Raw genomic sequence first — 55,475 nt, forward strand, 5'->3', positions numbered from 1 at the left:
GCATCGCCGTCACCGGCAGCACCAGCTGCAGGAAGGCGCGAAGGAATTCCATCATCGAATAGACGCTATGCCGCTGCTGCATCTGCAGCACGCTGAGCGCATAGCGCCCGACCGCGCCGACGACGAGATAGCCGGAAACCGCGAGGCTGAATTCCCATGCCCGCTCCGGCGCGATGAACCCGGCAGCGGCCACCGAGAGCGCGATGGCCACAACCGTGGTGATCACCAGCACCCGCGCCGCCAGCGCCAGGCTCCCTCGGCTGATGGTGCCCTTGCCGCCTAGCCGAACCAGCGCGATGCGCAGCCAGTTGGTGACCGCCACGTCCGTCATCTCACCGACTGAAACGACCAGTGTCAGTAACCCGTATTCATCCTGATCGATCAGCCGTGTGGCGATGATCAGCAGCAGCAGCGCCGAGATCCGGGTGAGGAAAATGGCCGGCGCATAAATGAGGGTTGAGCGGAGCAGCACGCGGTTGCGACTTTCGAACGGTAGCGGCGCCATATCGCCCGCCGAAACCCAACATAACCAGCCAAATACTGCGCTTAGGTGAATCGGTTCGGGCACGCAGACAAGTCTGTAAACCTTGCGACGCGGCTTTGCTTGGTCCGGGGTCTCCACCGGAGTATCGAGAATGCTCACGGAGACTGGGAATGCTCCACAAAGTGGACATCGACAAAGTGGACATCGACACCAAGCTCGACGTGCTTGTCACGATGCCGACGGGTGCCAACGGTCAGGGCGGTATCGACCGCATCATGGCGACGCTCGGCAATGCGGTGAAGACCGAGGATCGTCCGGGCCTGACCGTGCGGTTTTCCGCGACACGCGGCCCCGGCCATATCATCACGTCGCCCTTCTATCTTGCCCGCTTCATGTTGCTGATGGTCTGGCTGCGGCTGACCGGTCGGCTCGATTTGCTGCACATCAACCTGTCGAGCCACGGCAGCACCTATCGCAAGCTGATCATCGCCGCCTTCGCACGAGTGCTGCGCGTGCCCTATGTGCTGCACCTGCATGGCGGCAACTATCGTGAGTTCTGGGCCGACAGTGCCCCCCTCATGTCGCGCGCCATCCTGTCGATGTTCAACCACGCAGCCGGGATCGTCGTCCTCGGTTCGGTCTGGCGCGGTTTCGTCGCGAACCGCGCGCCGGCCGCCGCCGACCGCATCACCGTCGTCCCCAATGCCGCGCCGCAACCGAGTTTGCAGCCGGACCGTGGCGACGCGGTCCACATCCTCTATCTGGGCCGGCTGTCCGACATGAAGGGCGTGCCCCAGTTGGGCGAGGCCCTCGCCGCACTGAAAGATGTGCCGGGTTGGCGTGCAACGCTCGCTGGCGACGGCGGCGTCGAGGAGGCGCGCCATGCCGCGCAGAACTATGACATCGCGGACCGGGTCGCCATTCCGGGCTGGGTGGATAGCGATACCGTCGCCCAGCTCGTGGCGTCGGCCGACATCCTCGTCCTGCCCAGCTTCGTCGAGAACCTGCCTGTGTCGATCATCGAGGGCATGGCCGCTGGTCTGGCGGTCGTCGCCACGCCGGTTGGCGCTGTCGAGGACATCGTCATCAACAACGAGACCGGCCTTCTGGTGGAGACCGGCAACGTCAAAGAACTCACTCAGGCATTGCACCGGCTGATTGGCGACAGCGCATTACGCCAGCGGCTTGGAACAGCTGCGCGATCGTTTCATCGGGCGCATCTGGACGTCAAACCATTTGCCGATGCGATGATCAATACTTGGAAACAGGCCCGCGACGTTAAGACTAACTAAGGCCTTCCGTGGCACCGAAGCGTATTAGCCGGTATCACGGACGTGTGAGGTAGCGACGTCGCCAGCCAAGGTCAGGGACACGATGACACTGGAGCTCAAAGCAACGACTGATCACCACGCTGATGTTGGCGCAACGGTGCGTCCTGCGACGATCGAGATTGCCGAAGTCTCCGACCGCGAGACCTGGGACGGCCTGATGGCCGCCGCGCCTGCCCCCCACCTGCCCCAGAGCCTCGCCTATGGCGAAGGCAAGCGCGCCAAGGGCTGGACCGTTCGCCGCGTCACCTTTTCGCAGAACAGCAAGATCCTCGCCTTTGCCACGGTGCTCGAACTGCGCCGCTTCGGTATCCGCCTGTTGAGCCGCGTCAACCGCGGCCCGGTGTTCATGAGCACGGCGCCCGACGCAGCGACGATTACCGCGGTCCATGGCGCACTGCGTCGACGCTGGGGCCGCCTGCCATTCGGCGTCCTGCTGATTGCACCGGCGATCATTGCCGCGCCTGAGCATGACACGGCGCTGCGCGCCGCCGGCTATCGGCTGCGCCAGCGCCAGAGCTGGATGTCGGGCAGGATCGCCCTCGACACCGATGAAGAGGCACTGTGGAAGGGCTTTTCCTCGACCTTCCGCAATCGCGTGCGCAACTCCGAAAAATCCGGCGCCACACTCGCGGTGCGCCAGGACGACGAAGCGTTCGAGTGGATGCTCGAGCGACACGCCGAGAATATGCAGGACAAGGGCTTCCACGCCGTGGATGCGACCTTCCTCACGGCCATGCGCGCCGCCGCCCCGGATGCGGTGAGAATTTTTCAGATGCTGGATGACGGCAAGCCGGTCGCCGGCATGTCGGTGGTCCGCTTCGGCACCTATTGCGAATATCACATTGGCTGGTTCGGCCCCGAGGGCCGCAAGCTCAACGCCGGCAATTTTCTGATGTGGCAGATCGTGCGGGAAATGAGCCGCCTGGGATGCACCCATTTCGACGTCGGCGGACTGAAGCCCGGTGACGGCTACACACGATTCAAGCGCACCATGAAACCACAGGAATACGCTTTGGACGGTGAGTGGCTGAGCATTTGAGCGATTGAGGAGGGAACGATGAGCCTGATGGACGTGGCGCGCGGCGCCTATGCCCGGAGCCCGGATTTTGTTCGGCGTGCGCTGGCACCCGCCATGACCCTGGTGCCGACGCACCTCAAATATGGTGCGACCTACCGGCGCTGGCGCGACAAGATCGCCAAGGCCAGTTCGGACCCCACCTATGCCGACCGCGAGCATCTGGCCGCACTGCGGCGTGTGCTGCAGCAGGCCCATGACGGCAGCCCCTTCTATCGGGACCTGCTGGACAAGCATCTCGGCCACAGCTTCGACTATGCGGGTGCAATGCCCGAAGACCTCAGGCACTTGCCCGTGCTGCGAAAGGGCGAACTGCGCAAAGCCGGTGACGCCCAGTTGACGGTTCCGGTCGGGTCCTTGGAAAAAGGCTACACCGCCGGATCGAACGGCGAACCGCCTTTCGGTTTTTACCTCGAACGCGGCCGAAGCAGCCGCGAGATGGCCTTCGTCAATTACGCCTGGGGCCGCACCGGCCTGACCGAAGACGACGCCAAGATCGTGCTGCGCGGCTTCGGCCTGGAGCCCAACGGCCGCAGGATCACCGAGTGGGAGCCGGCCCTGCGCGAGTTGCGCCTGTCGGTTTTTCCGATGACGCGCAAGGACATCGCGCTCTATCTCGACCTGATCGACAAATATGAGGTGCAGTACCTTTACGGCTACCCGTCGGCCATCGACCTGCTGTGCCGCCACATGTGCGTAATGGGCCGCATCCCGCGCCTGCCGATCAAGGGCATCCTGCCGATTTCAGAGCCGATGTTCGAGCACCAGCGCAAGACAATCAAGGCCACGCTGGGCAATGTGCCGATCTCCAACTTTTACGGCATGAGCGAGAAGGTGCTGTTCGCCACCGAGGACATGGAAGCGCCGCACCACTATCGCTTCAACCCGCTCTATGGCCTCGCCGAACTGGTCGACGATGACGGCCAGACGATCACCGAACCGGGCGTCGAGGGCCGGATCATCGGCACGGGCCTGCTGACCGCGGCCCAGCCCTTCATCCGCTACGACACCGAAGACCGTGCCGAACTGGTTGAACTGCCGAGCGCCGAAAACGGCCGCCAGTTGGTGCTGTCGCGCATCGTGCCGCGACGCAAGCCCGACTACCTCGTGGCAGCCAATGGCAACCGGATCGTGACCATCGACTTCACCCCGGAAAACCCGAAGTTTTACACCGGGATCGAAGAATACCAGTTCTACCAGGACACGCCCGGCAAGGCCGTGATCCGCTATATTCCCGATGCCAATGGCACCGTCGAGGACGCCCAGCGCGTGGCCGACGATCTCGCCCGGCGCACGCTCGGCGAAATGCAGTTTACCGTCGAGGAAGCCAAGCAATTGGCAACGGGCCGCGCCGGCAAGCGCGCCTTCATCGACCAGCGGCTCGACGTCTCGATCTACTGAGACAGACCGAGCGCCTTGAGCAGGGGCCGGTCCGGCAGGGCTGGCCCGGTGGGGAAGATGACGCTCATGCCGTAGGGGCTTGAGTATTCCCAGATGCCCCAGGGGATATCATGGGCCTCCGCCGTCTGCCGTACCGCCGCGATGTAGCGCAGCCGATCGGCATCGAAGGCGCCCATGCGACCATCGGGGCTCATCAGGATGACCCCGAACTCGCCCATGAACAGCCGGCTGGTCGGGATGTCGTGCTGGTTGGCCCAGGTGACGGCCTCGCCGATCCGTGCCGTGACGTCCTCGGGGCCCCAGTCGCGGGCGAAATAGGCGTCGATCTCACCGCCCACCAGCGCCAGATTGCGCGCCTGCGCCGCCTCTCCCAGCCCCGCAGCGCTCATATGGGCGCGCAGGTTGGCGACCACCGTCTCGGGTGAGCCGGAACTGGCCGGCCATGGCAGGCCGGAGGCGAAATCATCGGTGCCATCGAGCCGCTGATGGGTAAAAACATGCGGCTCGTACATGTGAAAGCTGTAGAGCAGATTGGGATCGTCGAACGCCGGATCGATATCGGTGAGCCCGGTGATGCTGCCGCCGCAGGCCCCGGTGACGACCACCGTCAGCTCCGGCGCCACGGCGCGCACGGCGGCTACCTGGCCGCTCATGATCTGCTGCCAGTCCTCGGTGCCGGTGCTGTCGCACGGGTAGTGCGCCGGCTCGTTGAACGGCTCGAACGCCACCCTGTCGAGCCCCAGCGGCGCCAGCATGGCGGCCACATCGGCCCCCATCCGGTGATAATTGGCGATGCCCGGATCACTGGCCGGCGCATTGACCACGGCCATCGAGTAGGCCGGCACCTGCGAATTGCCATGCAGGTTCAGCACGACCCGCAGCCCGGCCGTCAGCGCGAGGCTGACCCGGTCCTTCAGCACCGCCAGCGCTGCATCGCGCTGCACCCCGCCATCGGCAAGGAGCGGCCCCGGATCGACGGTCATACGCACAAAATCGAAACCCAGCGCCCGGATGCGCACGAACTCGTCGCCGCCGGGCCAGTCGGACAACGGGCGATATTCGCTCAGCCACTCATCGACCGTGCGATAGGGCGGCTGGCGATAGCTGCCATCGGCATTGAGCGGCGACCAGTTGAGCAGGTCGTGCACGTTCACCCCGCGGTGCAGCTGCAGCGGCGCCGACAGCGCCGCGCTCGTCCCGAGGACGAGCAGGCTGGCAGCAAGCGTGATCCGACCCGGCATTGGCAACCTCCTGTTTGCTTCGGCATGCTAGGACGCGAGTGTTGAAATTGCCCCGATCCCGCCCTCGAACTGCCGTCATGATGAACGAAGTCTGAACCGACTTCGCCGCGGCCGGAGATGCCCGATGCGCCTTGCCTGGTACGTCAATCGCCTGCGCAGCATGAGCCCGGCCGAAGTGGTGCACCGCCTCGCCGAACGGCTGAAACGCCGGCAATCGCGGGGGCGCCACGAAGGCTGGGCCCGCTATGCCGACGGGCCGGCGCCCCGCCCCCTGCCCGGCCTTACTGACCGCATCCTGAACGCCAGCGCCGCCGAACGTTCACTCATCGCCGATGCCGCGGCAAAGACGCTGGCGGGCGAGTTTTCCGCGCTCGGCCAGACCTGGCCCCGGCGTGATCCCCATGATCTCTTCCCTCCTGACTTGTGGTCCCGCGACCCGGTGACCGGCACCCAATGGCCCGGCGCCGACACCTGGTGTTTCGACATCGAGTATCGCCATGCGCCGGGGCGCGGGGATATCAAATATGCCTGGGAGCTGAACCGGCTACAGTTCCTCGTGCCGCTCGCCGCCCATGCGCGGCTGACCGGCAGCGGGGAGGCGGCCGACGCCGTCGCTGCGGCGATCGACAGCTGGCATGCCGCCAACCCGCCGTTTCGCGGCATTGGCTGGAGTTCGGGCATCGAGGTGGCGCTGCGTGCTATCTCGCTGATGCTGGTGCTGACCCTGCTGGACGACGCCCTGCCCGCCCCGACCAGGGCCCGCATCGGCGAAATCCTCAACGCCTCGGCCTTCTGGCTGCCGCGCTTTCCCTCCCGCTTTTCCTCGGCCAACAACCATCTCGTCGCCGAACTGGCCGGCGAAGTGCTGCTCGGCATCGCGCTGGGCCAGCCGCAGCGACGCGCCCGCGCCGCACTCGAGGCGGAAGTGCTGCGCCAGATCCTGCCCGATGGCATCGGTGCCGAGCAGACCCCGACCTATGCCGCCTTCACCGCCGAACTGGCGCTGCTGGTCGCAACGGTCGCCGCAGCCGACGGCACCCCGCTGGCGCCCGAAGCGCTGGAACGGTTGGTCGGCTTTGCCGAATTCGTGCGCTGGCTCGGCACCCCCGTGCCGGCGCTCGGCGACGACGACGAGGGCCGCGTCGTGACGACGGGCGACGAGCCCGACTATGTGTGCTCGGTCGCTGCCGCCATTGCCGCCGTCACCGGCACGGCAGGGCCCGAGCTGGCGCCGGACCTCCGCGGCCTGATCTTCGGGCATCCGGGAAAGATCGCGACGCCGCCCAAGGGCACGAAGACCTTCGCCGATGGCGGGCTGACGATCGTATCGCGCCGCTTCGGCCCCCGGCAGGCGCAACTCACCTTCGATCACGGCCCGCTGGGCTATCTGTCGATCGCCGCCCATGGCCATGCCGACGCGCTGGCGGTGACGCTGAGCCTCGATAGCCGGCCGGTGCTGGTCGACCCAGGCACTTATCTGTACGGCTCGGGCGGCATCTGGCGCGACTGGTTCCGCTCGACCCCGGCGCACAACACGCTGAACATCGACGGCCAGAGCCAGGGCGTGATGTCGGGCGCCTTCAACTGGTCGCAAAAGCCTGTGGCGCGCCTCGACGAAGCCGGCAGGCCGCCCGAGACCTGGTGGCGCGCCAGCCACGACGGCTGGCAGAGCCGTTTCGGCGTCCTCCATCAACGCACCGTGCAGATCGACGGCAACAGGATCGCGCTGACCGATCAATTGCTGCCCGAGTCGCGCGCGGCCGAACTGGTGTTCCAGCTCGCGCCCGGCCTCGAGGCGCGGCGAGACGGCACCGAGATCAGGATTTTCGATGGTGACGAGCCGCTGCTGAGGCTCGATCTGCCGGCCCAGCAGCCGGCGGAGATTGCCATCGCCGCAGGCGGCGAAGCCCCCGGCGACGGCGGCTGGGTCGCCCCCGGTTTCGGCCGCAGACAGCCTGCCCAGCGCATCACCTGGCGCGGCGAAATCGGGCCCGGCGCCGTCACCACCTGGCTGACCCCATTTTCCAACGCATCACAGGCGTCGCGACCGCTTGACACCGCATCCCGCCAAACCTAAGAAGGCGCGCGCTCCCGAGCGCAGCGTCGGCCCCGCGCCACGCCACCCCGGGGCGGAGTAGCTCAGTTGGTTAGAGCAGCGGAATCATAATCCGCGTGTCGGGGGTTCAAGTCCCTCCTCCGCTACCATTTTTCCCAGCTTGATCGCCGAGACCTGCTGATGTGTTCGCCGGGCGTGATCGGTTACGAAGCAACCTGACGCGGCACCACCTCGCCCAGTGTCATCATGCGCTGTTCTTCCTCGTGTGGTGCCTTCTCAACATAGCGGCCAAGTTCGATTGAGCGCAGGAGGCTCCGTGCCTTTTCGCGCGCGTCGTGCAGCGTCAGGATGGGCCAAGTGCCAATCGTGATGCGTTTCATGCGCCCGTTGATACGCTTGGAGACGCAAAACACCTTCCCACCTGTGGCCGACACACGCAGGTGCAGGCCGGGCAGCAATTGGCCGTGCACCTCGTACCGCTTGTTGACGGCAGGCGGCAGCGCATCAATCGTTTCGGGCATCAGCTTCTTTCTCATGCCATCCAAAATAAGATGGCATTGTCCGCGTGTCAGGGTATGGTTTAGGGTGACTTGCTGAAGATGTTGCTTGAAGGAGGCTGTAATGCACAAGTTATTCAAAATAGCTGCACTACATTTCGCCTTATTATCTTGGCTGGTTCCAGATGGGGCGATGGCTCAGTCCGTCAGAGACACAGCGTTCTGTCGCAACGTTGTAGATCACGAATGTGTTGGCGTTATCCCTGACGGCGCGACGGTCTCCATTAGTTATCTTTCTACGATTGAGGGTAGAAAAGCCATACATTTTTGGGGCAATTTGCGAAATCCCTCCGCAAGTGCGGTAGCGTTTTTTTTCACTCGTGAAGGCAAATGTTATGACAACGAGCCTGTTTCACCATCATCAAAAGCATTACGCGAGCTTTCTGGTGCGGAGCAGATATTTGGTGTTCTAGGCTCTTTGACCTTCAGGGAAATCTGGCAAGCGCTCGGCATCTCGAGTGCAGAAGTAGGCGCTAAAGACATAAAGGTTAATGTAGTCTTCATTCCGCAAACAAATGAATATCGAATTCATGACTATCGTTTTGCGCTTTGCCCCGGAAAATTCTCTGCGCGGTTAATCAATAGCGCGGGAAATCCTATACCGGGGAACAACGAGATAGATATCGTTCTAGTTGATTAGAATTATGATTGAAGTCAGATATCCTTAAATGAAAGAGATGTTGTTGGTTATATTTTCACTAACCTCCGAACAAAACTGCGGTCGTTTAGATTGAAATTTCAGTTTTTTTGCAAAAAACTTATATGAAACGAATGTCACAAGCATAAAATATATGTAAATTCAATTTATACAGGGGCGATTGCAGCAAAAGACATGATACCCAAGGCCCAAATGTAAGGCGCGATACAGACAACAGAGAAAGAAGCAAAACTTACAGGGACCAAGACGGTATATGCGCGAGCGGCAATAGGACCAGGACTCCGGATTTTGATGAAACAAAAATTCGAGCCGGTCCATCCCAACGCAATTGGTGTAGACAACTTCTATTTCAAATGCCTTCAGTGAATAGCCCTTCGAGGCACTCGCTAGATGGGTTGCAATGGGGGTGTGTTTGCCGGTGGGCTTGAATGCAACGCTTTGAATTCTTTTGAGAAAGTTTGGAGACCCTTTTCTGAACGTGATCAAATGGTCCATGAAACGGTTTGGGTCGAATTGTAGTTAAGTGATTGATAAATACAGCTTTATCACAATCCGCGTGTCGGGTGTTCAAGTCCCTCCTCCGCTACCACCTCCCCCCCGACGAAGTTTCAGACGGCGCGAGGAAACGCGCAAGAGCCAGCGTAGCCTTCCCTTGCTGGACCTTCTCGACAAGCGCTGAGTGCGACGGGATGCCAACTCAGAGGAAGTTGCGTCAGCGCTGGCGGAGGTCTGCTCACGAATACGCAGGTCGCCGGGCCCTCTTTCTGGATCTTGGTGTCGCTGCACGCAAACGATCAGCCACACCCCGTCTAGCCGCTCGCCGTGCGTGCTGCGAGGGCGGCGAGTTCGACGGCGTTGCGAACGCCGAGTTTTTTGAGGATTCGGCCGCGGTGCACCTCGACGGTGCGCATGGCGATGCCGAGGGTATCGGCGATCTGCTTGTTGAGCTGCCCGTCGAGCATGAGCTTCATCACTTCCGCCTCGCGGCTGGAGAGCGTTGCCAGACGGTCATCGAGATCGCGCCGCGCGGCGGCTTCGAGACTGCGCGCCTCATGGTCGGCGATGGCCTCGAGGGCGCGATCGACGAGCTGGTTGTCGTTGAAGGGTTTTTCGACGAAATCGAAGGCGCCGGATTTCAGCGACTCGACCGCGATGGGCACATCGGCATGGCCCGTCAGAAAGATCACCGGCGCGGTGCAGCCGTCGGCGCGCAGGCGCGCAAACACCTCGGGGCCGGTGAGCCCGGTCATGCGCACATCGAGGATGATGCAGGCGCAGTCCGCGAGCGGCTGGGCGGCGAGAAAATCCTCGCCCGAGGGCCAGGTCTCGGCTTGAAGCCCGCGCGACGCAAACAGGAAGGCGAGCGCGTCGCGGATCGTTTCCTCGTCATCGACGATGTGGATCGTGCCGCTCATTCGGCCGCTGCCGCGTTTGCCGCCTGCTCGGGCAGGACGATGCGGAACACCGTGCCGCCGCCCTCGCGCGGCGCATGGCTGAGCCGGCCGCGATGCAGTTCGATGATGGAGCGGCAGATATTGAGCCCCATGCCCATCCCCTGCGACTTGGTCGACGTGAACGCGTCGTAGAGGTGGCCGGCGACGGCCGCATCGATGCCGGAACCGCGATCGGCGACCTCGATCACCACGCCCTCGCGCGGCTGGGCACGGACACTGACGGACAGCTCCTGCCCCGGCCGATCGGCCATGGCTTCCATGCCATTGCGCATGAGGTTGATCAGCACCTGTTCGATCAGGATGCGATCGGCCAGAACGAGCGGCGCCGGCGACAGGTCGGTGACGATACGCACGCGGTTTTCGCGCGCGTCGGCTGCCAAAAAGCCGACCGTTTCGGTGACGACATCGGCAACCGAAATGGCCGTCAGCCGCGGCTCGCGCTTGCGCACGAAGTCCTGGATACGCCGGATGATCTCGCCGGCCCGGCTGGCCTGCAGAGACAGTTTTTCAAGCGCCGGCGCCAGATCACCGGGCGCGCTGCGGCCGGAATCGAGCAGGTTCTTGGCGCCCGCGGCATAGCTCGCAATGGCGGACAGCGGCTGATTCAGTTCGTGCGCCAGGGTCGAAGCCATTTCACCGAGCGTCACGAGCCGGCCGGTGCGGGTCAGATTTTCCTCCTGTGCGCGGGCCAACCGCGCAGCCTTGCGCGCCTCGGTGATGTCGATGACCGAGCCCATCCAGCCGCGATGCGTGCCGGAAGCATCGATCAGCGGCGCTTCATAGACCTGGACATCGATCTCGCTGCCATCGGCATGGCGGAAGCGGGTTTCGAACGACTGCGCCACGGCGCCGCCCGAAGCCAGCGCCTGCTGCCGCGCCAGGGTTTCGTCAAGCCGGTCGGGCGCCCAATAGGGCATGGGCGCCGCATGACCGATCAGTTGGTCGGCGGGGAAACCCACGAGCTGACAGAAGGCCGAGTTCACATACAGAATCCGGCCTTCATGATCCTTGGCGCGCAGCCCGACGGTGAGGCTTTCTTCCATTGATCGGCGGAAGGCCATTTCCGCGAGAAGCTGGCTCTCGGCCCGGCGGCGCTGGGCTGCATTTCGCGCTAGAACGAGCAGCGCCACGATGGCAAAGACGGCGAGCGCGGCAATGGCCGCAAGCAGCAGCAAGTTGCCCGACCCCGCCGGCGCATCATAGGCGGCGATGCGCAGGACGACACCATGCAGCGGTGGATCGAAGCTGATGGTGTGGCTCGGCGCTCCGGCGGGCGCCCCCCGTCGCGCGCGCGCTGCCACGACATCGTCACCGGCAGTGCGCAGTTCGATCGAATATTGTTCGGCGATCCACCACGGAATGTGCCGCTCGAGCAGCAACGGCAGCGACAACAGGAAATTGAGCCGTCCGCCGCCTTCCGCGGCCCGCACCGACATGGTGACCGTGCCGTCCGCACGCACCGGCCCGTAGGTCGAGCGACTTGCGATGGTCAGCGGGCCGGCTTCATCTGCGATGGAAGGTTCGGTCATGCCCTGCGGCGGCACGGCCAGCAGCAGCTCGCCCGCCTTGTCGCGCCACTCGATCGCAAGGACTTCCGGATTGTTCGCCAGATGCAGCCGCGCCCGCGCGGCGAGGGTATCCAGCGGGACGCCGGAGGCGCTGTCGAAACCGAAGCGAACCAGCATGTCCTCGTCGATCGCCATCTGGAAGCGCAGCGTCTGTTCGACCCACAGCGCATCGGTGGCGAGCTTGGTGCGCAAGCGGTCCGTCTCGCCCTGCATGACGACCTGCACCAGCGTGGCGACGAGACCAACCAGCGCGACAATCGAAGCGAGCGGCACGAGCGACAGCAGATCGATGCGGCGGCGCGTCCCCGCGGCGTCGATCGACCATGTCGCCTCGCTGCTTGCGCTGCGTTTCAGCTGCTCGTCCTCCCAGGCGCCATTGTGCGCCGATGCCGGCTATCTGCCGATTGTGGAAAGCCACAATAGCGGCGCCTGACATGCGGTGGCAAGAAATGGGCAATCCGCCGAGGAGGGCGGAGCTGGAGGAGAAAACAATGATCAATCGTCGTACATTCGCCCGCCTGGGCGCAGCCGCCATTTTCGCGCTCGGCACCGCCCTGCCGGCGGTGGCCCAGCCGGTCGTCATCAAGTTCAGCCACGTGGTTGCGCCCAATACGCCCAAGGGCAAGGGCGCCGACAAGTTCAAGGAACTGGCGGAAAAATACACCGACGGCGCCGTCACCGTCGAAGTCTACCCCAACAGCCAGCTCTACAAGGACAAGGAAGAGCTGGAGGCGCTGCAGCTGGGCGCCGTACAGATGCTGGCCCCCTCGCTGGCCAAGTTCGGCCCGCTCGGCGTGCAGCAGTTCGAACTGTTCGACCTGCCCTTCCTGATGGGCAGCTACGACGACCTGCGCAAGATCACCGATGGCGACATCGGCCAGAAGCTCTTCGGCATGCTGGAAGACAAGGGCATCAAGGGCCTGGCCTTCTGGGACAACGGCTTCAAGATCATGTCGGCCAACTCGCCGCTGCATGAGCCGGACGACTTCCTCGGCCTCAAAATGCGCATCCAGTCCTCGAAGATCCTCGAGGCCGAGATGCAGGCGCTGGGCGCCGTGCCGCAGGTGATGGCCTTCTCGGAGGTCTACCAGGCGCTGCAGACCGGCGTCGTCGACGGCACCGAGAACCCGCCCTCGAACATGTACACCCAGAAGATGAACGAGGTGCAGAAGCACGCCACGCTCTCCAACCACGGCTACCTGGGCTACGCGCTCATCGTGAACAAGGACTTCTGGGACGGCCTCGATCCGCAGGTCCGCGAGCAGCTGGACCGTGCCGTCGCTGAAGCGACCGAATACGCCAACTCGATCGCCAAGGAAGAGAACGACAAGGCGCTGGCGGCCATGCAGGCAGCCGGCACCACCGAGTTCTACGAACTGACGGACGAAGAGCGCCAGGCCTGGGTGGACGCCCTGATGCCGGTGCATGAGGAGATGTCCGGTCGTATCGGCGCCGATCTGATCGAAGAAGCGCACGCCGCGCTCGGGCGCTAAGCCCCGCAACCGGACGGAACTGCCGTTCCGTCCGGTCTCCACCATTCCCATGCACGTCGGACAGGGGGCCGGCCATGGCTTTGCGCATTCTCGACCGCCTCGAGGAGATCCTGATCTCCGTGCTGATGGCGACAGCTGTGATCCTGATCTTTGTTGCGGTCGTCCACCGCTTTGCCATCAGCGGCGCGGCCGATCTGGTCGGCTTCGCCCGCGGCCAGGACAATCCCGAACTGATGGATTTCGCCCGCTCGACCTTCAAGGCGATAAACGCGGTCAAACTGACCTGGGCGCAGGAAGCCTGCATCTATCTGTTCGTGTGGATGGCCAAGTTCGGCGCGGCCTACGGCGTGCGCATCGGCATCCATGTGGGTGTCGACATCCTGGTCGAACGGCTGAAACCCGGCCCGCGGCGGATTTTCACGATCATCGCCATGTCGGGCGGCGTGCTCTTCACGGCCATCGTTGCCTGGATCGGCGCCGATTTCGTCTGGCACGTCTACAAGAACGGGCAGATCACACCGGACCTCGAGATCCCCTCGTGGATCGTGTACCTCGCCGTCCCGCTCGGCTCGGCACTGATGTGCTTCCGCTTCATCCAGGCGCTTTGGATCTACATCCGCACCGGACACATCGAGCATCATGACCATGGCTCGGTGGACGGCATGGATGACGAGGCGGACGACCTCGCCAAGGGTGGCCACGCATGAGCGCGATCCTCATCTTCATCATCCTGGCGGTGCTGCTGATTACCGGCATGCCGGTATCCATCGCGCTCGGACTAACGGTTTTCTCTTTCGTCGTCGGTTTCACCACCATCCCGATGGACTCGATCGCCCTGAAGCTCTTCACCGGCATCGAGAAGTTCGAGATCATGGCGATCCCGTTCTTCATCCTCGCGGGCAATTTCCTGACGCATGGCGGCGTGGCCCGCCGGATGATCCGCTTCGCCACCTCGATGGTCGGCCACTGGTATGGCGGCATGGGGCTGGCGGCGGTCGTCGCCTGTGCGCTGTTCGCCGCAATCTCCGGCTCGTCGCCAGCCACGGTGATGGCCGTGGGCTCGATCCTCATCCCGGCGATGACCAAGCAGGGCTATCCGGTGCAGTTCGGCACGGGCGTCGTCGCCACCTCGGGCGGCCTCGGCATCCTCATCCCGCCTTCGATCGTCATGGTGATGTATGCCGTCGCCACCTCCGGCATGGTGGTGACCGGACCGGAAGGCGAGGTCGTGACCTCGGCCTCGATCGGGACGCTGTTCATCGCGGGCGTCGTGCCGGGACTGATGCTCGCCACCATGCTCGGCGTAACGACAACCTGGCGCGCCTGGCGCAACAACTATCCCCGCATGAAGCGTGCCAGCTGGCCTGAACGGTTCGCTGCGTTTCGCGGCAGCGTCTGGGGTCTGTTGCTGATCGTCATCATCATGGGTGGCATCTATGGTGGCATCTTCACGCCGACCGAAGCCGCCGCGGTGAGCGCCGTCTATGCCTTCGTCATCGCCGTCTTCGTCTACAAGGATATCGGACTGAAGGACGTGCCGCGCGTGCTGCTCACGTCGGCGGCGATGTCGGCGATGCTGCTCTACATCATCACCAATGCGGCGATGTTCGCCTTCATCCTGACCTCCGAGCAGATCCCGCAGTCGCTGACCAGCTGGATCATCGGGCTGGGCCTGGGGCAGATCGAGTTCCTGATGGTCGTCAATGTCCTGCTGCTCATCGTCGGCATGGTGATGGAGCCTTCGGCGATCGTGCTCATCATGGCGCCGATCCTGTTCCCGGTGGCGGTCGCGCTCGGCGTCGATCCCGTGCACTTCGGCATCATGATGGTGGTCAACATGGAGGTGGGACTGGCGACTCCGCCGGTGGGTCTCAACCTCTATGTCGCGTCGTCCATATCCAAGCTCGGGCTGACAGACGTGACGAAGGCAACCTGGCCCTGGCTGCTGACGGCCCTGATCTTCCTCGGGCTCGTGACCTATATCCCGGCCATCAGCATGGCCCTGCCCCACGCGCTGGGGATGAGATAGCCGGGACCATGTCGCAAAGCGCACCGCTATCTGACCATGGACGGTCAGATAGCGGTGCCGCGTTCGGCTGAAGACTTCGGCAGGCATGCCGGCCAGCTCAAGAATGCGGCCCAGCACGACACCCACCTGCACTGCAAGAGGTGCGGGACGCCAAGCGAGGTAACGGCATGCCGGGTATCCTCGCGGGCTGCCCTGCCTCGGCAGCAACCCCCACGTTCAAGGCTGAAGTCATCCCTGCCGGTGCTACGACTTTGGCTCGAGTGCCGCCTGGCGCGCACGCGCTTCCCCATGGAAATTTTGCCTGCATTCCTTCGCCGGGGTCCGCCCAGATGCGCAGTGTCGCGATTTCTGCTACGCAACTGAGGTACGCGCCTCAGAGCGTCAGCGCTGACGAAAGCATTGCGAAGCCCGTCGCGTGTCGTATCAATCGCGCGCCTCTGGCTGGCCAGCAGGCCAGCACAGTATCTGGGAGGAGACTGGAATGAGTGAGTTCAGAATTGATCGGGACGCCGTGGTCACCGACGAGATTGCGTTGCGGCGGATGTTTCCGGAGCAATCGGCACTGGCCAAAGACAAGTGCATCGATCACCTTGATCGCCATGCGAGGGACTTCATCGCGCGATCGCCTTTCCTGTGTCTCGGTACACAGGGTGCCGATGGCAAGGCCGATGTGAGCCCGCGCGGCGACCCGCCGGGCTTTGTTCAGGTACTGGACGACAACACGCTGGCCATCCCCGATCGGCCCGGCAACAACCGGCTCGACAGCCTTGTGAACATTCTGGCCAATCCCAGCGTCGGCCTGCTGTTCATCATTCCAGGCTTCGATGACACGCTGCGGGTCAACGGCGAGGCGATGCTGCTCACCGATCCGAACCTGCTCGCCACCATGCAAGTCAATGACCGGGTGCCCAGGCTGGCGATCGTCGTTACGGTCCGCGAGACCTTCATGCACTGCGCCAAGGCCTTTCGGCGGGCGCAGCTGTGGAACCCGGACGCGTTTCAGGAGCGCAGCGAAATGCCCTCGCTGTCCAAGATCATTCTGGATCAGACAACCGGCGCCCCGCCCGACGACGACGCAATGCGCCGGATAGATGCCGACCTCGAAGCCAGGTACAAGAAGTCGATGTACTGACTTCGCGCTTTGCGCGTTAGCCTGAAGACAAATGGCACCATGCAACCAGCGGAGCGTCCGTTGGTTTGCTAAGGGCGCAGGGCGTACTGCCCCTCGGCTCGACGTCAAAGGAATGTCCCGATCGCCCAGCCCGATGAAAAAGTCCGCGTTTCTGGAGCACCACTTCGTAGCACCCTGCTCTACGGCATTCTTCTCGTCGCGGGCCTGATCCTCGCGTGGTGGATTTCACAGGTCCTGCTGCTGGCTTTTGCCTCGATGATCGTGGCGTCGCTGATCGGCGCCATCGCCGACCTGCTGACCCGCTTCACGCCATTGAAGAAGGTCTGGGCCCTGTGGGCGTCGATCATCCTGCTTGCCGTGATCGTGATCGGCGCGCCCTGGCTGTTCGGCATGCAGATCGTCGCCGAGTTCCAGAACCTGATCGATCGGCTACCCGACCTGCTCGACACAGCCGGCCAGCGCTTCGGCGTTTCGAACCTGAGCGACCAGGCTGACGAACTGTGGAAGGGCATCTGGGACACCGGCATGTTCGGGTCCATCTTCGGCTACACGTCGAACGTGATCGGTATCGTGACCAGTGTGTCGGTGGTGCTGGTCGGCGGGGTGTTCATCGCCCTCGACGCGCAGCGCTATCGCGAGGGTTTCCTGCAGCTGGTGCCGCGCCAGCACCGGGAGCGCGCCCGCACCGCCATGCAGGAGATGGCCCGTGCCCTGCGACTCTGGCTGCTGGGCCAGTTGGCCGCCATGGTTGTGCTCGGCGGGGTGACGACGATCGGGTTGCTGCTGCTGCAGGCACCCTCGGCAATCGCGCTCGGGCTGCTGGCCGGACTGTTGGAGTTCATTCCGTTTCTCGGCCCGATCCTCGCCTATCTCGCCGCCGTCATCGTGGCGCTGACCGTCGATCTCAACCTGGTGATCTGGGTGTCCGTCCTCTATCTCGGGCTGCAACAGCTCGAGAGCAACATCCTCGTGCCGGTTATCCAGAAGCGCACCGTGGAATTACCACCCGCGCTGGGCATCTTCGCCCTGCTGGCCATCAGCACCCTGTTTGGCCCGCCCGGTCTGTTGCTCGGCGTGCCGCTGACGGTGGTCATCCTCGTCGGAATAAAGCAGATCTACATCCGGGACATACTGCACGAAGAAACGAAAATGCCCGGTGACGATGAAGCCCAGCACGAGTCGACTGCACCTGACAGGGATTGAGGCGTAGCGCGCCATTGACGCCAGTTAACCCCGCTTCAGCACCTGCCGCGCACAATGCCGCGGCTTGGAAGTGCGGGAGAGGTTCATGACCGGCGTTGCCGAGGCTCGCGACCGACAGCGAGTATTCCGTGTGCCGGTGCTGCCGCTACTGGTCGTTGCATATGCCGGGATGGCAGCACTGCTGCGGCCCGACATCTACTGGCGCATGGCTTTCAGCTATACGGCGCAGGCTATGCAACTGGCCCCGGCACTGCTGATTCTGGGGATTGGCGTCGCGGGCGCCATAGGTGGACGGCGGGCCCCTCTTCGTTACATAGCGACATTGGTCACCGAACGCGCGCCGCGCCTTCTGGTCGTCATTTGCCTCGCGGTGATCGGCATCGCGGCCTTCACGACGCTCAAACTGTCGATCACCCAGTTCGTGCCATTCTGGGCAGACCCACCGCTCAAGACATTAGACACAGCGCTGCATTTCGGCGATCCCGGACTGGCTCTGCACGCAGTCTTGCCAAGCTGGTTTGGCGGCGTTCTCGGTGTGGTTTATGGCCCGGTGTGGTTCACCTGCTGGTTCGGTTTCATCGGGGCAATGGCCATGCATCCAGATGCTGCGCTGCGCCAGCGATACTTCCTGACGATGGCTCTGGTGTTCGCGCTGCTGGGGTCCCTCGCCGCGACGCTCTTCGCCTCAGTCGGTCCCCTGTTCTACGAGCACTTCTATGGCGCTACCGCCTATTCCACCCTCGTCGCTCATATCGCCAGCACCCCGGTGGGCAACTACATGGAACAGGCGCGCGACCTGCTGATCGCAAACTATGATGTGGACCGCCCTGCCATGGGTACGGGCATTTCGGCCATGCCAAGCATGCATTTGGCAGTCACCACGCTGAACGTGCTGCTGCTCTTTCGATTGAACCGCATCGCTGGATACGTCGGCTGCGTCTTTCTGCTGCTGATCCAGATCGGTTCGGTCTATCTCGGCTGGCACTACGCCGTGGACGGTTATGCGTCGATCCTCGTGGTGGCCGGGATCTGGTGGCTGGTGGGTCGCTTGGTGACGATGCGCGCCGGGCCCGGTTTGCGCGGCGGCGCCGGGACGGCCTAGCCGTTCGTGCCGTCGCGCAGCACTGGCAGTTCCGGCTGACGATGGAGCCGCCGCGGTTGGAACAGATCGCGCGGCAGCTGCTCGGCCGGCATCGGTCTGCCAAACAGATAGCCCTGCAGCTGGTCGCAGGCGAGTTCGGACAGGATGCGCGCTTGTGCGGGGGTCTCGATGCCTTCGGCCGTGACGACCATGTTCAGCCGGTGGCCAAGCGCGATGATGGTATCGAGAATGTTCCGCGCCCTGTCGCCTCCACTTTCGAGGCTGACGACAAACGAGCGGTCGATCTTCAGCTTGTCGAAACCGAAGCGCCACAGGGTGCCCAGACCGGAATGCCCGGTGCCGAAATCATCCATGGCGACCGACACGCCCAGGGCCCGCAGCTCCGCCAGTTGCTGCCCGACCCGCTCGGTATTGTCGAGCAGCAGGCTCTCGGTGACCTCGAGTTCCAGCCGTGAGGCGGTGAGGCCGGTGCGTTCGAGCGCGCCACGGACGATTCCCGTGAGATCGCCGCCATCGAACTGACGCGGCGACAGGTTCACCGCGACAAACAGCGGCGCCGGCCAGGACGCGGCGGTTTCCACCGCCCGTTCCAGCACCCAGGCGCCGAGTTGCCCGATGACCCCGATCGATTCTGCGATCGGGACGAACTCCGCAGGCGCCACCGGTTCGCCATCCTTGCCGGTGAGCCGCAGCAGCGCTTCGAAGCCCACGCAAGCCAGCGATGCGCCGTCGATCAGCGGCTGGAAATAGACATCGAACAGACCCGCCTCGAGGCCCGAAACGAGACTGCTTTCGACGCAGCGGCGCCTCTGGATCCGGCGCTCGAGCTCGTCGGTGAAGACGCAGTGCGTGCTCCGACCGTCCAGTTTGGCCTGATAGAGGGCGAGGTCGGCCCGGTGCGCGCGTTCGTCGAACGTCATCTCGGCGCTGCCACCATAGGCAATTCCGATGCTCACCGATGTGCTGATCATTTTGCCTTCGCTATGGATCGGCTGGGCCACCCGCGCCTGCACTTCATCCGCGAGCGCGACGGCGGCGGCCACATCGGTGCATCTGACGATGGCGATGAACTCGTCCCCGCCAAGCCGGCCGATAATGCTGTCGCGCGCGCAAGATGCCCTCAGAACCGCACCGACATGGCGGACAAAGGCGTCGCCCGCCTTGTGACCATGGGTGTCGTTGATATTCTTGAAGTGATCGATATCGACATAAAGAATGGCCGCATCGGCAAGCTCGAACGGGGCATTTTCGAGCTGATCCGACACGCCCGTGCGGTTCAGAACGCCGGACAGCTGATCGTATTTCGCTAGATATTCTGCGCGCTCGCGCACGCGTCGTTCCGCCCGCCGTTTCCGGACGAAGGCGGCATAGAGTCCGGTCATGACCAATGTAAACGTGACAGACAGCGTCACGCCCAGCGCGATCGCTGCGCCATACAAGCTTTTCAGAATCAGCGTGCGATCGAGCTGAACCTTGAGCACCGCTTCGATCTCGCCATTGGCGGCACGCGCCGGGATGTAGACATCCGCCAGCCTTGAACGTGCGCCGCTGCCTTCGGCCCCATCCACCAGTTCGGTACGTGTCTGACCGGTTCTCGCGACCTCGAGGACAAGGGGATCCGCAACGGGGAGCTCTATGGGCGCCGAACCCGTCTGACCGATGCCGAACCGATTGACGGGGGTGCCGGCCAGATCGAACACCGTCACGCTTTGAGGCATATCCGGACGCAGCAGGTCCGATAACGCACTGCCGAGGCTCTCGTCCCCGGATTCAAGCAGCCGGTCCACGGTCGCTGGCGGCATGCCGACGACCCAGTTCGCCACCTCGCGCTCAGACGCATCGCGCACTGCGGAATCGATCATCGTTACCATGCCAAGATTGGCAAAGATCACGAGGAGCAGCATGCCGACCGGAGCCGCCAGGGCGGGAAGTGGGAATTTTCGCATCTGCCGTCGATCGCGGAATTAAGTTCCATTCCGTGATAAACGCGTGACGCTTAGGCCGCGTTAATCCGATGCTATGCTTTTGCGGCATTTTGAGCCGCCCCGCCTGCCCTGTCGCGAGCCAGCAGCCGAACCACTCTAGGCGGCTGTCGGCAAGCCCTCGACGCGGCTGCCCGAACTGGCATCGAAATAATGCGCCTGGGCCAGGTCGAGCCCGATCCACAGATTGGTCTGGTGCCGCGGCACGTCGGCGCGCGGCGCCGTCATGGTGATGCGGCCCACGCTGCTGTCGCAATGCAGGATCATCTCGGAACCGGTCATTTCCGACAGCATGAGGCGGCCGGCGACGGCGGGACCCTGCGGTTGCTCGGAAAAGAGCCTGAGATGCTCGGGGCGGAGGCCGGCGACAAGGCCCTGCGGCCCGTGCCAGCTGTCGAGTTGGTCGACCGGGATGAAGTTCATGGCCGGCACGCCGAGAAAGCTGGCGACGAACTGATTGACCGGCCGGTCGTAGATCTGCTGCGGCGTATCGAACTGCAGCAGATCGCCATCCTTCAGGACCGCGATGCGGTCGGCCAGCGACAGGGCCTCGGTCTGGTCGTGCGTCACATAGACGATGGTGGCGCCGAGCTGACGATGCAGCTCCTTGATCTCGGTGCGCATGGCGACGCGCAACGCGTTGTCGAGATTGGACAGCGGCTCGTCCATGAGGAAAGTCGCGGTATTGCGGGCCAGCGCCCGCCCCATGGCGACGCGCTGGCGCTGGCCCCCGGAGAGCGCCGCAGGCTTGCGATCGAGATAGGGTTCGAGACCCAGCGTGCGGGCGACTTCGGCGGCGCGGGCGTGGCGTTCGGCTTTGGGAACGCGGCGCAGTTCGAGCCCGAAAGCGATGTTGTCGCGGACACTCATATGCGGATAGAGCGCGTAATTCTGAAAGATCATCGCGATGTCGCGGTCCTGCGGCGGCAGGTCGTTGGCGCGTGTACCACCGATGATGATGTCCCCTGTCGCTGTCTGTTCGAGCCCGGCGATCAGCCGCAGCAGCGTGGACTTGCCGCAGCCGGAGGGGCCGACGATGACGACAAACTCGCCCGGCGTGATGTCCATGGAAATGCCATGCAGGATTTCCGGCCCGTCGGGATAGGATTTGCGGACATTCTTGAGGGTGATGCCGCTCATTTTCCAGCCTCCAGATGCGCGGTGCGGCGGGCGATGGCGAGGCTCGGCCGGTCGGTGGTGAACACCTTGACGCCGAGCGCCAGCGCCTTGTCGATCTGCGGCGTGGTGTGCGCCGCCCAGCAGCCAAAATCGAGCCCGGCATCCGTGACACCGGCCTGGAGGTCATGGCTCGCGGTGTCGATGTTGACGCCGATTTCCGGGATGGCGTGCGCCCTGGCCAGCTCGATCATCGCAGCAGCCCCGAGCTGATGCAGCACCGGCGGGCTGACCAGCCACAGCATCGGACGGTCGCTCGCTGCCCGCAGGTCATCCAGTGTCGCGATGAGAAAGGAGGAAAAGCCGGTGCGGGCCAGCATGCCGCCCTGCCCCAGCGTTTCGACAACCCGCGGCACGAAATCGGCATAGGGCCGGCCGTCGGCACCCGGCTTGATCTCGCAGCGAAAGCTCACGGAGCTCGTGGCGTAAATTGCGCAGAGCTGTTCTAGGGTCAGTGGACTGGCGCCGGCACCATAGTTGATGCGGGCGGCCTGCACCTCGGCCAGCGTCAGATCGGCGATGGCACCGGTGCGATCAGTGGTGCGATCGAGCGTCGCGTCGTGGTGGACGACGATGGCGCCGTCGGACGTCGGGTGGACGTCGAACTCGACCTCCTCGAGCGCCATGGTGGCGGTGGCAGCGAAGCCCGCCGGAGTGCTGTCGCCGAATTCGAGCGTGCCGCCGCGGTGCGATGCGATGCGTGTCATTTGAGTATCCATGTTATTTCACGGCGCCCATGGTGATGCCGCGCACGAGGTGGCGTTCGACCAGGATGAAGCCGAGCAGGATGGGCAGAATGGTGAGGGTGGAGGCGGCCATGACCAGCGGCCAGTCGATCAGCCCCTCACCGGGGTTGATGTCGTAGAGCCGGGCGAGGCCGACCTGCAGCGTGTACATGTCGCTGTCGCCGACGGCGACGAGCGGCCAGATGTAATTGTTCCACTCGCCGACAAAGATGAACAATGCCATCGACAGGATTGCCGGCCGGGAAATCGGCACGATCACGCGCCACAGCACCTTGAGCGGCGTGGCGCCATCCATATAGGCCGCCTCGTCCAGCGCCCGCGGAATGCCGCGAATGTACTGGCGAAGGAAAAAGGCGGCAAAGCCCGACGAGATCGAGGGCAGGATCAGCCCCGCATAGCTGTCGAGCAGGCCGACCTTGGCGAGCGTCAGGTAGTTCGGGATGAGGCTGATGTGGCTGGGGATCATCAGCGTCGCGACGGTGGCGCCGAACAGCAGGTTGCCGCCGCGAAAGCGGAACCGCGCAAAGGCAAAGGCCGCCATGGTGGCAAAGGTGATGCCGATCAGCGTCACCAGCCCGGAGACGATGACGCTGTTCACCAGGTACCGGGCGAAATTGTACTCGCCGACCGCCAGCGCGAAATTGCCCAGCGTGAACTCAAACGTCCCCGTGTAATAGGCATTGGCCGTCTGGAAGGCCATCCACACCGAATAGAGCACGGGCGACAGGAACAGCAGTCCACCGGCCAGCGCCAGCGTGGTCAGCAGGATCGACTTAGGCTTCATAGTGCACCTTCTTGCCGATCACCTGCGACTTGATGAGCGACAGCACGACGAGGAAGATGAACAGCAGCACGGCAAGCGCCGAGCCCGTGCCGATGTCGAACAGCACGAAGCCGACGCGGTAGAGCATGTTGACCAGCATGTCGGTGCCGCCCGCCGGGCCGCCCTTGGTCATGACATTGACGAGGGTGAAGACCTGGAACGCCTCGATGACCGAGACGACCAGCAGGAAGTAGGTCGTCGGCATGACGAGCGGCAGCGTCACGCGGCGAAAGACATGCAACGGCCGGCCGCCGTCGACGGCGGCGGCATCATAAAGCTCGCGCGGCACGGCCTGAAGGCCGGCGATATAGATGACGACGTCGTAACCGAGCTGCTTCCAGGTGTTGACGAACATCAACACGCCGAGCGCCAGCGCCGGCTCCTGCATCCAGTGCACCTTGCCGATGCCGACAAGACCAAGGATGCCGTTCATCATGCCATAGTCGGTTGAGAACACCCACGAAAACACCACCGCAATGGACACAGTGGAGGTGACCGCCGGCAGGAACAGCGCCCCGCGCAGCAGCCGCGATGGCAGGGTTTCACGCGTCAGGTAATTGGCAATGATCAGCGCTAGTCCGAGCCGCAGCGGCACGGAGACGGCAGCGAAAATTGCGGTGACCCTGGCGGCGTTCCAGAACTCGCGCGAGCCGAGCAGCAGCGCGTAGTTCTCGAAGCCGACGAAGGGCATGTCCGGCGACAGGAAATCCCACTCGCGGAAACTGAGATTGAGGCTGGTGAGCACCGGAATATAGGTGAAGACCAGAATGAAGGCGCCCAGCGGCAGCACGAGCAGATAGGGCGTGAGTTTGCGTAGCATCGAGGCCTGTCCGGAAGGCGCGATGACGGGCCCCGCAGGGCCCGCCACGCAGGAAGGTGGATGTGGGAGCGATCAGCGCGCGATGCGCTCGGCTTCCTGACGGGTGCTGGCGGCGAACTCGGTCAGCGTCTCGGTGACGTCGCGCTGGCCCAGCGCCATGGCCTGCCACATGTCGTATTCGGTGGCACGCATCCAGGTGACGACCGGCGGGCGCGGGCGGCCCTTGGCGAAATCGAGCTGGCCGATGGCGACATCGATGCCGGGCTTGTTGGCCAGTGCATCGATGGCCAGCGGCTGCTCGGCGGTCTGCTTGTTGATCGGCATATAACCGGTCGCGGCAAACCAGATGGCGTTGGATTCCGCCGAGGCGGCAAAGCTCATGAACTTGTAGGCCGCGTCCTGCACGTCCTTTTCGGCGGTCGACAGCACGCCGATACCGGCGCCGCCGATCGGCACGCGGCACACGACATTGCACGGCATGGGGAGAACGGCGAGATTGTCGCCCATGGCAGACTTCAGGCCGCCATAGCTGCCGGTGGAGTCGAACATCAGCGCGGCCTTGCCCTGGGTGAAGAGCTCCTTGCCCTTGGACTCGTCGGCAACGCTGTCGGGCGAGGCGAGCTTCTTGTCGTGAACGAGGCTGGCCATCCACTGATAGGCTTCGATGGTGCGCGGCGCATCGATCAGGATCTCGCCGGAGACCGAGTCGATCAGGTCGCTGTCATTGTCCATGATCAGGCCCCAGCGGGTGAACTGGCCGGGTGCGACCATGCCGTAGGTGCCGTCGCCACCGAGGGCGTCGGTGACGGTCTGGGCAACCTCTTCGACCTGCGCCCAGCTCTTCATCTCCGGCACATCGTCATAGCCGGCCTGCTTGAGCAGGTCGGTGTTGACGTAGAACACCGGCGTCGACGAGTTGAACGGCACGATGTAGTTCTTGCCCTCATAGACGCCGACTTCGCGGGCAAAGTCGAACAGGTCGTCCTTGAGCGGGTCGGCATCGAGATAGGTCGTGAGGTCGAGCAGCACGCCACGATCGGCGAACAGCCCGTAGCGCGTAACTTCCATGATGACGGCATCGGGCGCGCGATTGGCCGGGATGGCGGCCTGCAGCTTGGCGACGATATCGTTGTAATTGCCGATATACTCGCCCTCGATGTCGATATCGGGGTTGGCGGCTTCGAAATTGGCGATGATCTCGTCGATCGCCTCGCCGGAGGCCTTGCTGAAGCTGTGCCAGAAGGTGACCTTGGTTTCGGCCTGCGCCATGCCGGCGCTGGCGCTGAACGCGAGCAGGCACGTCGCGAGAATCGATTTGTAACGGGTGTTCATGGGGAGCAGTCCTCATCAGGGGATAGAGTGCGCCTCACCTAGAACAGCTCGAAAACAGCCCGGTGACAGCCAGATGACTGACTGTGACAATTGAATTACGCTTGTATGACAGGCGCTTGCCGGAGGGAGCTGTGGCTCCTGTCGGATGCGCAAGCTGCGTCGCCCGGAGAGACGGCGCGGCAAACTGAAGGCCTTGGGGGAGAACAAGATGACAGATCATGTGCTTGCGGACCGCTATGCCATCGCCGGCAAGGTAGCGCTGGTGACCGGTGGCGGCGCCGGCATCGGGCGTGCCACGGCGCGTCTGCTGGGCGCTCTTGGCGCGACCGTCGTGGTTATGGATCGTGACCATGCTCTCGCTGACGAAACCGTGGCCATGCTGACCGAGGCCGGAGGACAAGGTCTCGCGCTCGCTGTCGACGTCGGCGACGGCACGGGGCTCGAAGCGGCGTTCGAAACCATTGCCGCCGAGGTGGGACCGCCGCAAATCGTCGTCAACAATGCCGGCATGGCGATCCGCGCCAAGGCGACCGAAATCTCGGAGGCAGACTGGAACCAGGTGCTTTCGGTCAATCTGACTGGCATGTTCACGGTGGCGCGGCTGGCGGCACGAATGATGACGCCCAATGGTGGCGGCGTCATCGTCAACACCGCCTCGATCATGGGCCTGTCGGGCGGGCTCTACCCCAACGTCGCCTACCAAACGACCAAGGGGGGCGTCGTGAACATGACGCGGGCTCTGGCGCTCGAGTGGGCTGCCGACGGCATTCGCGTCAATGCCATCGCCCCGACCTATGTGAACACCGGCTTCATCACGGCGCTGACCAGCAACCCCGAGACGCTGAAGACGATCACCGATGCCACCCCGCTCGGCCGGCTGGCCGAACCCGAGGAGATCGCCGACGCCATCGTCTTTCTCGCCTCCGGCGCCGCGGCGATGATTACCGGCACCATCCTGCCGATCGATGGGGGGTATCTGGCGCGATAGCGCCGCCCTGCCGCAAACTCAGTCGGCAGGAACCGGCGCCTCGGGATCGATCAGCCCAGCGGCGCGCAGATCCGACCAGAGCCCCGCCGGCACGGTTTCGGCGAAATGGCCGATATTGGAGGTCACCTCCTCGGGCTTGGCACCGCCCGGAATGATGGCGACGACGGCGGGATGCGCCAGAGGAAACTTCAGCGCGGCGGCCGCGAGCGACACGCCATGGCTGCGACAGATCTCCTGAATCTTGCCGGCCTTTTCCTGAATGTCGGCCGGGGCCGCGGCGTAGCGATAGCGGGCGTTGGGGCCCGGCCCCGTGACCAGAATGCCCGAGGCATAGGGCGCGCCGATGATCACCGACATGTCGTTGTCGACGCAGTACTTGAGACCGGAGGCGAGCGCCGACTGGTCGAGCAGCGTGTAGGGCATGGCGACGATGAGGAAGTCGAGCGGCACACGGCGGGCGTAGGTATCAAGCGACTCCGTCGCATTGAGCCCCATGCCATATGCCTTGATCTGGCCCGAGCTCTTTAGCTCTTCGAGCGCCTTGATGCCGCTGTCGGCAAGATCATCGAGGCTCGGTCCGCCGGGCTCGGTGGATTGCTCCGGGTCGTGCACCAGCAGCGCATCCACGGTGTCGAGCCCTAGGCGCTGCAGGCTCTGCTCATAGGCGCGCATGATGCCATCGTAGGAATAGTCCCACATCACCTCCATATTGAGCCCGCCGCCCCAGGGGGCGCGATCGAAGTTTTTGGGATTGGCCGGGCGGCGCAGTGAACGGCCGACCTTGGTGGTAATGATGAACTCGTCGCGCGGCTTGTCGATCAGAAACCCGCCAACCCGCAGTTCACTCAGCCCGCGCCCATACCACGGCGCCGTATCGTAAAACCGGATGCCGCTCTCCCAGGCCGCATCGAGCGTGGCATGCGCTACCTCTCCCGGCACGCGCCCGAACATGCCGCCCAGATGCGCGGCGCCGAACCCGAAGGTCGGAAGCTGGAGACTGGTCTTGCCGACCTGGCGGCGGGTGTTGAGATCGAACGTCATTTCTATGCCCTGTCGAAAAAGAAGGTGGAATCAGCTCGCGGTGCCCGAGGGCGCCAGTTCTGGTGGCCGGAAGACGTCGGACACATCGGTGCCGGGGGCGATGGGTGCCTGATCATAGAGGAAACAGGTCGCGAGACGCTGGCTGTCCGGCACAAATTGCGGCGGACGATTGTCCCAGCACCGGTCCATCACATGCGGGCAGCGTGGCGCGAAGGCACAACCCGGGTTGGACCGGGCAGCATTGGCTTCAGTGACCGGGATCTCATCGACACCCCAGGTTTTGTCCAGATCCGGCAGCGGGATAGAGGCGACCAGCAATTGCGAATAGGGGTGCTTGGGATCACCGATCACCCGCTCCACCGCCCCTGCCTCGGCGACATTACCGCGATAAAGCACCACGATGTTGTCGCAGATCTGGAAGGCGGTGGTGAGATCGTGCGTGATGTAGAGGATTGAGATGCCGAGATCGCGGTTGAGCGTGCGCAACTCGTCGAGAATGGTGGCGCGCAGCGAGGCATCGACCATCGACACGGGCTCGTCGGCAACGATCATCCGCGGCCTGAGCAACACGGCCCGCGCCACCATGATGCGCTGGCGCTGGCCACCCGACAGCTCATGCGGAAACCGGCCCAGCGTATCCTGTGGCCTGAGCCCGACGCGCTCCAGCGCATCGATGATCAACGCATGCGCCTTGGCATCGGTGTCGGCCAGATTGTAGCGTTTGACCGGCGTCGTCAGCACATGGTCGATCCGGTAGAACGGATTGAACACCTCAAAGGGGTCCTGGAAGATCGGCTGGACCTCGCGCCGGAACTGCCGCTTTTCCTCACCGCTCATCGTCGCGACATCCTTGCCGCGATAGAGCACCCTGCCCTCGGTCGGATCGATGAAGCCGAGCATCATCCGCGCCAGCGTGGTCTTGCCGCTGCCGCTTTCGCCGGCGACCGCGGTCATCGACGGCGCCGCATCGGACAGTGTCATGGTGACGTCGTTGAGGGCGGTGAACCCGCCATAGCGCTTGGTGACGCCTTCCACCTGCATCAGGCTCATTGTGGCGCTCTCCCGCTTGAACTGGGTGCCGGCATCGGCGGCAGCACCGCATGCTCGGGATAGAGATGACAGGCCGCCAACTGGTTGGGTCCGACCGTTTGCGGCTCCGGCGTTTCCGATCGGCAGCGGTCGAAGACATAGGGACAGCGCGGATTGAACGGACAGCCTGGCGGCAGATCGACCAGCGGTGGCGGCAGGCCGGGGATGCCGATCAGCGCCTGCTTGACCTTGATACCCGGCAGGCTGTCGACCAGCAGCTTGGTATAGGGGTGCTTCGGCGCCTCGATCATCGCGCGCACCGGGCCGATCTCGACCAGCTTGCCGGCATACATGACCCCGACGATGTCAGCGAACTGCGCGACGAGGCCCATGTCGTGGCCGATCAACACCACCGCCGCCCCGAGCCCACCCTGCAGCCGGCCGAGCGTCTGAATGACCTGTCGCTGCACGACAACGTCCAGCGCACTGGTCGGCTCGTCGGCGACGATGACCTTGGGCGTCAGCGCCGTGGCGATCGCCATCACGGCGCGCTGCTTCATGCCGCCCGACAGCTCGTGCGGAAAGCGCCGCGCCACCTCCGGGGTAAGCCCGACACTTTTGAGCAATTCCTCGATCCGTGCGTCGACGGCTTCCTTTTTCATTTCGGGCCGGTGCGCCAGAATGGCATCCGCCATCTGCACTTCGAGCCGCATGACCGGATTGAGCGAACTCATCGCACCCTGCGGGATGAGCGCAATGTCCCGCAGCCGGGCAGCGCGGAGCTCGCGCGGCGACATCGTGAGGATATCCTCGCCATCGAGCAGGACGCTGCCCGAAGCGATCCGACCCGGCGCCTTGGTGAGCCGCATCAGGGCCATGGCCATCGTGGTCTTGCCCGACCCCGACTCGCCGATCAGCCCCAGCCGCTCGCCCGGCCGCAGCGAGAACGACACGTCGTTGACCGCCTTGGCCGGCCCCTTGCCGGTATCATAGTGCACATGGAGGTTCTTCACCTCGAGGATGGGCTTGGTGTCGTTGGGTTCCATCAGCGGCGGGCCAGTCTTGGGTTGGCAAAGCGGTCGAACCCGACAGAGGTGAGGAACAAACCGATGAAGATGAGGGCGATCATTACGATGGGCGGACCCCACCACCACCAGTAGCCGCGCAGCACCGCGGCCGACTGCTGTGACCAGTAAATGGTATTGCCCAGCGTCATCTCTTCGAGCGCGCCAAGGCCGAGGGCCTCAAGGCCGATTACCGCCAGAATGGCGCCCGACACGGTGCCGACGAAGCTCGCGACGATATAGGGCATGATGTTGGGCATGATCTCGCCGAACAGCACCTCCCACGGGCCTTCGCCGTTGACGCGCGCGACCTCGACATAAGCCTTCTCGCGCACCGAAAGCACCTGAGCCCGCACCGTGCGGGCGGTGAACATCCAGCCCAGCGAAGCGACGACCAGCGCCATGACCAACGTCGACATGCGGTCGATATTGCCCGCGATGATGACGAGGATGGCAATGGCCGGGACGGTCAGCAGCGCGTCGGAGATGATGCGGATCACCGCGTCGATCAGGCCGCCGAAATGGCCGGCGATCAGCCCCAGCACCGTGCCGACGCCGACACCGACGAAGCCCGCGATGAGCCCCATTTTGAGCGTATTTGGCGTCGCGAAGATCAGCAGGGTCCACATGTCGCGGCCCTGGGAGTCCGTGCCGAGGAAATATTCCCCGCCCGGTGCACGGCGCGGACGGACGGCACCCACCTGCGCCAGCGTGGGATCGGACAGCAGCGAGCCGATGAGGCCGAAGAGGACAACGGAGACGAGGATTGCGAGCCCGAGCAGCAGCAGCGGACTGATCCGGCCCTGCTCGTAATTGCGCCGAAGCGACACAAAGAAACGATTCATCTGCGGATCCTCGGATCGAGCAGTGGATAGAGCAGGTCGACCAGAAACAGCAGGAAGGCCAGCGTGACGATGAGCATCAGAACGACGCCCTGGATGACGAAATAGTCCTGCCCGCGAATGGCGACATAGAGCAGGTTCCCCAGCCCCGGATAGTTGAAGATGACTTCGACAAGCACCGCACCGGAGACCACCGAGCCGAGCTGCAGGGCGAGCGCCGTGACCTGGGCGAGGAGCGCATTGCGCATGCCGTACCAGACGAAGATGCGCCGCGGATGCAGGCCCTTGGCCTCGGCAAAAGTGATGTAGTCCTCACCCAGAACGTTGATCATCTGACTGCGCATGCCGAGTGCCCAGAACCCGATATTGCCCAGTATGATCGACATGCACGGCAGGAAGGCGTGGTTGAGCACATCCTGTGTGGTGGCCCAGTCGAACCGCATGATGCGGGTCGTGTCGACGCCGCCGGCCGGTGGGAACCACCTGAGCACCACGGCGAAGAAATAGATAAGGATGATTGCCAGCAGATAGAACGGGATCGAGGTGAGGATCATCATCATCGGGACGAGCGTCTTGATGCCGCGCCCTGCTCCCGGCCAGGCCAGTTGCGCGCCGAGCAGCGAACCGGTGACGAAGGCAATGAGCGTCGCCGTGGCGAGTAGCGCCACCGACCACGGCAGCGCCGAAGCGATCATGTTGGTGACCTGCTCGGGGAAGTTGGCGAAAGACACGCCAAGGTCGAGCCGGAAAAGGTCGAGCCAGTAGTTGAAATATTGCTCAAGCAGCGGCGCATCGAGGCCGTACTTGGCCCGATAGGCCGCAGAGACCGCCTGAATGTCGACGCTCTGGTTGCCGCCGCTGACCTGCAGCCGCGCCAGGGCCGTCTGCACCGGATCGCCCGGCAAGAGCCGCGGAATGATGAAATTGATGCTCACCGCGATGAACACGATCAGCAGGAGCTGACCGATACGCGTCAGCAAATAGCGCTGAAGTTCCTTCGACATGATGCCTCACTGCCGGACTGCAAGGGGAGCAGGCAGGCGAACCTGCCTGCTCCTGGGGCACGGGAGAGAAGCCGCGCCTATTCGGCGCCGGTGGCCTCGAGATTGTGGACCACCAGGTTGAACGCCTCCCACGGGGTGTAGGGGGCGACATAGGGATCCTCGGCGGAGGGCCAGCCGGTCCAGTAGGTGTTGTTGAAGGTGACCACGTGGAATTCCTCGAGCAGGTCGATCTGCGGCAGATCGCGCAGCGCGATGTCGAGGGCCGCCACAGCGTCCTTCATGTACTGGGAGTCCGGATCGGTATCGGCCGGCATCGAATCCATGCGATCGATGATGGCGTCATACTCCGGGTTGGCGTAACGCGAGGCCGCGATCGACAGCGGCACGTTCTCGCCTTCCGGCCGCGAGAACTTCGAGTGGTAGTGCTGCAGCGTCTCCAGCGGCTCGCTGAGGCTGCCGCAATGCACGAACACCATGGTGTCGAAATTGCCCGACTGGATGTCCGGCAGCCAGGTGTCGTCGACCGGGGCCTGGACCGCGTCGAAGCCCGCGTTCTTGAGCTGCTGGGTCAGCGGCGCGAGGATCGGCTGGATGAAGGCCGGCGTGCGGACGGTGAACTCGATCACCTCGCCGTCCTTCGACCACAACCCGTCCGCGTTCTTTTCATAGCCACCCTTGGCCATGTGCTCTTCGACGAGAGCCGGATCCGGATTGTCGAGGTCGTACTTGTCGAGCACCTCCTGCAGCGGGCTGCCCTCGCCGAGCCACGTGCCGGCCATATAGCCCGAGAAGGCATAGGTGACCGGCTTCTGCGAGCCCTCGTAGCCGATGTCGTTCAGCATCTCGCGGTCGATGGCGTAGTTGACCGCCCGGCGCAGATTGACGTCGTTCCACGGCGCCCGCTGCTGGTTGAAGACCAGCGAGTAGTCGCATCCGTCCGGTGCACCCCAGTTGGGCCCAGACGTGTTCCACGAGCTCAGCTTGGGGTTCTGGAACTGCGCCGCCTCAAACGTGCCGATCAGCAGCTGCCGGCCACCGTCGACCTGATTGGCGATGTGCAACTGCCCCATGGCGTCGTCGCTGGAAACCGGCACCAAAGTGATGCGCTTGGGGGCCGGCAGATCCTCAAAGCCGGTCTTTGCTCCCCACCAGTCGTCACGCCGGTCGAAGATTTCCTGCTGGGTCGAGCTGAGCACCAGCTTGTAGGCGCCTGTGCCGACCGGCCAGCCCTTTTCCGGGTCGTAATTGGTGAAGGTCGCAAAGTCCTGCCCCTCCCAGATATGCTTGGGCAGGATCGGATGGTGGTTCTCGTGACCGAGCGCCAGATAGTCGCGAATGAAGCGCGGCGCCGGCTTGTTGAAGTTGATGGTGACGCTGAGCGGATCGTTGATCGTGACGTCCTTGACCCACTCGGCATAGGCCGCGGCACCGCGCGATTCCGGCGGCGCATCGCGCACCGCCTCGATGGTGAACTTTACGTCCTCGGCGGTGAAAGGTTCGCCATCCGACCATTCCACACCATCGCGCAGCTTGATCGTCGCCGACATGAAGTCGTCGGCATACTCGTAGGACTCCGCCTGCCACGGGATCAGCTCACCGGTGTTGAGATTGGTGTAGAACATCATCTCGTTGATGGTGATCTGCATCACGTCGCGCTGATGGGTCACCGAGGTGAGATAGGGATGCCAGTTCTCGGTATTGGCGAACTGGGCCGGCTGATCACCCCAGGGGGTGAGCACCAGCGTTTCGTTGCGCGGCATGTCCTGCACCTGCGCCAGGGCCGTCGAGCCCATCAGCAGCGCGACCGCGCCCCCAAGCATCACTGTGCGTATCATTCGTTTCTCCTCCTCTTGGTCGTTCCCTCGACCGTTACTCGCTCACAGCGCCATCCCCTCGATGGCATCGAGCGATAGTCCGTGGCCGAAACCAGGCGCGTCGCTGACGACGACCTGCCCGTTTTCCGGCACGGCCATTCCCGGATAATTGTTGGTCTGCTTGAGCGGCTGACCCGGCGCGCCGCCCACGAAGAATTCGCCCCAGCGGCTGCTGGTCGACGAGTAGGTGAAGTGCTGGCCATAGGGCGTGTTCATGCCCGCATGGCAGATCAGTTCGAGCCCCGAGGCCTCGGCGATAGAGGCAATCTTTTGGCAGGCGGTGAACCCGCCGACCCAGTGAATGTCGGCCTGGAAGATGTCGACGACACGATCCTTGGCCGCCTCGAAGAAGGTATAGGGCGTGTACCAGTGCTCGCCCGTCGCCAGCGTCATCCACGGCAGCCGTTCGCGCAGCGCGCGGTGTGAACTGTGATCCTCGGGGATCAGGCAGTCCTCGATCCACTTGAGGTTGTAGGGCCGCAGCCGGTGGGCAAGCCGCACCGCAAACTCGACATCGAAGGCCATCCAGCAATCGAGCATGAGTTCGACGTTGGGCCCGATCATCTCGCGGCGGCCGGCGACAAATTCCTCGTTCTTGTCGAGCGCCTCGAGCCCGTCGGCGGTCCCGTAGGGACAGGCCAGCTTGGTGGCCTTGAAACCAAGCTCCATGTGCCAGTCGGTATCGTTGCCAGTGGCGTAGCAGAACTGGCTGTCACGCGCCGCGCCGCCCGCGAGCTCATAGACCGGCAGCTTGAGCACATTGCCCTTGAGGTCCCACAGCGCCAGATCGATGCCGCTGATCGCGTAGGATGCGAGACCCGACGCCGAATAGGGCGAGGTGATGCGGCTCATCATGTCGTAGAGCTTCTCGGTCGCGAGCGCATTCTCGCCCTCGAGCAGCGGCCCGATATGGTCATTGATCAGGCTGATCGTCGGGTCGCCATAGCCGGTGGTGCCGAACCCCCAAGAGCCGTCATCGGCAGTGACCAAGACGCCGACGGCCGGAAATTTCGACTGCCAGCTGGCTCGCAGCGCCTTGTAGCGCGGATAGCGCGACATGGGGTTGGCGACCTCGGCATCCTTGGTCCATGGCGGCCGGCGCGCCGTGCCCTGCTGCTTGGCCTCTTCATAGGTGCCCCCCGCGATCGGGTTGGTGATCGCAAAGGCGCGGATCGACTTGATTTTCACGACTGGTCTCCTCCGTCGTCGTTTCCTGCCGCATGCCGGGGCGCGGCAGCGATATGCGGTGCCCGGCTCAGTCGAGCCGGAACATCAGTTCGACCGGCTCCACCACCGGCCGGCTGTCTGCGTGCGTTTCCATGTGCGGCTGCATCCAGGCCTGCCAGCGCTGGACAACCTCGTTGACCGCCTCGGTCTGCTCCGGCGCGCCGTCGGGCTTTTCCAGATAGGCGAACAGCAGCAGCCCATGCCGATAGATCGAGTAGTTGTGGACGCCCTGGCTTTTGAGCAGCGCCACCATCTCGGGCCAGATCTCGTCGTGCTTGCGCTTGTATTCAGCCTCCTGACCAGGCTTGAGTTTCATCACCCATGCTGAGCGCATGCCAGATCTCCCTCTGTGTGGTCCGCCTGTGGATCGAGCGGCGGCCAGGCACCGGCATAGCCGAGGCTTTGGCTGACATGGCCGCAGACCTCGTTGAGCCGCGCCACGAGCGGCATCACCTCCCCGCCCGGCGCCTTGGTCGATGGACCGGATATGCTGACCGCGCCGACCGGCCGGCCGTCACGGTTCAGCACCGGCACGGCGACGCAGAAGACGCCCATGACGATCTCCTGATTGTCGATGGAATAGCCCCGCGCCCTGATGCGCCCGAGTTCGTCCAGCAGTCCCTCGGACGTGGTGATCGTGTGCGGCGTGAAGCCAGGCATCGGCTGGCTGGCGATGCGCCTCCGCTCCGCTGGCGACAGATAGGCGAGCACCGCCTTGCCGGAGCCGCCGCAATAGAGTGGCCCGCGTGAACCGACCCGCCAGTCGAGCTGCATGCGATCATTGCTGCGCACCTTGTCGATGACGACGCAGCCATCGCCCGACAGCACATTGACGTTCACCGTTTCGCCGACCTCGGCCGCAATCACCTCGCAGAAGGGATGCGCCAGACGGTGAAAACCCACGCTTTCGAGCTGCCGGTCGACGATGCCGAGCAGGCGGTGCGCCAGCTTCCAGGCACCGTCAGCGTCGCGCTCGACGACCTGCTCTTCGGCAAGATCATTGAGCAGCCGATGCACCGAACCCACCGGCAAACCGAGCCCGTTCGCCACCGCCCGCACCCCAAGGGCGCCGCGGCGCGACAGCAGGTCGAGAACCTGAATGGTGCGGTGAACCGTCGACACTAGAGCAGGCTCCGCCCCGAGCGCGCGAAATCGCAGGCAATAAAATGCTGATTGCTGCGCGGCAAATCACCGCCGCAGCCTCGCAGACCGATCATGCGGTCTTCCTCCCTCGAATGCTGTGTCCGTGCTGTTCCACATTTGAAACACAGCGTTCCAATACTGCGAGTGCTGGCGAGGGGAGTCAATCGAGAGCATCCTAGACTTTAGATGCAGCACGACATTTTGCCGGGAACGAGCTGATCGGCTTGCGGCGCCGAAGCGCGTCGTCGCAAGCCATCTGCAAAACGCGCTAAACTCTTCAGATTTCTGTCGAACGGGTCGGCGGCATCCGACATAGTGGCGGCGCAAACACCAACCCACCAGATTGCCTGGCCGAGGGCGGCGACGAGACGTTCGCCGCCTGTGGCACGGGCCGAGGACTAGACCTGATGCCTGAGTTTCCCTTCAAGATCGAAATCTGCGTCGAGAACACCGATGGACTCGTCGCCGCCCAGAACGCCGGCGCCGACCGCGCCGAACTCTGCGCATCGCTCCTCGAGGGTGGCCTGACGCCGAGCTGGGGCATGATCCTCGAGGCAAGGCGGGTCGCCACCATCCCCTTCCACGTGATCGTGCGGCCGCGCGGCGGCGATTTCCTTTATACCGACATCGAGTACGCCGCGATGCTGGCCGATGTCGCGGCCATCCGCGACCTTGGAGACGTCGCCGGCGTGGTGATCGGCTGCCTGACGGCGGACGGCAAGATCGACGAGACCCGCACGCGGGCGCTGGTCGAAGCGGCGGGCGCGATGGCCGTCACCTGCCATCGTGCCTTCGACATGACCGACGATTATGCCGAGGCGATCGAGGCTCTCGTGCGCTGCGGCGTCACCCGCGTGTTGACCAGCGGCCAGCACGACACGGCGGTCGCCGGCAAGGATGTACTGGCCGATACGGTCAGACTGGCGGCCGACCGCATTGCCGTGATGGCTTGCGGCGAACTCGACGCCGATAACATCGCCGAGGTACGCCGCGCCGCCCGCCCCCACGAGATGCACTTTGCGGCCGGCAAGCTCGTGCCGAGCGGCATGACTTACCGCAACCCGCGCGTGGGTATGGGCGGTGACGATCTCGACCGCGAATACACCCACACCCTGACCGACGAAGCCGCCGTCCGCGCTACCTGCGAAGCCGCCCGCGCCGCGCTCTGACATCCTGACCACCCCCGCGGGCCACCAAGCTGGCCCGCGGGGGCACGATTGCGCGATCTCAAATAAACGTTAGTATAACCCCTAAGTGCAGAGTAATCGCTTGGGGGCTGACGTGGCCGAGTTACCCAGCACCAATATTCGGAATCCGCCTACCGCCGCCCTAGACGCGGATGGACTTGTCAGCGCTGCGGACACGCTGGAGATATCATCTTCGCGAGAAAGAGAACTGCGGCTCAAACGGTTCGCCGATATCCTGGTGTCTGCAGTCGCGCTGGTAGCTTTCGCGCCCCTTTTGCTCGGTGTTGCACTGCTCATCAGAGCCGAAAGCCACGGCCCCATACTATTTCGTCAGCCGCGCGAGGGTCTGAAAGGTCGCGTATTTCAAATCTGGAAGTTCCGCACGATGTTTGTCGACCAGAGCGACCCGAGCGGCACCCGCCAGACGGTACCGGATGATGGCCGCGTGACAGGACTTGGCAGGTGGTTGCGCCGAACCGATATCGACGAACTGCCGCAACTCATCAATGTGCTGCGCGGCGACATGTCCCTGATCGGGCCCCGACCACACCCTCTGGGCATGCTAGCCGGCGGGCGGCCCTATCCTGACCTCGTGCCACGCTACGCCGACAGGCATGCGATGCGTCCAGGCATGACCGGCTGGGCGCAATGCCATGGCCTGCGAGGCCCAACCGACGACCCGGATAGAGCCGTCGCCCGCATCGACCATGACCTCTTCTATGTTCAGAATTTCTCGCTACTGCTCGACCTCAGAATTGTGGGCAGAACGATTATGCAGGAGATGCGCGGCGGCACAGGAACCTGATAGCGCCGGAACTCCGTCAATTTGCTTGCACGCTGTTTACTCCGTCTCATCGACACTGGTGGCATGAGAGGGCTGGAGGAGCGTCTTGTGTCTGCATTGTCGATTGCCACCGCCGGGATGACTGCTGCGTCGGATCGGTTCGAGCGGAGCGCCAGCGCTGTAGCGCGACTTGGCACGCCGGCTGGCGCGGAGGTCGATATTGCGGCCGAGACCGTCGCCGTGATCGACGCCCAGGCTCAGTTCGAGATCCTCGCGGCTGGGGCGCGGCGTGCCAGCGAAATGAGCAAGTCGGCGATCGATATCATCGCCTGACCGCATCGAGGCGCGGACACTGGCGAGCGAACAGGCGTGCGCGCTGAAGGATCGCTGCCGCTGAACAGATCCGGCTTTCGGGGTCGGTTACTGGGGTCCTATTTTGGGCGCCGCCTTGCCCAAAACCGCCGGCGCCGCAGTGCCCACCGTCGCAGCAGAGCTGATCAGATACACCACCATCGGTGCATCCTGAGGCGAATATGCGTTTGTGCCGAGGCAACCAACCTCGTGCTTCAGGGTTATGCGTGAACCAATTGCGCCGGAACCGGCACTTGGGGTTTCTTGGAGGATACCCATGCCGGCAAGATCCAAAGCTCAGCAAAAGGCCGCAGGCGCGGCACTTTCTGCCAAGCGCGGTGACACGAAGGTCTCGGACCTCAAAGGCGCGTCCAAGTCGATGTACAAATCGATGACCGAAGACCAACTCGCGGACCTCGCCGAGACCAAACGCGGCGGCAAGCCCGAGCATGTATAGAACTGAGCCGTTCCATTCCTGTTAAACGAGTACATCAAATGCCACACCGTAACATATTTCGAGGACAACGTATTTTGGTTGTCGAAGACGACTATCTCGTGGTGATCGATCTGATCGATCAGCTCTTCGCCAGCGGCGCCGAAGTGATCGGACCGCTCACCACCGTCGAGGAAGCGCTGGCTCAGCTGCAGTCCGGCCTGCCGATTTCTGCAGCTGTACTGGACGTCAACCTGAACGGTGAAGAAGCCTGGCCGGTCGCCGACAAGATGCTCGGCATGGCAGTGCCCTTCGTGTTCGCGACCGCCTATGATGGCGCGGACATTCCGTCACGCTTTGACGGTGTCGCCCGTTACACCAAGCCGGCCACGCCGACGGCGCTGGTCGCCGATCTCGCTGCACATCTATCGGTTCAGACAGCCGCCTGAACCGAGCAGCTAACTGTCTGATACTAAAAAGGCCGGGACACATGTCCCGGCCTTTTCGTTTCGTATCTTGTCAGAGGCGGTCAGTGCAGCGGGTTGCTCCGCGTTGCATCTTCGACCTTGCTGTTGGCCTCGTCATAGACCTTCGCCACGCCGTCCTTGCCCTTTTCATAGAGCTCTCCGGCCTTCTCCTTGCCGTCCTCATAGGCGTCGGCCGCAAGTGCACCGGCCTTGGCCTTGGTCTTGTCTGACAGCTTGCCGATGGCCTGATCTTCTTCCTCGGTCGAGGGGAGAACCGCGCCGAGCGCTGCGCCGGCGGCAAAGGCGAGTGCGCCAGCAACCAGTGGCTGCTGCTTGAACATGTCGACGACCATCTGGCTGGTCTTGTCGGCCTGATGCTGCGCCTGATCACCCAGTTTCTGCGCCTGGTGAGTCAGATGATCGACAGTGTCGGACACGCCATCCTGCACATCACGCCACGTATGAGACGCCCAGCCCGCTGCATCGTCGAGACGGTTGCCAGCCTCGTCGCGGAAATCCCGGACGCGGTGACCTGTCTCATCGATAAAGCCACCGATCTTGCGGCCGGTGTCATCGACGAAGTGACCGGCGCGGTGGCCGACTTCGTCGGCAGCGGCCTTGTAGCGCTTGCCGGCGGCATCCTCGAATTCGGACAGCCAGTTGCCGGTTTCGTCAGCAGCATGGCTGACGCGGCGCATGGTGCCGTTGATCGTCGCGTAGGGATAGTCCGGTTCCGGGCGATAGACGGGACGCGGGGCTGGCGTTGCAAGCTTCTGGCTTTGACCGGAGACCAGCCAGGCGAGGCCGACGCCGATGAGTGCCACAGGCAGCGGATTGTTGGTGACGCTCTTGCCCAGATTGTCGGCAAATTCCTTGCCGCCGTTACCCGTATAGGACAGCGCTTCGTCGATCAGCTGGCCGGGGCTCAGCCGGTCGCGGATTTCGCCGATGCGGCCTTCGATCTGCGTGCGCTGTGCTTCGAGCTCGCGCTCGAGTTGGGCAGAATTCTTGTTGGTGCTATCCATTTTAGATGCTCTCCTTCGCCACTTCGGCGTCACGCGCCAGGGAGTGAGCGGTACGATTGAGGTTGAGACGGCTGGCCTTGAGGGCGCTGAGGCTACGCTGGATGAATGCCCAGGCGATGCCACCGACGACCACGGCGACAACGAGCGAGGCAATGAAGTTCGCCGTCGCGTCTGTCATCCCGAGACCGACAACCAGAAGGGCCGAGAGGCCGGTGACCAGCGCGGCGAGGAAGACGCCGACGGCACCGATCGCGAGGACGCCACCGACCGCGAGGCCCTGCGAAGCATCAACGACCTGCTCGACTTTTTCGCTCGCTTCGGTCTTGGCCAGCTGCACTTCCTTGCGGAACAGGCTGGTGATGTCATTGGCCAGATCGCCGATCAGATCGGCAATCGAACCCTTGTTGTGATCAATATCCGACATCGTCACTCTCCATCGGCTGCGAATAGGGGCGGGCCGGCGCCGGGGCGGCGGCTGCCGGGACAGCTGCAGGGCGCGCCGGGCTCGGCGGGGCGGTGCGACGCGAAGCGCTGGCCGTCACGAAGCGGCTGGCGGCAAAGCCGAGAAGTGCGGCCGCGCCCAGGAACGCTGCCGGCTGCTTGCGACCGAAGTCCTGCGCTTTGGCGACGAGATCATCGACGTCATTGTCGCGCAGAGCGCCGGTCAGCTGGTGCGCCCGGTCGGCTGCCATGCGCAGATAGGGGGCAGCGGCCTGGCCTTCGCCCTCAAGCTCGTCGGCGGCTTTGGAAAGACCACCGGCGACGCCGTCGATCTGACCAGCAAAGCGGTTCTTCTGGTCGCCGGCAAAGCCCTTGGCTTCATTTATGGCGTTGTCGGCCTGGGCCTTCGCCTCGTCGCCGATGGCTTCTGCCTGATGCTTCACTTCTTCGCCGACGTCCTTGAAGTCACGACGCGCAGTGGCCGCCACATCGGCAGCATCCTGCTTCACGCGGGTCTCAAGATCCTTGTCGGCAGTTTCGTTAGTCGGGGGATAAACTGGGGTGCTCATTTCGCGACTCCTTGCTTGGCTGACTTCGACAAATCGCTGATTGCGAAGAGTCTGGCCGTTGCAAATTCAATGAGCCGCAGGCGCTTATGTTCCGACTTATTTCTAAAACAGCGCCAAAGATCCTGATGGCTAGAAGGTTTCAGGACTTTCGGTGTCCATGGACACCTTCAGATGGACCGGGCCATCCGCCCCGTCGCGAATAAGAATCTGGATGCGGTCGTGACCCGGTTCGGTCATCTGTTCGCGCGTCATCTCTGCCAGGGCCCGGCGGGCCTCGACGATTGCAGTATCCATGTTGGGGAGTTCGATACCTGTCTCATCCTCCGTCAGGCCCGAACTGTCCCGAATATCGAAATAGTAGCGCGGCATTTTGCATTCCTTTCCCGCGTCAGCGGCGCAGGTGTTCCAGGTGCAGGTACGTGGGATCGAATTCGGCGATATCCGTCAGGCGCTGCCAGTCGAGTATTTTTAAAGTCTGGTTCTGCCAACTCACAAGATCGTCCGCACGCAATTGCTGGACCACTCGGTTCATGTGCACCAGCGAAAGGCCGAGCATGTCGGCAAAGTGCGTCTGCGTAAGCGGCAATTGAAACGTGTTGTTCTGTGACAGCCCGACCACTTCGAGGCGTGTGTTCAACTCGCACAGCAGATGCGCCATCCGGTCCTGAGCCGACCGCCGCCCCATGGCGACAATCCACTCGCGCGAGATCGCGCCGTCGAGCAGCGTCATCAGCCACAGCAGGCGGGTCATGTGCGGGAACTGACGGGTGATCCGGTCAAGCCCTTCGTGTGGGAAGCGCACGATACGGCACGTGGTCAGCACCCCAACCGAATGATCCATGACCTTCATTGGAAAGCTGTGCAGGTCGACAAAGTCGCCTGGCACATGGATAGCGGTGATCTGTCGTTCGCCGTCGCGCAACATGCGATAGCGGCAGGAAAAGCCATCGACGATCAGCGTCGAATGAGAAGGCCTGTCTCCCTCGGTGACCAGGTCGGTGCCCGCATCGCGCACTTCCACATCCCCGGCTTCTGCCGCCAGGGCGTGCCTTTCGGACGGGGACATGTCGTCGCGGAGCGCCAGTTTGCGCATCAATGTGTCGAGTGGATCGGTCGCTATCATGGGTCTCGATTTTGCTTCGTCTTTTCCAACGCGCGGGCCCCGGCAGCGTTCCTAGCCGATGCTTTCAGACTTTTCTGTATTGACCCAATTATTCGCGCAAGACCCATCATTGGTTAATGCGTACTGCGCGCCGGACGTACATGGTCTCGCAATGGAAGAAGACCAGATCAAGCGCCGCACCCCCTCGCGGGGCGTGCTGCAGGCGCGTGCAGCACGCGAAATCGCACGGCCCTTCAGCCTTCGGCTGGGAGACTGGCAATCCCTGTCGATCAAGCTGCAGGAGATGGCCAAACGACAACCGGGCACTGACGAAGCGGCAACCATGCGGACGCAGATCCACGGCTTGCTCGAAGAGGTCGATGGGACGGCAAGCGAATACGAACAAAAGGTCGTGACCCTGCCCGAGGAAAGCCGGGAGCACAGTGTCATCCGCGACACGCGGCACGGCTTCGCGCTGATCCGCTCGCGGCTGGAAACCGCCTTGGCGGCGCTCGACGGGTCCAGGGCCTAGGCGAACCGGGCGTTGAACGGCTTCAGCGCCGTATAGAGCGCCTGATAGTCGGCGAACCTGTCGTCGTAGTAGCCGCGCACCGACGCGTCCGGCACGAAGCTGCGGTCAAATCCGATCAGGCCAGCGACCGCGGCGCCCAGCGATACGAACAGGCCACTGCCCAGCCCGGCCAGCATGGCGGCGCCCAGAGCCGCGGGATCGGGCGCCGACGCGCGGCGCAGCTCAATCCCGAGGGCATCGGCACGAATCTGGCACCAAACATCTGATTGCGCGCCGCCGCCGCCGATATTGGCGCTGGCGAGCGAGACCCCGGCCGAGCATTGCAGCGCGTCGAACGCCAGCCGCACGGAGAGCGCCACCCCCTCCATGACGCTGCGGGCCATTTCCGGCGCCCCCGCCCGGCTGTCCATCCGGGCGAAGACGCCGCGCGTCTCGGCATCCCACAGCGGCGCCCGCTCGCCCTGAAGATGCGGCAGGAACAGCGGCACGGCGTCAGAACAAGCTGCGCCCGCCGCCAGCTCCGAAAGGGCCTCGGGCGTCTGCGACAGCATTCGGCCCAGCCAGGCCAGCGACGCCCCGCCCGACTGCGTCGGCGCAGCATGCATGGTGATGCCGTCATAGGGCGGGAACAGGATGACGCCGGGCGTTGGGTTGACCGTGGTGGAAACGATGCCGGGGATTTCGCTGGTGCCGCATTGATACATGGCATCACCTTCGGCGACGGTGCCGACCCCGAACATGCCGCCCCAGGCATCCATGGCGCCAACGACGACCGGCGCCCCCGCCCCTGGCCGTCCCGGACGCACCTTGCCGACGACATGGCTGAAGGCCCGCAGCGGCGGCAGCTTGCCCAGCGCATCGGGCACGAGATCGCACAGCGGCGCCACATAGCCATCGCGATTCACCAGACCCACCGCGGCGATAGCATCGCTCGCCACCTCGCCGGTCAGCTGCAGCACGCAATAGTCTTTGGGCAGCAGCACATGCCGGGTCTGGGCATAAAGCTCGGGATCAACGCGCCGCACATGCGCCATGCGCGACAGGGCATGGCTGGCGTCGATCGGCACCGGCCCGCCGAACCACTCGGTCTTTTGCGCGATGGTGACCTGCGCCTCGAGTGCAGCGGCATCCGGGGCCGCCCGGCTGTCCTGCCAGGTGATGGCCGGAAGCAACGCCTGGCCGGCCGCATCGGTGAAGACATGGGTATTGACCTGCGAGCAGATCCCGATGCCGGCCAGCCCACCGAGCCCCTGTACCGCCTCGAAATGCACGAGCGCTGCTTCGATGGCCGCCATCCACTCGGCCGGGTCCTGCTCGGCCAGTCCCGGCGCCGGCCGCGCCATAGGATAGGGGCGCGAAAAGCTCGCCAGACGCTGTCCACCCGCGTCGATCAGCACCGCCTTCAGCGCCGTCGTTCCCACATCGATGCCGATCAGGCTTTGCACCCATTCCCCCCGGATTCGAGTTTGCCGTGGCCGAGACCCGCAGGCTCCCGTATAAGTGCCGACCGGCATGAGGAAATCAACCATCCGTCGGGATGGGCCGAAAAAGCGGGGCTCTGGGACCCCCGATGAAAAAATGGAGGTAAACGATGTTCAATAAAGTGAAATCCGCGCTGGCCGTGACTGCGCTGGCGACCACTGCCGCACTCGTTGGCGGCTCGGCCGCCCTGGCGCAGAAAGTCGCCGTGATCACCCCCTATCTGGCCCAGCCGGGCACGCAGTTCTATGTCGAGGCGTTCGAGGGTGTCGCCGCAGAAAAAGACTGGGATGTCAATGTCATCGACACCGCCGGCGACGTCGCTGCCGTGATCAGCCGCATGGAAGACATGGTGGTGCAGAACGTCGACGCCATCGTGCTGAACGTCGATCCGGCACAGGTCACTGCCGGCCTGCAGGCCGCCAAGGACGCTGGCATTCCCGTGTTCGGCATGGACGCCGGCGCCGATCCGCTGCTCGTCACCAATGTGACCTCGAACGGCTATGCCATGGCCGCCGAAACCTCGACCTATGTCGCCGACCGGATCGGCGGCGAGGGCAAGGTCGTCATGTTCGTCTTCGACGCCTTCCCGCCCGTGCAGGTGCGTGGCGTGGTGGCCGATGCCGTGTTCGGCAATTTCCCCGACATCGAAGTGCTCGACCGCGTGACGCCGGATGTCTCCGATGGCGGCATTGCCGACAGCCGCGCCAAGATGGAGGCGATCCTCGCCGCCAATCCTGAAGAAGGTTCGATTGCAGCTGTCTGGGCCGCCTGGGATCAGCCGGCCCTTGGTGCGCTGCAGGCCATCGAAGCCGCCGGCCGCGACGGCGAAGGCATCGTCATCACCGGCATCGACGCCAACCCGCAGGCTCGCGAAGCCATTGCCGAGGGTGGCAATTTCGAAGCCTCGGTTGCGCAGGACTTTTCCGGCATCGGCGCAGCGACGGCTGATGCTGTTGCCCGTGTCCTCGACGGCGAAGAGCTGAAGCAGCGCGTCATCTACGTGCCGACCAAGCTGGTGACCGTCGCCAACGCCGCGGAATAATCCGCTTTACGCACACGGCTTCGGGGTGCGCCCCGGAGCCGCATCGGCCATATAGTCCCGTCCATGACTCTCATCTCGCTCCTCGGCGTCAAGAAGGCCTATGCCGGCACCCCTGCCCTGCGCGGGGTTGATCTCAATATCGCGCCCGGTGAGATCCACGCGCTGATGGGCGAGAACGGCGCGGGCAAATCCACACTGATCAAGATCCTCGCCGGCGTCGTCGCGCCCGACAGCGCCAGGATCACCATCGACGATACGCCGGTGACGATCGACAGCCCGGCGACTGCACACCGGCTGGGGCTGCGCTTCATCCACCAGGAATTCAATGTCGTGCCGGCGCTTTCGGTCGCCGAGAACCTCTTTATCGGGCGCCGCTACCCGACCGTCGGCCCCTTTGTGAACTGGAAGGCGCTGCGCGCCAGTGCGCTCACGGCCCTCGAGACGCTGGGCATCACCCATATCGATCCGTCGCATCAAATCGCCAGGCTGTCACTGGGCGACCAGATGCTGGTGCGCATCTCCTCGGCTTTCCTCGGCACCGATGGCGCCCCCGCGCGGCTCTATGTGATGGATGAGCCCACTGCCGCGCTGACCGCCGAAGAGTCCGAGCGGCTGTTCAAGGTGCTGCGCCAGATCCGCAGTTCGGGCAATTCGGTGCTCTATGTCTCGCACCGGCTCGACGAGGTGATGGCGCTGTGCGATCGCGCCACGGTGTTGCGCGACGGCAAGCACATCGATTCCGGCGAACTGAGCAACATCACCCATGACGATCTGGTGGCGCTGATGATTGGCCGTCGCGTCGAGGAAGCTTATCCGGCTCGGACGAGCGCCCCCACCGCCGACCCGGCACTGGTTGCCGAGGGTCTCAGGGCGTCACGGCTGGGGCCGGTGTCGCTGACGGTCAATCGCGGCGAAATTCTCGGCATTGCCGGGCTCTCGGGGGCGGGGCAGCGGGAAGTGCTGCGCGTCATTTTCGGTGATCTGAAAAAATCCGGCGGCACGATGCAACTCGCTGGCGCCCCCTACGCGCCACGCAGCCCGGCCGATGCCTGGCGCAACCGGGTCGCCTATGTGCCGCGGGAGCGCCGCTCGGAAGGACTCGTCACTTCGCGCCCGATCTTCGAGAACGTCACCCTGCCCCATCTCACCACACACAGCCGCGCCGGTACCTGGTTGACGCCGCGGCGCGAGCGACAGTTCGCCGAGGCGCGCGGCAGCGACGTGCGACTGAAGGCGGCAGGTCCGCGCCAGATCGCGGCGCAGCTTTCGGGCGGCAATCAGCAAAAGGTGGTCTTTGCCAAGGCGCTGGCTGGTGGCCCCGTGCTGCTGCTGCTGGACGAACCGACCCGCGGCGTCGATATCGGCGCCAAGTTCGACATCTATTCGATCATCCGCGACATGACGGCGAAAGGCATGGCGGTGATCCTCGTGTCATCCGACCTGCCCGAACTGATCGGCATGTGCGACCGGATCGCGGTCATGCGCGACGGAAAGATCAGCGCCACCGTGGATGCACCGGGCCTCGCCGAGGACGAACTGCTGAACCTGTGCTATGGCCGCGCGACGGCCGATCTGGAGACCAACTGATGCCCGACCTGCTGCGCCGCTATGGCACCCTGATCGGGTTTGCGCTGATCCTCGTGGTGTTCTGGGTCAACCTGCCTGACACCTTCATGACCGCCCGCAACTGGCTCAACATCACCCAGCAGCTGTCGATGCTGATGGTCGTCGCCGCCGGCATGACCATCGTCATGGTGATGGGCGATTTCGACCTGAGCGTCGGCTCGATGGCCAGCCTTGCCGGCATTGTTGCGGCGCTGCTGATGGCCTCCGGCATGCCGGTCTGGGCCGCTGTCGGCATCACCCTGCTGGTCGGTCTGGTCGGCGGTGCCTTCAATGGCGTTCTGGTCAGCCTGATCGGCATCCTGCCTTTTGTCGCGACACTGGCGACACTGACGATCTTTTCGGGCCTGGCCTTCGTCGTCTCGGGCGGCAAGACCATCTCGGGCCGCGCCATCCCCGAGGAGTTCTCGAGTTTCGCCCGCGCCGGCCTGCCACTCGGCGAAGTCGGGGGCGTGGCGCTCACCCTGCCCAACCTCACGATCCTGGCCGTCATTGCCGTGCTGCTCGTCTGGCTGCTGCTCGAACAGACGACCTTCGGCCGCCGGCTCTACGCCATCGGCGGTAATATCGAAGCGGCGCATCTGAGCGGGGTTGCGGTGCGCCGGCTGCGGCTGATCGCCTTTTCGCTGACCGGTTTCGGCGCGGCTGCGGGCGGTCTGATGTATGCCGCGCGCGTCGCCTCGGCAAACCCGACGCAGGGCTCGGGGCTGATGCTCAATGCCATCGCAGCGGTGTTTCTGGGCATGACCATGTCCGAACAGGGCGAGCCGCGCATTCTGGGCACCGTGATCGGCGTGCTCATTCTTGGCGTCCTCGACAACGGGCTGACCCAGATGAGCGTCGACAGCTATGTTCGTCAGGTGCTGGTGGGCCTGATCATCGTGCTGGCCGTCGCCGCCAGTTCGATCACCAAGGGCCGTCGCCGCGCCTAGGCCGTCGCCCGCCGCACGCGCGCCGCATCGCGGGTCATCTCCGCGGTCCGCGTCAGTGACCAGGCAAGCGCCAGAAGGACAGCTAGCCCGGCGGCGAGCATCAGCCCGTCGCGCAGCGGATCGGGCGGCACCGCCGTCTTCACCGCCTGGAGAAACAGGCTGAGCACCGTGCCCGTCGCAAAGACCGCCAGGCCTTGCCGCCCCATGATCCGGAGCGGCGCGGCGGGGCCGGAACTGGCTATGGGCCGGAAGATCGACAGCGACCCCAGCAGGTAGAACAGCGCCAGCGCGTGCAGCAGCCGCGGCAGGGCAAGGAAGCTCTTGTCGAACGAGACGAGATAGAAGGGCACACCGGCTTCGCGCAGGCTGCCGAGCAGGCTGCGGCCGGCCGCGCCCACGGCAGGCACCTTCATCCACACCAGCACATAGACGACGAAGGCGGCGCTGAGGGCCAGGAGGACCGGATGGTAAGGCACGAAACGGGCGCCGCGCTTCATCGCCATGCCGCTGAGCAAGCCGATGACGAAGACGATCTGCCAGGACACCGGATTGAAGAACCAGCCGCCGGCATTGGGATAGTTCGGCAGGTTGATCCGGAACTGACCGGCCAGCACCCAGACCAGAACCGATGCGAGCGCCAGCGGCACCGGCCAGCGCAGCCCGATCGGGATCAGCAGCGGTGTCACCAGCAACAGCACCGCATAGAGCGGCAGAATGTTGAGGTAGCCCAGCTGGTGGGTGAGCAGCGGTATGCCGATCATCGTTTCCAGCGGCTGCGTGAACAGTGGCGCAATATTATTCTTGCTCAACACCTCGTAGAGCCCGAACCACTTGGCAGCCGCCGCGAAAATGCCGAGCGCCAGGACGGTGATGGCGATATGGACGAAATAGAGCGTCCGCGCCCGCGCCCAGATCCGCGCCACCGCCGGCCACAGTGGTCCGTTGGCGAAGCCCGCGGAATAGGCAAGGCCCGCCGCCATGCCGGACATGAAGACGAAGGCCTCGGCCGCGTCGGAGAAGCCGAAATTGCGGTTGGTGTAGTTCTCGTAGACCGTGCCCGGCACGTGGTTGATGAAGATCATCACCAGCGCAAGGCCGCGGAACATGTCGAGCCGCGCATCGCGCCCCCCGGCCACGGCAGTGCCCGCGGACACGGCTGGGCCTGGCACGCCGGACGGCCCAAATCCCCAACCGGCGAGGCGTTCACGCAGATACATGGTCACTCACCGGCATTGGGTCTAGAGGCAACTCGGGGCCGTGCCGGGTCCATGCCTGCAGGATTGCCTGCTGCGCGCGCACGATGGGCGGCGGATCGCGCTCGACAGCAGTCTGGAACAGGCCGCGGCGATTGATCGTCATTGACGTGACGACGATCAGCAGCGGCGCGCCGATGGCGGGCAGCAGCACCGGTAGCAGCCAGGCGACCGCGGCGGGCGCAAAGACCAGAGCCAGCGCCAGGACAAGACTGCCGCTCGCGACGATCCACCAGCTGGCGCGCCAGGCTTCATGAAAGCTGAGCCGGGTCGCGTCGCGTTGGGTCGCCGGCCAGCCCCCATCAAGGCCGGAATAAAACTCGAAGACGGCGCGGGTCTGAAAGCACATCAGCACCGGTGCCAGGATGGTGGAGAGGAGGATTTCGGCGACCACCGAGGCGCCGACCCGCAAGCCGCCGCCAAAGCGTCGGCTGTGCCCGTCGAGGATGGAGCGCAGGAAGATCACCAGCTTGGGGAGCAGCAGCACGGAAATGACCGCCACCGCCAGGAGGTGAAACCGTGCGTCGACCGGACCGGGCCTTGCGTCCGGCAGGGCCGCGGCGAGCAGGCTTGCGGCAAGCAGCGCCAGCCACAGCGGTGACGCCAGATAGGCCATCATGCCCTGCAAGAAGGTGAAACGGCTCCAACAGTGGAGGCCCGGTGCGCCGATCAGCCGGCGGTGCTGCAGATTGCCCTGGCACCAGCGCCGGTCGCGCTTGGCATATTCGATGAGATTCTCCGGACCGTTCTCGAAGGAACCGCCGAGGTTGGGATCGAGCATGACCTGCCAGCCCGCGCGCGCAAGGAGCGCTGCTTCGACATAGTCATGGCTAAGGATCTGGCCGCCGCCGGGTGGCTTGCCGCCGAGTTCCGGCAGGCCGCAGGAGGCAGCGAAAGCCGTAAGCCGCACGATGGCGTTGTGCCCCCAGTATGGCCCCTGCTCGCCCTGAATGCGGGCGGCACCCAGCGAAAAGTAGGGCGACAGATAGGCCGAGGCATAGGCCATGACACGGCCGAACAGCGTCTTGGCGCCGATCACCACGGGCACCGACTGCAACAGGCCCAACCGGGGCTCCGCATCCATGCGAAGTGCCATCTGCACAATCGTGTCACCATCCATCAGACTGTCGGCGTCGAGGATCAGCGCGTAGTCATAGGCGGCACCGGAGCGGACGACGAAATCCTCGATATTTCCGGCCTTGCGCCCCGTGTTTCTTTCACGCCGACGATAGAAGATGCGCCCCTCGCTAAGGGGCTCATGCACGAGCCGCTCGAACCACATGGCCTCGTCGGCCGCGGCTTTAAGCGCCTGGGAGTCCGACAGCACGATGAAATGGAACTTCGCCGCCATGTCGGCGGCCACGAGACTGCGGTTCATCGCGGCGATGCGCGAGAAGGTTTCCGCCGGGTCTTCGTGATAGATCGGCACCAGAATGGCGGTTCGGCCCACAGGCTCTCCGGTGAGTCGCTTGGATTTCGGCCGCGGCAGCAGTGCGCCAAGGAGGCCCGTCATCCCGCCCCAGATCAGCCAGAACAGGGTGACGGTGAACAGGCCCGCCCGCAAGCCGTCGAACAGATCGGGCGCATCGCGGCCGATGAGATCGAAGTAGAGCCAGCCCCCACCGACGCTTCCGCCGGCTGCAACGGTGAGAAGAACAGGCCGGAGAGGAACGCGGTACACCAAGTCGCCCCTGGTCAGGTGCGGTGGGGCGCGAGGCCCACCAGGGCCCTGATGGTCAGGAACAGCGAGCTGCGTCGCTCGAGCATCTGCTTGGGCATGGCCAGCGGTGCATCCGGAAGGCCCTGCGGGAAAAGCTGCGCGTCATGCTTCATGCTGGCGTTCCTCTCCACTGATAGATCCAGGTTTCTGTGGCCGGGACACCGTCGGCGAAGACCCGGGCGCGCAGCTCGATCAACGGCGCGCCATCGGTTTCGACATCGAGGACCAGACGCCACAAGCCGTTGGCAGGCACCTGGGAGAACGTGGTGTTGACGATGTGACCGGCCGTTGCTTCGGCGGCGATTTCGTAGAGTGCGCCAGAGGCGGGATCGGCCAGCGGACCGCCGGCGAAGTCGATGACGAATTTGCGCAGGCTCGGAGCGTTTTCGACCGCGGCGATGCCGCCCTGCCCGGCACGCGTTTCGACGACATGTGCAAGGGCCCCGGCCTCATCCGGATCGAGATCGCCCCAGCGCAGGCGGTAGCTGTATTCGCGCTCCTCGCCGGCAACCGGTGCCTGTTCGGGAATCCAGAAGGCGACGATGTTGTCGTCAGCTTCCGAGCGGGCCGGGATTTCGATCAACCGGACATGGCCCGGACCCCAGTCGCCGGGCTCGACCCGGAGCGATGGACGGCGCTCGTAATGCGCGCCGGCATCCTGGTAGCGGTCGAAATCTCGTCCCCGCTGGTACAGTCCGAAGGCACGGACATTCGGATCGTACAGATAGCTGTTGCCGAGGTCGGCGCCATTGTTCAGAGGCCGCCAGCGCACCTCGCCCTTTGCGGTCTCGAAAAGCAGCCCGTTGCTGTCGTGCACCCGCGGCCGGTAGTCGTCGAAGGCATTGCGATTGGTCTCGGCGAACAGGAACATCGAGGTCAGCGGCGCTATGCCGAGTTCGGCGACATCCTTGCGAAAGAACAGCCGTGCGGTGACATCGACGACAGTCTCCTGCGTGCTGTCGCTCGCCGGGGTAATCTCGAAGCGGTAGGCGCCGGTGACACTGTCGCTGTCGAGCGCAGCATAGGCGGCGAGCGGTTTGCCGGGACTTGGCCGCTCCAGCCAGAATTCGGTAAAGCGCGGGAATTCCTCGGCGCCATCGCGCCACGAATTGATCACAAGCCCTCGGGCACTCAGGCCATAGATATTGCCCCGGCCGAGCGCGCGGAAATAGCTGGCGCCGAGGAAAGAGATCAGTTCGTCCGCGCCGTGGGGATGGTTGACCGGATAGTTCAGCCGGAAGCCGGCGACCCCGGGAAACGGCGCCGACGCCGCGGCTTCGGCCATCTCTGCGTCGAAGAATCGAAAATCGGCCGCCGAAAACGCCATTGGGGTAGTGACGCCGTCAGTTACCTCGTTGATCGAAACGGTCTCCGGGTAGAGCCAGCCCGGCGGGAAGGCATGCACCTCATACCCGGGGTCTGCGCCGCGCCAGCGCGCCTGATCGGTATCGAACTGGATCATCCGATACCCGTCATAGTCGAGCCCGGCGTAGGGCGGCGACAGATCGGACGGTGCCGGGGTGAATGGCGCCTGCGCCCGCGCCTGCATCAACATCGTCAACGCCTCGAAATCAAACCCCGTCGTCTGCCCCCAGGCGGTGCCGGAAAATGCGGTGCTGGAAAGCAGCGCTGCAGACCCAAGCGCACCCTTGAGCACGGTACGGCGGCTGAATTTGGAGGCGGAAGATGGAATCATATGGTGACGCTCGGCAATGGACGCATGAAATCATCGATCTTCCCGAACTCCGGGAAGGGGCAAAAGTTGATGCAGGTCACCCATGCAGAATGCGCATAGGTTGATGCGGGCGCTTACGTACGTCCGCAGGGGCACCTGGCGGGTGAGTCGGTGGCGAAATCAGGTCGCGGAGGGTGAGGCACGGTGGCGCAGGCCACGAAAAAACCCGCCGGCAGCTGCCGGCGGGTTTTTGGTCATATCAGCAGCGTGACAAAAGTCACGCTGATATCGTGGTAACTTAGCCGCAGCTAGTTCAGGCGCCGGCCATCGGCGCGCGAGAACATGTGGACGGCGGCGGGGTCGACCGTGAGGTTGAAGCGCTCGGCAAAAGGCATCTCGGCCGGCAGCGACAGGGCCACCATGCCCTCGCCGACCGCGCCATGCACCAGACGCTGGGCGCCGAGTTCCTCGACATAGCGCACATCGAACCGCAGACCTTCGTCCTGGGTCATCCGCAGGTCTTCGGCCCTGAGGCCGATGGTGATCTCGGAGGCGTCGACAGCTGCCGCGAGCGGCAGGCTGCCCTCGCCCACCCGAATCTGCCCGCCTTCGATCACGGCGGGGACGAGGTTCATTGCTGGCGAGCCGATGAACGCCGCGACAAACGTGCTGGCCGGGCGCCGGTAGACATCGAGCGGCGTACCGACCTGTTCGATCCTGCCGCCGTTGAGCACCACCAGCCGGTCGGCCAGCGTCATCGCCTCGAGCTGGTCGTGCGTCACATATAGGCTGGTCGTGCCGAGCCGGCGTTGCAACTGCTTGATCTCGGCCCGCATCTGGACACGCAGCTTAGCGTCGAGATTGGAAAGCGGCTCGTCGAACAGGAAGGCCTTGGGCTGGCGCACGATGGCGCGGCCCATGGCAACGCGTTGGCGCTGTCCGCCACTGAGCTGGCGCGGGCGCCGGTCGAGATAGGGCGTGAGTTCGAGAATGCGCGCAGCTTCGGCCACCCGCGAAGCGATCTCAGGCTTCGGCGTACCGCGGTTCTTCAGCCCGTATTCGAGATTCTGCTGCACGCTCATGTGCGGGTAGAGCGCATAGTTCTGGAAAACCATGGCGATGTCGCGCTCGGCCGGGTCGAGATCGTTGACCACCTGGTCGCCGATACGCACCTCGCCCTCGGTGATCGTCTCCAGCCCCGCCACCATGCGCAGCAGCGTAGACTTGCCGCAGCCGGAGGGACCAACCAGCACGATGAACTCGCCATCGGCGATCTCGAGATCGACATTGGACACGGCTTTAGCGGCACCGTCATAGCTTTTGCCGACGTTTGAGAGAGTGAGCGTAGCCATCACTTGTCGCTTTCTGTCAGGCCCTTGACGAACCAGTTCTGGAAAAAGATCACGATTGCCACCGGCGGCAGGATCGCCAGGATCGCGAGGAGGTTGGAGCGGCCGTATTCGGGCACCTGCTGGCTGCCTTCGAGGCCCTGGGTGATCTGCTTGATCCCCTGCACCAGCGTGTATTTGCCCTCTTCGGTGATCACCATCGTCGGCCACAGGTACTGGTTCCAGCCGTAGACGAACATGATGATGAAGATCGCCGCGATCATGGTGCGCGACAGCGGCACGAGAATATCGATGAAGAACTTCACCGGCCCGGCCCCGTCGATGCGCGCCGCCTCGACCAGTTCATCGGGCACCGACATAAAGAACTGGCGAAAAAAGAAGGTGGCGGTGGCAGACGCGATCAGCGGCACGATCAACCCGGTGTAGCTGTTGAGCAGCCCCAGCTTCTGCGTCACCTCGTAGGACGGCACGATCCTGACCTCGAGCGGCAGCAGCAACGTGGTGAAGATCAGCCAGAAGGCCAGCATGGCGAATTTCAGCCGGAAGTAGACGATGGCATAGGCCGCCATCATCGAGATCACCACTTTGCCGATGGCGAAGCCGAGGCCGAGGATGAGCGAATTGCCGAACATGCTCAGCCCGGTATTGGCGCCGGAAAAGCTCATCGATTCAAACAGCGCCTTCTGCAGGTTCGACCAGAACTGGTCGCCGATCTCCAGCGATGGGCCGGATTTGAGGATGTCGACATCGGGCACGGAGGTCATCTGCAACAGCATCAGCAGCGGCGCCACCATCACCAGCACCCCGATGATCAGGATGGCGTGGTCGCCGATCAGGCCGAGGCGCTTGCGGCCGCGGCGAAAGCTGGATGCCTTGGAGGTGACGACGGCCACGGAAGGCGTTTGCGCAAGTTCGGTCATCGCAGGACCCTCAATTGTAGTGAACCCGCCGCTCGACCATGCGGAACTGGAAGATGGTCAGCAGCAGCACCAGCACCATCAGCACCACGGACTGCGCCGAGGAGCCGCCGATGTCCTGACCACGGAAGCCGTCGAGATAGACCTTGTAGACCAGCGTCACCGGGCTATCGCCGGGATTGCTGGCGAGGATCGTATCGAGCGTGCCGAACGTATCGAACAGCGAATAGGTGATGTTGGTGATCAAGAGGAAAAAGCCGGTCGGCGCCAACAGCGGGAAGGTGACGGTCCAGAACCGGCCGATCGCCGAGCGATTGTCGATCATCGCGGCTTCGACGACATTGCGCGGAATGGACTGCAGACCGGAGAGGAAAAAGATGAAATTGACGGGGATCTGCTTCCACACCGAGGCGACCACCATCGCGATGGCCGTATCGGTGTAGTTCATCCGCACCCGGAAATCCCAGCCGAACCAGCCGAAGAACTCGGTCAGCGGACCCCAGCGCTGGTTGAACATGATGAGGGTGATGAAGCCGGCGACGGGCGGCGCCACGGCATAGACCCACATCAGCAGGGTCCGGTAGGTGCGCGCGCCGCGGATGACCTTGTCGGCCTTCACCGCGAGCAGCAGCGCGATGGCGAGAGAAAAAAAGGTCACCGAGACCGAGAATATGACCGTGAAACCGGCGTTCTTCAGATATTCGGCGCTGCGGAAC

55 protein-coding genes and 1 tRNA gene (2 of these 56 cut by a window edge) are annotated in these 55,475 nt (G+C 64.0%); 23 read left to right on the top strand and 33 right to left on the bottom strand.

Annotated elements, in window-relative coordinates; translation table 11 throughout:
• Positions 1 to 505: the start of a lipopolysaccharide biosynthesis protein gene (locus tag ACN0TK_RS04765; RefSeq protein ID WP_417308309.1), read on the bottom strand. The gene continues 968 nt to the left of window position 1, outside the view; only the first 505 of its 1,473 coding nucleotides appear in the window; it begins with the start codon at positions 503 to 505; the stop codon falls past the left edge of the window.
• Between the two features lie 149 nt (positions 506 to 654).
• On the opposite strand from ACN0TK_RS04765, the gene ACN0TK_RS04770 reads away from it, so the two are divergent.
• From ACN0TK_RS04770 to ACN0TK_RS04780, 3 genes are all read left to right on the top strand, one after another.
• A complete protein-coding gene (locus tag ACN0TK_RS04770) occupies positions 655 to 1,776 on the top strand; it encodes a glycosyltransferase family 4 protein (RefSeq protein WP_417308310.1) in 1,122 nt (373 codons plus the stop codon).
• 82 nt (positions 1,777 to 1,858) lie between these two features.
• A complete protein-coding gene (locus tag ACN0TK_RS04775; RefSeq protein ID WP_417308311.1) occupies positions 1,859 to 2,854 on the top strand; it encodes a lipid II:glycine glycyltransferase FemX in 996 nt (331 codons plus the stop codon).
• 18 nt (positions 2,855 to 2,872) lie between these two features.
• Positions 2,873 to 4,291 carry a hypothetical protein gene (locus ACN0TK_RS04780; RefSeq protein WP_417308312.1) on the top strand — a complete coding sequence of 473 codons (1,419 nt, stop codon included), beginning with the start codon at positions 2,873 to 2,875 and terminating at the stop codon, positions 4,289 to 4,291.
• Here the strand turns inward: ACN0TK_RS04780 and ACN0TK_RS04785 are convergent.
• On the bottom strand, positions 4,285 to 5,532 hold the full coding sequence (locus ACN0TK_RS04785; protein WP_417308313.1) for a glycoside hydrolase family 5 protein: 1,248 nt from the start codon (positions 5,530 to 5,532) through the stop codon (positions 4,285 to 4,287). The two genes, ACN0TK_RS04780 and ACN0TK_RS04785, sit on opposite strands and share 7 nt — an antisense overlap.
• A gap of 124 nt (positions 5,533 to 5,656) precedes the next feature.
• Here ACN0TK_RS04785 and ACN0TK_RS04790 point away from each other — a divergent pair, with 124 nt between their 5' ends.
• Together ACN0TK_RS04790 and ACN0TK_RS04795 are read left to right on the top strand one after the other, a co-directional pair.
• On the top strand, positions 5,657 to 7,609 hold the full coding sequence (locus ACN0TK_RS04790; RefSeq protein WP_417308314.1) for a heparinase II/III family protein: 1,953 nt from the start codon (positions 5,657 to 5,659) through the stop codon (positions 7,607 to 7,609).
• A gap of 51 nt (positions 7,610 to 7,660) precedes the next feature.
• A tRNA-Met gene (locus ACN0TK_RS04795) sits at positions 7,661 to 7,737 on the top strand.
• 54 nt (positions 7,738 to 7,791) lie between these two features.
• Here ACN0TK_RS04795 and ACN0TK_RS04800 read toward each other — a convergent pair.
• On the bottom strand, positions 7,792 to 8,124 hold the full coding sequence (locus ACN0TK_RS04800; RefSeq protein ID WP_417308315.1) for an Arm DNA-binding domain-containing protein: 333 nt from the start codon (positions 8,122 to 8,124) through the stop codon (positions 7,792 to 7,794).
• Positions 8,125 to 8,209: 85 nt separating this feature from the next.
• On the opposite strand from ACN0TK_RS04800, the gene ACN0TK_RS04805 reads away from it, so the two are divergent.
• On the top strand, positions 8,210 to 8,785 hold the full coding sequence (locus tag ACN0TK_RS04805) for a hypothetical protein (protein WP_417308316.1): 576 nt from the start codon (positions 8,210 to 8,212) through the stop codon (positions 8,783 to 8,785).
• 827 nt (positions 8,786 to 9,612) lie between these two features.
• Here ACN0TK_RS04805 and ACN0TK_RS04810 read toward each other — a convergent pair.
• Positions 9,613 to 10,218, bottom strand: coding sequence for a response regulator transcription factor (locus tag ACN0TK_RS04810; protein WP_417308317.1), 606 nt, complete (start codon positions 10,216 to 10,218; stop codon positions 9,613 to 9,615).
• Positions 10,215 to 12,098 (bottom strand): sensor histidine kinase, encoded by a 1,884-nt coding sequence (locus ACN0TK_RS04815; protein ID WP_417308318.1) that lies wholly within the window; start codon positions 12,096 to 12,098, stop codon positions 10,215 to 10,217. Before ACN0TK_RS04815 ends, ACN0TK_RS04810 begins: the two co-directional genes overlap by 4 nt.
• 16 nt (positions 12,099 to 12,114) lie before the next feature.
• Here ACN0TK_RS04815 and ACN0TK_RS04820 point away from each other — a divergent pair, with 16 nt between their 5' ends.
• The 7 genes from ACN0TK_RS04820 (at position 12,115) to ACN0TK_RS04850 (ending at position 18,784) form a co-directional block, all read left to right on the top strand.
• Positions 12,115 to 12,258: a hypothetical protein gene (locus tag ACN0TK_RS04820; protein ID WP_417308319.1), complete on the top strand. Its 144-nt coding sequence runs from the start codon at positions 12,115 to 12,117 to the stop codon at positions 12,256 to 12,258.
• 58 nt (positions 12,259 to 12,316) lie between these two features.
• Complete coding sequence (locus ACN0TK_RS04825) at positions 12,317 to 13,318, top strand: TRAP transporter substrate-binding protein (RefSeq protein WP_417308320.1); 1,002 nt, start codon at positions 12,317 to 12,319, stop codon at positions 13,316 to 13,318.
• Positions 13,319 to 13,392: 74 nt separating this feature from the next.
• The gene (locus tag ACN0TK_RS04830) at positions 13,393 to 14,025 is read left to right on the top strand and encodes a TRAP transporter small permease (protein ID WP_417308321.1); all 633 of its coding nucleotides are present in this window, start codon (positions 13,393 to 13,395) and stop codon (positions 14,023 to 14,025) included.
• On the top strand, positions 14,022 to 15,347 hold the full coding sequence (locus ACN0TK_RS04835; RefSeq protein ID WP_417308322.1) for a TRAP transporter large permease: 1,326 nt from the start codon (positions 14,022 to 14,024) through the stop codon (positions 15,345 to 15,347). Before ACN0TK_RS04830 ends, ACN0TK_RS04835 begins: the two co-directional genes overlap by 4 nt.
• A 481-nt stretch (positions 15,348 to 15,828) precedes the next feature.
• On the top strand, positions 15,829 to 16,479 hold the full coding sequence (locus ACN0TK_RS04840; protein ID WP_417308323.1) for a pyridoxamine 5'-phosphate oxidase family protein: 651 nt from the start codon (positions 15,829 to 15,831) through the stop codon (positions 16,477 to 16,479).
• Positions 16,480 to 16,665: 186 nt separating this feature from the next.
• Positions 16,666 to 17,682: an AI-2E family transporter gene (locus tag ACN0TK_RS04845; protein WP_417308445.1), complete on the top strand. Its 1,017-nt coding sequence runs from the start codon at positions 16,666 to 16,668 to the stop codon at positions 17,680 to 17,682.
• Between the two features lie 85 nt (positions 17,683 to 17,767).
• On the top strand, positions 17,768 to 18,784 hold the full coding sequence (locus tag ACN0TK_RS04850) for a phosphatase PAP2 family protein (RefSeq protein WP_417308324.1): 1,017 nt from the start codon (positions 17,768 to 17,770) through the stop codon (positions 18,782 to 18,784).
• Here the strand turns inward: ACN0TK_RS04850 and ACN0TK_RS04855 are convergent.
• From ACN0TK_RS04855 to ACN0TK_RS04880, 6 genes are all read right to left on the bottom strand, one after another.
• On the bottom strand, positions 18,781 to 20,730 hold the full coding sequence (locus ACN0TK_RS04855; RefSeq protein WP_417308325.1) for a putative bifunctional diguanylate cyclase/phosphodiesterase: 1,950 nt from the start codon (positions 20,728 to 20,730) through the stop codon (positions 18,781 to 18,783). The genes ACN0TK_RS04850 and ACN0TK_RS04855 overlap by 4 nt on opposite strands.
• A 135-nt stretch (positions 20,731 to 20,865) precedes the next feature.
• Positions 20,866 to 21,906, bottom strand: a complete 1,041-nt coding sequence (locus tag ACN0TK_RS04860; RefSeq protein WP_417308326.1) for an ABC transporter ATP-binding protein — start codon at positions 21,904 to 21,906, stop codon at positions 20,866 to 20,868.
• Positions 21,903 to 22,649 (bottom strand): glycerophosphodiester phosphodiesterase family protein, encoded by a 747-nt coding sequence (locus ACN0TK_RS04865; protein ID WP_417308327.1) that lies wholly within the window; start codon positions 22,647 to 22,649, stop codon positions 21,903 to 21,905. The genes ACN0TK_RS04860 and ACN0TK_RS04865 overlap by 4 nt, the downstream gene beginning before the upstream one ends.
• Positions 22,650 to 22,662: 13 nt before the next feature.
• Entirely contained in the window at positions 22,663 to 23,472 is an 810-nt protein-coding gene (locus tag ACN0TK_RS04870) for a carbohydrate ABC transporter permease (protein ID WP_417308328.1), read from the bottom strand.
• Positions 23,462 to 24,331, bottom strand: coding sequence for a carbohydrate ABC transporter permease (locus ACN0TK_RS04875; RefSeq protein ID WP_417308329.1), 870 nt, complete (start codon positions 24,329 to 24,331; stop codon positions 23,462 to 23,464). The genes ACN0TK_RS04870 and ACN0TK_RS04875 overlap by 11 nt, the downstream gene beginning before the upstream one ends.
• 72 nt (positions 24,332 to 24,403) lie before the next feature.
• On the bottom strand, positions 24,404 to 25,663 hold the full coding sequence (locus tag ACN0TK_RS04880; protein ID WP_417308330.1) for an ABC transporter substrate-binding protein: 1,260 nt from the start codon (positions 25,661 to 25,663) through the stop codon (positions 24,404 to 24,406).
• Positions 25,664 to 25,871: 208 nt separating this feature from the next.
• Between ACN0TK_RS04880 and ACN0TK_RS04885 the strand changes: the two genes are divergently transcribed.
• Entirely contained in the window at positions 25,872 to 26,651 is a 780-nt protein-coding gene (locus ACN0TK_RS04885; protein WP_417308331.1) for an SDR family NAD(P)-dependent oxidoreductase, read from the top strand.
• 18 nt (positions 26,652 to 26,669) lie between these two features.
• Here the strand turns inward: ACN0TK_RS04885 and ACN0TK_RS04890 are convergent, their stop codons facing one another.
• The 9 genes from ACN0TK_RS04890 to ACN0TK_RS04930 form a co-directional block, all read right to left on the bottom strand.
• Positions 26,670 to 27,692: an aldo/keto reductase gene (locus ACN0TK_RS04890; RefSeq protein WP_417308332.1), complete on the bottom strand. Its 1,023-nt coding sequence runs from the start codon at positions 27,690 to 27,692 to the stop codon at positions 26,670 to 26,672.
• Positions 27,693 to 27,722: 30 nt separating this feature from the next.
• Positions 27,723 to 28,742: an ABC transporter ATP-binding protein gene (locus tag ACN0TK_RS04895; RefSeq protein WP_417308333.1), complete on the bottom strand. Its 1,020-nt coding sequence runs from the start codon at positions 28,740 to 28,742 to the stop codon at positions 27,723 to 27,725.
• Positions 28,739 to 29,767 (bottom strand): ABC transporter ATP-binding protein, encoded by a 1,029-nt coding sequence (locus tag ACN0TK_RS04900; protein ID WP_417308334.1) that lies wholly within the window; start codon positions 29,765 to 29,767, stop codon positions 28,739 to 28,741. The genes ACN0TK_RS04895 and ACN0TK_RS04900 overlap by 4 nt, the downstream gene beginning before the upstream one ends.
• Positions 29,767 to 30,630 carry an ABC transporter permease gene (locus tag ACN0TK_RS04905; RefSeq protein WP_417308335.1) on the bottom strand — a complete coding sequence of 288 codons (864 nt, stop codon included), beginning with the start codon at positions 30,628 to 30,630 and terminating at the stop codon, positions 29,767 to 29,769. Before ACN0TK_RS04905 ends, ACN0TK_RS04900 begins: the two co-directional genes overlap by 1 nt.
• On the bottom strand, positions 30,627 to 31,631 hold the full coding sequence (locus tag ACN0TK_RS04910) for an ABC transporter permease (protein WP_417308336.1): 1,005 nt from the start codon (positions 31,629 to 31,631) through the stop codon (positions 30,627 to 30,629). The genes ACN0TK_RS04905 and ACN0TK_RS04910 overlap by 4 nt, the downstream gene beginning before the upstream one ends.
• Positions 31,632 to 31,708: 77 nt before the next feature.
• Positions 31,709 to 33,466 (bottom strand): ABC transporter substrate-binding protein, encoded by a 1,758-nt coding sequence (locus ACN0TK_RS04915; RefSeq protein ID WP_417308337.1) that lies wholly within the window; start codon positions 33,464 to 33,466, stop codon positions 31,709 to 31,711.
• Between the two features lie 42 nt (positions 33,467 to 33,508).
• Positions 33,509 to 34,693 carry an enolase C-terminal domain-like protein gene (locus tag ACN0TK_RS04920; protein ID WP_417308338.1) on the bottom strand — a complete coding sequence of 395 codons (1,185 nt, stop codon included), beginning with the start codon at positions 34,691 to 34,693 and terminating at the stop codon, positions 33,509 to 33,511.
• 67 nt (positions 34,694 to 34,760) lie between these two features.
• The gene (locus tag ACN0TK_RS04925) at positions 34,761 to 35,066 is read right to left on the bottom strand and encodes an L-rhamnose mutarotase (RefSeq protein WP_417308339.1); all 306 of its coding nucleotides are present in this window, start codon (positions 35,064 to 35,066) and stop codon (positions 34,761 to 34,763) included.
• On the bottom strand, positions 35,048 to 35,854 hold the full coding sequence (locus ACN0TK_RS04930; RefSeq protein WP_417308340.1) for an IclR family transcriptional regulator: 807 nt from the start codon (positions 35,852 to 35,854) through the stop codon (positions 35,048 to 35,050). Before ACN0TK_RS04930 ends, ACN0TK_RS04925 begins: the two co-directional genes overlap by 19 nt.
• A gap of 428 nt (positions 35,855 to 36,282) precedes the next feature.
• Here ACN0TK_RS04930 and ACN0TK_RS04935 point away from each other — a divergent pair, with 428 nt between their 5' ends.
• The 5 genes from ACN0TK_RS04935 (at position 36,283) to ACN0TK_RS04955 (ending at position 39,079) form a co-directional block, all read left to right on the top strand.
• The gene (locus ACN0TK_RS04935) at positions 36,283 to 37,044 is read left to right on the top strand and encodes a copper homeostasis protein CutC (RefSeq protein WP_417308341.1); all 762 of its coding nucleotides are present in this window, start codon (positions 36,283 to 36,285) and stop codon (positions 37,042 to 37,044) included.
• Positions 37,045 to 37,156: 112 nt separating this feature from the next.
• Positions 37,157 to 37,867, top strand: a complete 711-nt coding sequence (locus tag ACN0TK_RS04940; RefSeq protein WP_417308342.1) for a sugar transferase — start codon at positions 37,157 to 37,159, stop codon at positions 37,865 to 37,867.
• Between the two features lie 87 nt (positions 37,868 to 37,954).
• Entirely contained in the window at positions 37,955 to 38,179 is a 225-nt protein-coding gene (locus ACN0TK_RS04945; protein WP_417308343.1) for a hypothetical protein, read from the top strand.
• A 295-nt stretch (positions 38,180 to 38,474) separates the two neighbouring features.
• Positions 38,475 to 38,654 carry a DUF3008 family protein gene (locus ACN0TK_RS04950; RefSeq protein WP_417308344.1) on the top strand — a complete coding sequence of 60 codons (180 nt, stop codon included), beginning with the start codon at positions 38,475 to 38,477 and terminating at the stop codon, positions 38,652 to 38,654.
• Positions 38,655 to 38,728: 74 nt separating this feature from the next.
• Complete coding sequence (locus ACN0TK_RS04955) at positions 38,729 to 39,079, top strand: response regulator (protein WP_417308345.1); 351 nt, start codon at positions 38,729 to 38,731, stop codon at positions 39,077 to 39,079.
• Between the two features lie 80 nt (positions 39,080 to 39,159).
• On the opposite strand, the gene ACN0TK_RS04960 is transcribed toward ACN0TK_RS04955, so the two are convergent.
• From ACN0TK_RS04960 to ACN0TK_RS04980, 5 genes are all read right to left on the bottom strand, one after another.
• Positions 39,160 to 40,122: a nutrient deprivation-induced protein gene (locus tag ACN0TK_RS04960; protein ID WP_417308346.1), complete on the bottom strand. Its 963-nt coding sequence runs from the start codon at positions 40,120 to 40,122 to the stop codon at positions 39,160 to 39,162.
• A 1-nt stretch (position 40,123) separates the two neighbouring features.
• Entirely contained in the window at positions 40,124 to 40,546 is a 423-nt protein-coding gene (locus tag ACN0TK_RS04965) for a phage holin family protein (RefSeq protein ID WP_417308347.1), read from the bottom strand.
• Positions 40,533 to 41,132, bottom strand: coding sequence for a hypothetical protein (locus tag ACN0TK_RS04970; protein WP_417308348.1), 600 nt, complete (start codon positions 41,130 to 41,132; stop codon positions 40,533 to 40,535). Before ACN0TK_RS04970 ends, ACN0TK_RS04965 begins: the two co-directional genes overlap by 14 nt.
• Before the next feature lie 129 nt (positions 41,133 to 41,261).
• Positions 41,262 to 41,501: a DUF6894 family protein gene (locus ACN0TK_RS04975; protein ID WP_417308349.1), complete on the bottom strand. Its 240-nt coding sequence runs from the start codon at positions 41,499 to 41,501 to the stop codon at positions 41,262 to 41,264.
• Between the two features lie 19 nt (positions 41,502 to 41,520).
• On the bottom strand, positions 41,521 to 42,255 hold the full coding sequence (locus tag ACN0TK_RS04980; RefSeq protein ID WP_417308350.1) for a Crp/Fnr family transcriptional regulator: 735 nt from the start codon (positions 42,253 to 42,255) through the stop codon (positions 41,521 to 41,523).
• A 151-nt stretch (positions 42,256 to 42,406) separates the two neighbouring features.
• On the opposite strand from ACN0TK_RS04980, the gene ACN0TK_RS04985 reads away from it, so the two are divergent.
• Complete coding sequence (locus tag ACN0TK_RS04985) at positions 42,407 to 42,766, top strand: hypothetical protein (protein WP_417308351.1); 360 nt, start codon at positions 42,407 to 42,409, stop codon at positions 42,764 to 42,766.
• Here ACN0TK_RS04985 and ACN0TK_RS04990 read toward each other — a convergent pair.
• Complete coding sequence (locus ACN0TK_RS04990; protein WP_417308352.1) at positions 42,763 to 44,211, bottom strand: xylulokinase; 1,449 nt, start codon at positions 44,209 to 44,211, stop codon at positions 42,763 to 42,765. The two genes, ACN0TK_RS04985 and ACN0TK_RS04990, sit on opposite strands and share 4 nt — an antisense overlap.
• Positions 44,212 to 44,357: 146 nt before the next feature.
• On the opposite strand from ACN0TK_RS04990, the gene ACN0TK_RS04995 reads away from it, so the two are divergent.
• From ACN0TK_RS04995 to ACN0TK_RS05005, 3 genes are all read left to right on the top strand, one after another.
• Positions 44,358 to 45,290 carry a substrate-binding domain-containing protein gene (locus ACN0TK_RS04995; RefSeq protein WP_417308353.1) on the top strand — a complete coding sequence of 311 codons (933 nt, stop codon included), beginning with the start codon at positions 44,358 to 44,360 and terminating at the stop codon, positions 45,288 to 45,290.
• Between the two features lie 63 nt (positions 45,291 to 45,353).
• On the top strand, positions 45,354 to 46,877 hold the full coding sequence (locus ACN0TK_RS05000; RefSeq protein WP_417308354.1) for a sugar ABC transporter ATP-binding protein: 1,524 nt from the start codon (positions 45,354 to 45,356) through the stop codon (positions 46,875 to 46,877).
• On the top strand, positions 46,877 to 47,845 hold the full coding sequence (locus tag ACN0TK_RS05005) for an ABC transporter permease (RefSeq protein ID WP_417308355.1): 969 nt from the start codon (positions 46,877 to 46,879) through the stop codon (positions 47,843 to 47,845). Before ACN0TK_RS05000 ends, ACN0TK_RS05005 begins: the two co-directional genes overlap by 1 nt.
• On the opposite strand, the gene ACN0TK_RS05010 is transcribed toward ACN0TK_RS05005, so the two are convergent.
• The 7 genes from ACN0TK_RS05010 to ACN0TK_RS05040 form a co-directional block, all read right to left on the bottom strand.
• Positions 47,842 to 48,999 carry an OpgC family protein gene (locus tag ACN0TK_RS05010; RefSeq protein ID WP_417308356.1) on the bottom strand — a complete coding sequence of 386 codons (1,158 nt, stop codon included), beginning with the start codon at positions 48,997 to 48,999 and terminating at the stop codon, positions 47,842 to 47,844. The genes ACN0TK_RS05005 and ACN0TK_RS05010 overlap by 4 nt on opposite strands.
• Before the next feature lie 49 nt (positions 49,000 to 49,048).
• On the bottom strand, positions 49,049 to 50,779 hold the full coding sequence (mdoH, locus tag ACN0TK_RS05015; protein ID WP_417308357.1) for a glucans biosynthesis glucosyltransferase MdoH: 1,731 nt from the start codon (positions 50,777 to 50,779) through the stop codon (positions 49,049 to 49,051).
• A 14-nt stretch (positions 50,780 to 50,793) separates the two neighbouring features.
• Positions 50,794 to 50,931 carry a hypothetical protein gene (locus tag ACN0TK_RS05020; protein WP_417308358.1) on the bottom strand — a complete coding sequence of 46 codons (138 nt, stop codon included), beginning with the start codon at positions 50,929 to 50,931 and terminating at the stop codon, positions 50,794 to 50,796.
• On the bottom strand, positions 50,928 to 52,514 hold the full coding sequence (locus tag ACN0TK_RS05025; protein WP_417308359.1) for a glucan biosynthesis protein: 1,587 nt from the start codon (positions 52,512 to 52,514) through the stop codon (positions 50,928 to 50,930). The genes ACN0TK_RS05020 and ACN0TK_RS05025 overlap by 4 nt, the downstream gene beginning before the upstream one ends.
• 287 nt (positions 52,515 to 52,801) lie before the next feature.
• On the bottom strand, positions 52,802 to 53,845 hold the full coding sequence (locus ACN0TK_RS05030) for a sn-glycerol-3-phosphate import ATP-binding protein UgpC (protein WP_417308360.1): 1,044 nt from the start codon (positions 53,843 to 53,845) through the stop codon (positions 52,802 to 52,804).
• The gene (locus ACN0TK_RS05035; protein WP_417308446.1) at positions 53,845 to 54,636 is read right to left on the bottom strand and encodes an ABC transporter permease subunit; all 792 of its coding nucleotides are present in this window, start codon (positions 54,634 to 54,636) and stop codon (positions 53,845 to 53,847) included. Before ACN0TK_RS05035 ends, ACN0TK_RS05030 begins: the two co-directional genes overlap by 1 nt.
• Positions 54,637 to 54,772: 136 nt before the next feature.
• Positions 54,773 to 55,475, bottom strand: the 3' portion of a protein-coding gene (locus ACN0TK_RS05040) for an ABC transporter permease subunit (protein WP_417308361.1). 179 nt of this gene lie beyond the right edge of the window; the window shows 703 of its 882 coding nt (coding positions 180-882); its start codon lies off the right edge, out of view; the stop codon is at positions 54,773 to 54,775.

This window comes from Devosia sp. (assembly GCF_048261455.1).
Lineage (GTDB): Bacteria > Pseudomonadota > Alphaproteobacteria > Rhizobiales > Devosiaceae > Devosia_A.

What these genes read in the sequence shown, in the direction of transcription:
- ACN0TK_RS04870 (WP_417308328.1), bottom strand. Translation starts at nt 23,472, where the DNA reads ATGAAGCCTAAGTCGATCCTGCTGACCACGCTGGCGCTGGCCGGTGGA.
- ACN0TK_RS04965 (WP_417308347.1), bottom strand. Translation starts at nt 40,546, where the DNA reads ATGTCGGATATTGATCACAACAAGGGTTCGATTGCCGATCTGATCGGC.
- ACN0TK_RS04860 (WP_417308326.1), bottom strand. Translation starts at nt 21,906, where the DNA reads ATGAGCGGCATCACCCTCAAGAATGTCCGCAAATCCTATCCCGACGGG.
- ACN0TK_RS04915 (WP_417308337.1), bottom strand. Translation starts at nt 33,466, where the DNA reads ATGATACGCACAGTGATGCTTGGGGGCGCGGTCGCGCTGCTGATGGGC.
- ACN0TK_RS04830 (WP_417308321.1), top strand. Translation starts at nt 13,393, where the DNA reads ATGGCTTTGCGCATTCTCGACCGCCTCGAGGAGATCCTGATCTCCGTG.
- ACN0TK_RS04840 (WP_417308323.1), top strand. Translation starts at nt 15,829, where the DNA reads ATGAGTGAGTTCAGAATTGATCGGGACGCCGTGGTCACCGACGAGATT.
- ACN0TK_RS04785 (WP_417308313.1), bottom strand. Translation starts at nt 5,532, where the DNA reads ATGCCGGGTCGGATCACGCTTGCTGCCAGCCTGCTCGTCCTCGGGACG.
- ACN0TK_RS05005 (WP_417308355.1), top strand. Translation starts at nt 46,877, where the DNA reads ATGCCCGACCTGCTGCGCCGCTATGGCACCCTGATCGGGTTTGCGCTG.
- ACN0TK_RS04780 (WP_417308312.1), top strand. Translation starts at nt 2,873, where the DNA reads ATGAGCCTGATGGACGTGGCGCGCGGCGCCTATGCCCGGAGCCCGGAT.
- ACN0TK_RS04985 (WP_417308351.1), top strand. Translation starts at nt 42,407, where the DNA reads ATGGAAGAAGACCAGATCAAGCGCCGCACCCCCTCGCGGGGCGTGCTG.
- ACN0TK_RS04820 (WP_417308319.1), top strand. Translation starts at nt 12,115, where the DNA reads ATGCGGCGGCGCGTCCCCGCGGCGTCGATCGACCATGTCGCCTCGCTG.
- ACN0TK_RS04975 (WP_417308349.1), bottom strand. Translation starts at nt 41,501, where the DNA reads ATGCCGCGCTACTATTTCGATATTCGGGACAGTTCGGGCCTGACGGAG.
- ACN0TK_RS04885 (WP_417308331.1), top strand. Translation starts at nt 25,872, where the DNA reads ATGACAGATCATGTGCTTGCGGACCGCTATGCCATCGCCGGCAAGGTA.
- ACN0TK_RS04900 (WP_417308334.1), bottom strand. Translation starts at nt 29,767, where the DNA reads ATGGAACCCAACGACACCAAGCCCATCCTCGAGGTGAAGAACCTCCAT.
- ACN0TK_RS04995 (WP_417308353.1), top strand. Translation starts at nt 44,358, where the DNA reads ATGTTCAATAAAGTGAAATCCGCGCTGGCCGTGACTGCGCTGGCGACC.
- ACN0TK_RS04775 (WP_417308311.1), top strand. Translation starts at nt 1,859, where the DNA reads ATGACACTGGAGCTCAAAGCAACGACTGATCACCACGCTGATGTTGGC.
- ACN0TK_RS04935 (WP_417308341.1), top strand. Translation starts at nt 36,283, where the DNA reads ATGCCTGAGTTTCCCTTCAAGATCGAAATCTGCGTCGAGAACACCGAT.
- ACN0TK_RS05020 (WP_417308358.1), bottom strand. Translation starts at nt 50,931, where the DNA reads ATGAAGCATGACGCGCAGCTTTTCCCGCAGGGCCTTCCGGATGCACCG.
- ACN0TK_RS04980 (WP_417308350.1), bottom strand. Translation starts at nt 42,255, where the DNA reads ATGATAGCGACCGATCCACTCGACACATTGATGCGCAAACTGGCGCTC.
- ACN0TK_RS05025 (WP_417308359.1), bottom strand. Translation starts at nt 52,514, where the DNA reads ATGATTCCATCTTCCGCCTCCAAATTCAGCCGCCGTACCGTGCTCAAG.
- ACN0TK_RS04950 (WP_417308344.1), top strand. Translation starts at nt 38,475, where the DNA reads ATGCCGGCAAGATCCAAAGCTCAGCAAAAGGCCGCAGGCGCGGCACTT.
- ACN0TK_RS04835 (WP_417308322.1), top strand. Translation starts at nt 14,022, where the DNA reads ATGAGCGCGATCCTCATCTTCATCATCCTGGCGGTGCTGCTGATTACC.
- ACN0TK_RS04865 (WP_417308327.1), bottom strand. Translation starts at nt 22,649, where the DNA reads ATGACACGCATCGCATCGCACCGCGGCGGCACGCTCGAATTCGGCGAC.
- ACN0TK_RS04855 (WP_417308325.1), bottom strand. Translation starts at nt 20,730, where the DNA reads ATGCGAAAATTCCCACTTCCCGCCCTGGCGGCTCCGGTCGGCATGCTG.
- ACN0TK_RS04805 (WP_417308316.1), top strand. Translation starts at nt 8,210, where the DNA reads ATGCACAAGTTATTCAAAATAGCTGCACTACATTTCGCCTTATTATCT.
- ACN0TK_RS04925 (WP_417308339.1), bottom strand. Translation starts at nt 35,066, where the DNA reads ATGCGCTCAGCATGGGTGATGAAACTCAAGCCTGGTCAGGAGGCTGAA.
- ACN0TK_RS04790 (WP_417308314.1), top strand. Translation starts at nt 5,657, where the DNA reads ATGCGCCTTGCCTGGTACGTCAATCGCCTGCGCAGCATGAGCCCGGCC.
- ACN0TK_RS04905 (WP_417308335.1), bottom strand. Translation starts at nt 30,630, where the DNA reads ATGAATCGTTTCTTTGTGTCGCTTCGGCGCAATTACGAGCAGGGCCGG.
- ACN0TK_RS05035 (WP_417308446.1), bottom strand. Translation starts at nt 54,636, where the DNA reads ATGGTGGCGCCGCTGCTGATGCTGTTGCAGATGACCTCCGTGCCCGAT.
- ACN0TK_RS04800 (WP_417308315.1), bottom strand. Translation starts at nt 8,124, where the DNA reads ATGAGAAAGAAGCTGATGCCCGAAACGATTGATGCGCTGCCGCCTGCC.
- ACN0TK_RS04895 (WP_417308333.1), bottom strand. Translation starts at nt 28,742, where the DNA reads ATGAGCCTGATGCAGGTGGAAGGCGTCACCAAGCGCTATGGCGGGTTC.
- ACN0TK_RS04850 (WP_417308324.1), top strand. Translation starts at nt 17,768, where the DNA reads ATGACCGGCGTTGCCGAGGCTCGCGACCGACAGCGAGTATTCCGTGTG.
- ACN0TK_RS05000 (WP_417308354.1), top strand. Translation starts at nt 45,354, where the DNA reads ATGACTCTCATCTCGCTCCTCGGCGTCAAGAAGGCCTATGCCGGCACC.
- ACN0TK_RS04910 (WP_417308336.1), bottom strand. Translation starts at nt 31,631, where the DNA reads ATGTCGAAGGAACTTCAGCGCTATTTGCTGACGCGTATCGGTCAGCTC.
- ACN0TK_RS05030 (WP_417308360.1), bottom strand. Translation starts at nt 53,845, where the DNA reads ATGGCTACGCTCACTCTCTCAAACGTCGGCAAAAGCTATGACGGTGCC.
- ACN0TK_RS04970 (WP_417308348.1), bottom strand. Translation starts at nt 41,132, where the DNA reads ATGAGCACCCCAGTTTATCCCCCGACTAACGAAACTGCCGACAAGGAT.
- ACN0TK_RS04875 (WP_417308329.1), bottom strand. Translation starts at nt 24,331, where the DNA reads ATGCTACGCAAACTCACGCCCTATCTGCTCGTGCTGCCGCTGGGCGCC.
- ACN0TK_RS04880 (WP_417308330.1), bottom strand. Translation starts at nt 25,663, where the DNA reads ATGAACACCCGTTACAAATCGATTCTCGCGACGTGCCTGCTCGCGTTC.
- ACN0TK_RS04825 (WP_417308320.1), top strand. Translation starts at nt 12,317, where the DNA reads ATGATCAATCGTCGTACATTCGCCCGCCTGGGCGCAGCCGCCATTTTC.
- ACN0TK_RS04890 (WP_417308332.1), bottom strand. Translation starts at nt 27,692, where the DNA reads ATGACGTTCGATCTCAACACCCGCCGCCAGGTCGGCAAGACCAGTCTC.
- ACN0TK_RS04810 (WP_417308317.1), bottom strand. Translation starts at nt 10,218, where the DNA reads ATGAGCGGCACGATCCACATCGTCGATGACGAGGAAACGATCCGCGAC.
- ACN0TK_RS04960 (WP_417308346.1), bottom strand. Translation starts at nt 40,122, where the DNA reads ATGGATAGCACCAACAAGAATTCTGCCCAACTCGAGCGCGAGCTCGAA.
- ACN0TK_RS04770 (WP_417308310.1), top strand. Translation starts at nt 655, where the DNA reads ATGCTCCACAAAGTGGACATCGACAAAGTGGACATCGACACCAAGCTC.